This is a genomic window from Achromobacter sp. FW305-C-30-7 (assembly GCF_058783105.1).
In genome coordinates, this window is sequence record NZ_JBYSYI010000001.1 from 53,055 (window position 1) to 109,976 (window position 56,922).

Below are 56,922 nucleotides of genomic sequence, written 5' to 3' on the forward strand. Positions count from 1 at the left end.
CTTTTCGGAGAATGCCATGACCGCAGTGGCCAAACGCGCCGACGCGCGCGCTGTCGAGACCTTGCAGGCGGACGACCTGTCCGCCCTGCTGAAGAAGGAATTCAAGCCCAAGACCGAGCAGGCGCAGGAGGCGGTGGAGCACGCCGTGCGCACGCTGGCGCACCAGGCGCTGGAGAACAGTGGCGTCGGGCTGTCGTCGGACGCCTACCGCACGATCCAGGCCATCATCGCCGAGATCGACCGGAAGATGTCGGAGCAGATCAACGGCGTGATGCACCACCCCGATTTCCAGCAGTTGGAGGGCGCGTGGCGCGGCCTGCATTACCTGGTCACCAATACCGAGACCGACGAGCTCCTGAAGATACGCGTGATGTGCATGTCCAAGTCGGAGCTGGGCCGCACGCTCAAGCGGCACAAGGGCGTGGGCTGGGACCAGAGCCCCATCTTCAAGCGGGTCTACGAGGAAGAGTATGGCCAGTTCGGCGGCGAGCCCATCGGTTGCCTGGTCGGCGATTACTACTTCGACCATAGCCCGCCCGACGTGGAACTGTTGGGTGAGATCGCCAAGATCTCGTCCGCCGCGCACTGCCCCTTCATCGCGGGGGCCTCGCCCAATGTGATGCAGATGGATTCGTGGCAGGAACTGGCCAACCCGCGTGACCTGACCAAGATCTTCACCAACACGGAATATGCCGCATGGCGCAGCCTGCGCGAGTCCGAGGACTCGCGCTACATCGGGCTGGCGATGCCGCGTTTCCTGGCGCGGCTGCCCTACGGCGCCCGGACCAATCCGGTCGACGAGTTCGACTTCGAGGAAGACACCGACGGCTCGAACCACGATCGCTACACCTGGACCAATTCCGCCTACGCCATGGCGGCCAACGTGAACCGCTCGTTCAAGCTGTACGGCTGGTGCACGTCCATTCGCGGCGTGGAATCGGGCGGCGCCGTGGAGAATCTGCCCTGCCATAGCTTTCCCACCGATGACGGCGGCGTGGACCTGAAGTGCCCGACCGAAATCGCCATCAGCGACCGGCGTGAAGCCGAGCTGGCCAAGAACGGCTTCATGCCGCTGGTGCACAGGAAGAACTCCGATTTCGCTGCCTTCATCGGCGCGCAATCGCTGCAAAAGCCGCACGACTACTACGAGGCCGACGCCTCGGCCAACGCCAAGCTGGCCGCGCGCCTGCCCTATCTCTTCGCGTGCTGCCGTTTTGCCCATTACCTGAAGTGCATCGTGCGCGACAAGATCGGCTCGTTCCGCGAGCGCGACGACATGGAGCGCTGGTTGAACGACTGGATCATGAATTACGTGGACGGCGATCCCGTGAACTCCTCGCAGGAAACCAAGGCGCGCAAACCGCTGGCCGCCGCCGAGGTGCAGGTGCAGGAGATCGAGGACAACCCTGGCTATTACTCCGCCAAGTTTTTCTTGCGGCCGCACTATCAGCTGGAAGGGCTGACGGTGTCGCTGCGGCTGGTTTCCAAGCTGCCTTCGCTCAAACAGAACGAAGGCTGAGTGGCGCTGACAAATCGGGGCGCAACCGTGCCCCATAACTCCGGGAGACAGATGTGGCAGTGGACATGTTCATGAAAATCGATGGAGCCAATGGCGAATCCAAGGACTCCAACCACAAGGACTGGACCGACATCGTGTCCTTCTCGTGGGGCGCCACCCAGCCAGGCAACCTGGCCAGCGGCGGCGGCCTGGGTGCTGGCAAGGCCAGCTTCAACGACCTGCACGTGGTGGCCCGCATCGACAAGGCCGCGCCCGCCGTGATGAAGCACTGCGCCAGCGGCAAGCATCTCAGCAAGATCGAGCTGTCCATGTGCAAGGCGGGCGGCGAGCAGATCGAGTATTCCAAGATCACGCTGGAGGACGTGCTGGTGTCGTCGGTGCAGATTTCCGGAGATAGAAGCGCGGAGGGCGTGGTGGTGAACTTCGCCTTCCAGGCCGCCAAGGTCAAGCAGCAGTACTGGGAGCAGACCGACAAGGGCGGCAAGGGCGCGGAAAGCCTGGTGGCCTGGGATATCAAGCAGAACAAGGAAGTGGGCTAGGGCGGAGGCACCGATGTCCATAGCTGCCGTTCCTTTCGGCGCGCTCAGCCTGGCTGGCCAGTTGGACGAGCTGCAGGCGCAGGTGCGCCGGCAGCCCGCCGACGCGGACCTGCGCGCTCAGCTGTTCCAGCTGCTGGCGGTGCAGGGCGATTGGGCGCGCGCGGCCGAGCAACTTGACGTCTGCGGGCATCTCAATGCGCAGGCGCGCCCGACGCAGGTGCTCTATGCCAGCGCCATCGCGGCGGAGCGCGAACGCGAGGCGGTGCTCGCCGGGCAAGGCGAGCCTGCGCTGCTGGATGAGCCCGCCGATTGGCTGCGGGACATGATATCGGCGCTGCGCCTGGACGGCACCGCGCCGGCCCAGGCCGCCGAGCTGCGCGGCAAGGCTTTCGAGGAAGCCAGCGCGCATGCCGGCCTGCTGGAGCTGGCGGCGCAAGAGGCGGCGCAGCCGTTTCAGTGGATCTGCGATGGCGACAGCCGCCTCGGTCCGGTGTTCGAGTTCCTGACGGGCGGGCGTTATGTCTGGCTGCCCTTTGCCGGACTCAAGCGCGTGCGCCTGCTGGCGCCGGAAGGCCTGTGCGATCTGATCTGGGCGCAGGCCGAGATCGAACTGACCGATGGCCAGGCGCGGCAGGGCCTGGTGCCGGCGCGTTACCCGGCGGCGCCGGGCGCGCGCATGGTCGAACTGTCGGACTCGGCCAAGCTGGGCAGGACGACCGATTGGCGTGCGCTGCACGGCGATACCTATGCGGGCGTGGGGCAGAAGATGTGGCTGACGGATGCCGCGGAAACGGCCCTGCTCGAGGTGCGCAAACTGGAGTTGGCGTGATGGGCCACGCAGACCGTCCGGGCGATTGGGAACCGCTGTCGCGCGGCCAGCGAGCGGCGCGGGACCGCCTGCAGCCGTCGCTGCTGGATCGCCTGATGGATAACGATCCCGCCAAGCGCGAGGAGCCGCGCGAAAACGCCATGCTCACGCATGAGGCGTTGCGCGCGGCGGTGCTGCGGGACCTGCGTTGGCTGCTCAATACCGTGAACCTGCAGGCGTCCCAGGACTTGTCGGCGCATCGGCCGGTGGCCGCCTCCGCGCTGAACTTCGGCGTGCGGGCCATGGCGGGAAAGCGCATGTCGGAGATCGACTGGATCGACGTGGAAGAGTCGATCCGCGAAGCGATAGCCGCATTTGAGCCGCGCATCCTGCGCTCTTCGGTGGAAGTGCGCTGTGTGTCGGACGCTGGCACGCTGGAACACCACAACGTGCTGAGCCTGGAGATACGCGGCATGCTGTGGTGCGTGCCGCAGCCGCTCGAGTTCCTGTTCCGCACGGACATCGACCTGGAGAGCGGCCACATGGATCTGCGCGATCTGGGTGGTGCTTGATGGACGATCGCCTGCTGGATTACTACAACCGGGAACTGGTCTATCTGCGGGAGCTGGGCGCGGAATTCGCGCAAGCCCATCCCAAGGTGGCCGGACGCCTGGGCATGAATGCGACCGAGGTGGCCGATCCCTATGTCGAGCGCTTGCTGGAGGGCTTCAGCTTTCTGACTGCCCGCATCCACATGAAGATGGATGCGGAATTTCCGCGTTTCTCGCAACGGCTGCTGGAGGTGGTGTACCCCAACTATCTGGCGCCCACGCCAGCGATGGCCATCGTGCAGTTTGCGCCCAGCATGAACGAGGGCACCTTGGCGGGAGGCTTCGAGCTGCCACGCGGCACGTTGCTGCGCGGCCGCGTGGCGCGCGGCGAGCAGACGCCCTGCGACTTCACCACCGGCCACGCCCTGCGCCTGTGGCCCCTGCAGGTCACGCAGGCGGAGTTCACGGCCGCGCCGCAGGATCTGCCGCTGGCGCGCCTGGGCCTGACGGGGCGCACCGCGCGGGTGCTGAGCGCGTTGCGTATCCGGATAGAGGTATGCGGCGGACAACGGCTGGAAGACCTGGATCTCGATCAACTGGTGTTTCACTTGAACGGCCAGGACCTGCAGATGCAGCGCCTGCTGGAAGTCGTGATGGGGCATACCGTGGCGGTGCTGGGCCATGACGCCGCACGGCCGCTAGCCTGGATCAACAGGCTGCCCCCGGGGGCGGTGCGCCATGAAGGCTTTGCCGACGAGCAGGCGCTGTTGCCGGGCGACGCCCGCGTGTTCCAGGGCTACCGGCTGCTGCAAGAGTACTTCGCGTTCGCGCAGCGCTATCTGTTCTTCAGCATCAACGGACTGAAGCAGGGGCTGCGCACGCCCGCGATGCCCCAAGGCGCGCAGCGCGAGACCCGCGCGTTCGACCTGACCCTGCTGTTCTCGATGGCGGCGCCGGAACTGGAGGGTGCGATATCGGCCGCCAATCTGGCGTTGCATTGCGTGCCGGTGATCAACCTGTTCGCCAAGCGGGCGGACCGCGTGGCGGTGACCCCCAGGACTTCCGAGTACCACGTGGTCATCGACCGCAGCCGCCCGCTGGACTACGAGGTCTACGGCGTGACGCGCGTGGCGGGCCACGCTTCCGCACAGCGCCAGGAGCAGGAGTTCCGGCCATTCTATGGCTCGCTGGGCAGCGATCCCGACGAGCACGGCGCCTACTTTTCCGTGCGCCGCGAGCCGCGGCTGGTTTCGGACATTGCGCAGCGCAACGGCACCCGCAGTGGCTACATCGGCAGCGAGGTGTTCCTGTCGCTGGTGGACCGGCGGGAGGCGCCGTTTTCCGGTGACCTGCGCCACCTGACCCTGGAAACCCTGTGCACCAACCGCGACCTGGCGCTGCTGCTGCCGCTGGGAACCGAGACCGACATGACCCTGCGCGTGTCGGCGCCGGTGCGCTCGGTGAGGGTGCTGCACGGACCCACGCGGCCGCGCGCTGCGCTGGCGGAGAATGCCGCGACCTGGCATCTGATCAGCCACCTGGGCCTGAACTACCTGAGCCTGAGTGACCTGGACGCAGAGCAGGGCGCGCAAACCCTGCGCGAGATGCTGCACGTCTACGGCAGCCTGGCCGAGCCCGCCACGCGCCGGCACATCGCCGGCCTGCGGCATGTCAGCGCCACGCCGGTGCATCATCGCCTGCCGGTGCCAGGCCCCATCGTCCATGGGCGCGGCGTGCGCATTGCGCTGCAGGTGGACGAGACGGCGTTTTCGGGCATCAGCCCCTATTTGTTCGGCGCCGTGCTGGAGCAGTTCTTCGCGCGCCACGTATCGATCAATCTGATGTCGGAGCTGGTCCTCTCGAGCCTGCAGCGCGGCGAGATCGCCCGCTACCAGCCCCGCATGGGACGCCGGCCCGTGGTCTAGGGCCTGTGCACACAAAAAGGAGCGCATGATGAAGTCCGCGACACCTCTGAGCCGCATGGCTTACGACCCCGTCCATCTGCTGGGCGAGTTGCTGCGCCGCGAACCCGACGGCAGCTACGCGGTGGCTTGCGACGGCCGTGTCTGGACCGCGCAGCGCGCCGCCAGCTGCCTGCTGGAGCCGCAACCGGGCGACGAGGTGCTGATCAGCGGCCCGGACCCCGCCCGGGTCTACCTGATCGCCATCACCGTGCAGGCCGATCCGGGGCGCACCACGCTGCAAGCCGAGGGCGAACTGGTACTGCGTTCGCGCAGCGGCGAGGTGCTGCTGGAGAGCGAGCGCGCCGTGCGCGTGCGCGCGTCCGAGTACGCGGTGGAAGCCGAGGAAGAACGCCATACCTGCGGCAGCATGCGCATGGTGGCGAAGCAGCTGCATGCCACCGTGGGTGAGACGCGTCTGGTGGGCCGGAACTATGAGGCGGTGCTGGACCGCATGACGCTGATGGCGCGGCTGTCGCTGCGCAGCGTCAGCGAGATGGACCAGGTGCGCGCCGGCGCCATCGATTTCCAGGCTGAGCAGAGCGCGCGGCTGCACGCGGCCTACACGATGGTGACGGGCGGCGACCTGGTCAAGGTGGACGCCAAGCAGATCCACATGGGATAGGACGGTGGACATCGCCCAACCCCTTGCCGCTGCCGAAAATCCGCCCGCCGCGCCAGACGGCGCGCTGGCGCAATGGTGGCGCGCGCTGGAGCGCGAACCGCACGCCCACGACCTGTTCCATGCCTTGCGCTGGATAGATGCGCTCTCCGGGGCGCGCAAGCCGCTGGGCCGCGACACGGTCGCGCGCCACGAACCCGTGCGGCTGCGGCAGGAGCCGTCGATGGCATTCGCGCCATCCACCGTAGCGGGCGCGCGCGCAGCCATGGGCGGCCGGCCCGCGGAACTGTCGATATTCAGCTTCGGCCTGTTCGGTCCGAACGGGCCCTTGCCTCTGCATCTGACGGAACACGCCCGCGAGCGCATGGCGCATCACGGCGACCGCACGCTGTCTGCATTCGCGGACGTGTTCCACCATCGGCTCATCCTGCTGTTCTACCGCGCCTGGGCCGATGCGCAGAGCACGGTCAGCCTGGATCGCAAGGATGAGCGCTTCACGCGCTACGTGGCCAGCCTGCTGCACATGGGCGAACCGTCGATGCGGCGCCGCGACGCCGTGCTGGACCATGCCAAGTACCACATGGCGGGGCATCTGACGCGCCAGACCCGCAATCCGGAAGGACTCAAGCACATCCTGCAATCGTTCTTCGGCCTGCCGGTGCGCATCCGCGAGTTCGTGCCGCAGTGGATCCGCCTGGAACCGGCACAACGACTGGGGCTGGGCGGCTTGGCGGGGCTGGGGCGTGACACGGTGCTGGGGGTCGCGGTGCGCGACGCCCAGCACAAGTTCCGCATCGAGATCGGTCCCTTGGCGCTGGCGGACTACCAGAGCTTTCTGCCGGGAGGCGAACGCGCCCGCCAGCTGACGCATTGGGTCAGGCATTACATCGGCATGGAGCTGGCCTGGGATCTGCGGCCGGTGCTGCGTGCGCAGGATGCGCGCGGACTGGCCCTTGGGGCGCAGCGACCGCTGGGCCTCTCTTCGTGGCTGGGCAAGCGCCGGCCCGAGCAAGGCGAAGCTGGCGATCTCCTGCTGGATTATGAAAGCCGCGGCCGTATCCCGCCGCGTGGCCGCTTGCCGGCTTCAACCTCAACGACCACGCGCGCCTGACGCGCCACCCTGCCATGTCGGATATCGGCCGCATCGACCTCTTCGGAAAGCTCAATCCGCTGCTCTACCAGACGCTGGAGGGCGCCACCGCGTTCTGCAAGCTGCGCGGCAATCCCTATGTGGAACTGGTGCATTGGGTGCATCAGATCCTGCATGCGCAAGACAGCGACCTGCACCGGATTGCGCGCCGCTTCGGACTGGACATGGCGGCATTGCAAGCCGACCTGACGGCGGAGCTGGACCGCCTGCCGGCCGGGGCGGGTTCGGTGTCCGATCTGTCCGAACACATTGATCACGCAGTCGAAAGGGCCTGGGTGTTGGGGTCGCTGCGCTATGGCGCGGCACGCATCCGCAGCGCCCATCTGCTGGCGGGACTGGCGCGGACCTACGCGCTGCGCCACGTGCTGCTGGGCATGTCGGCGCAGTTCTCGCGCATCGTGCCGGATACGCTGCTGGAACAGCTGCAAGAGATCGTGCAGGGCTCGCCGGAAGACGCGGCCGAGGCGGCGTCCGTTGCCGCCGCCGGGGCGCCGGGCGAGGGCGGTTCCGCGCTTGCGCGCTTCGCGGTCGATCTGACCGCTCGCGCGCGCGCGGGCGAGATCGATCCGGTATCCGGACGCGACGAGGAAATCCGCCAGCTCATCGATGTGCTGATGCGGCGGCGCCAGAACAACCCGCTACTGGCCGGCGAGGCCGGCGTCGGCAAGACGGCCGTGGTGGAAGGCCTGGCGCTGCGCCTGGCGGCGGGAGAGGTGCCACCGCAGCTGCGCGACGTTGCGCTGTATCTGCTGGACATCGGCCTGTTGCAGGCGGGCGCGGGCGTGAAGGGCGAGTTCGAGCAACGGCTGCGCGGCGTCATAGACGAGGTGCAGGCCAGCGAGCGGCCGGTGGTGCTGTTCATCGACGAGATCCACACGCTGGTGGGCGCAGGCGGCGCCGCGGGCACAGGGGACGCGGCCAACCTGTTGAAGCCTGCGCTGGCGCGCGGCCAGCTGCGCACCATAGGCGCCACCACCTGGTCGGAATACAAGAAGTACATCGAGAAGGACCCGGCGCTCAGCCGCCGCTTCCAGGTCGTCCAGGTGCACGAGCCCGACGAGGCGCGTGCATTCGGCATGCTGCGGGGCCTGGCTGAAACGCTGCAGGCCCATCATGGCGTGCTGCTGCTGGACGAGGCGATCGAGGCGGCGGTGACCTTGTCGCATCGCTATATTCCCGCGCGCCAGCTGCCTGACAAGGCGGTGGCGCTGCTGGACACGGCCTGCGCGCGCGTCGCGGTCAGCCAGCATGCGGTGCCGCCCAGCCTGGAGGACGCGCGCAGGCGGGTCCAGGCACTGGAGTTGGCGCAGCGCATCGCCGAACGTGAACTGCGCCTGGGCGAAGGCGACGCGCAGCGGATCCAGCGCCTGGCGGCCGAGCAGGCCGGCGCCGCGGACGATGAGCGGACGCTGGCGGCGCGCTGGGAGTCGGAACGTGCGTTGGCCGGGCATGTGCTGACATTGCGCAAGACGCTGGACCTTGCTGCGTCCGATGCGCAGGAAGACCAGCGCCGCGCGTTGGCGCAGGCGCGCGTAGCGCTGGCGGCCAGCCAGGGCGAGACGGCGATGGTGCATTGCGCGGTCGACGCGGCGGCGGTCGCGGCGGTGGTGGCCGACTGGACCGGCATCCCCGTGGGCCGCATGCTGCGGGACGAGGCGCGCGCCGTGCTGGATCTGGCGGATACGCTGTCGACGCGGGTGATCGGCCAGCGCGAAGCGCTGGAGGCGGTGGCGCGCCGGGTCCAGACCTCTCGTGCCGGCTTGACCGACCCGGACAAGCCGGTGGGCGTGTTCCTGCTCTGCGGCCCCAGCGGCGTCGGCAAGACGGAGACCGCGCTGGCCCTGGCCGAAGCGCTCTACGGTGGCGAGCAGAACCTGATCACGATCAACATGAGCGAGTTCCAGGAGTCGCATACGGTGTCCACGCTCAAGGGCGCGCCGCCTGGATACGTGGGCTATGGCGAGGGCGGCGTGCTGACCGAGGCGGTGCGCAGGCGGCCCTACAGCGTGGTGCTGCTGGACGAGGTGGAGAAGGCGCACGCCGACGTGCATGAGATCTTCTTCCAGGTCTTCGACAAGGGCTGGATGGAGGACGGCGAGGGGCGCTACATCGATTTCCGCAACGCGGTGATCATCCTGACCTCCAATGTGGGCGCGGACCGCATCGCGGCGCTGTGCCGCGACCCGGAGCTGTTGCCGGACAGCGTCGCGTTGGCCGCGGCATTGCGCGAGCCGCTGCTGCAGGCCTTTCCGGCCGCTCTGCTGGGGCGGTTGGTCGCGGTGCCGTACCTGCCGTTGCCGGACACCATGCTGGCACGCATCGTGGACCTGCAATTCGAGCGCGTGCGCCGCCGCCTGTCGGAGCACCACGGCATCGTGCTGGAGGTGACGCCCGAAGCCACCGCGCTGGTCGTGGCGCGATGCGCCGAAGTGGAGTCGGGGGCGCGCATGGTGGATGCCGTGCTCACCAACACGGTGCTGCCCAGGATCAGCCGGGAGCTGCTGGGCGCTTCGATGCAGGACCGCAGGCTGAGCAGGGTAGGCCTGTCAGCCGCCGACGGGGAGTTCCGTTATGACTACGCCTGAGACTTCAGCGGTCTTGGCCGCCAGGCTCTGGCTTGACGGGCGCGGGCCGCAAGTAGCCGCCGATCTCCCGCAGATGGTCGGATGCGCTGCGATGGTCCGCGGACTCGCGCGGACGGCCCAAGGCATCATCGACGGGATGGGCGCGGTGCTCGGCCAGCGCATCGTCGGCGGGCAGGGCGGACGGGGTGCCGTCCGAGAAGATGCTGGGCGTGCCATCGCCGGGCGCGTCGAACAGCGCCAGGGGATCGGTGAGCGCGCTCGCCACCGCGCCATCGCCGGGCGGCAGGTGGCGCAAGGGGTCTTCCGGATTGCGCGCCTGGGCGGAGTCCAGATCGAAGGGATGCGTGGAGACGTCCGGCGCGCTGCCCACGGGCAAGGTGCCCGGGCCGATCAGGTCGCTGAAGATGTCGTCGTCGGCGACCACGGACGTAGCGGCTGCCGCCGTTTCGGGCGGGCCCGTATCTGCCCGCAGCCGGTAATCGCCGATCTGCAATTCGTCGCCGGGATTCAGCGGCACTTCCTGGTCCCGCGCGAGCGCCTGGCCATTGACGCTGACGGCGCTCATGCTGCTCAGGTTCAGCACAAAGCCGGCGTCCGCGTCGTTGACGCGGATCGCCGCCTGCACGCGGCAGATGGCGCGCGTGGGATCGGGCAGGGCCAGGTGATTGTCGAGACTGCGGCCTATCGTGGCGCCGGGCGCCGTGAACACGGCGTGGATGGGGTCGAAGGCCGGATCGCCGGCACGCTGGAACACGATGAGTTTCACGCCTGTCTCCTGGGCGCCGTCGGCGCGTTAGCGAGTCTGGGACGCCTGCGCCGCCTGGAAAGCCGGTCCCCACAGGGGATGTCCGGCCTCATTCGGCGCAAGCTGGAACGAGGGTTGCAGCTGCAGGATGCGGACGAAGCTGTCCTCGCACAGCTGGCGGTAGTTGGTCACGCAGTAGCTGAAGGCTTGCAGCTTGAGGGCTTCCACCCGCGTGGGAGTGGGCGCGGAGGCCAGCGCGTCGGAAGTCGCCACGGTACGCACGACGGCGCCGAAGCGGCTGGCGGCATATTCGTCGCGGACCTGCTGCAAGGCGTCCACGGCCTGCGGCGATGGCGTGGAGGCACAGGCGGCGAGCAGGGCGAGAGCGGATATCAAGCTGATGCGTGCGGGCTGTTTCATGGCGCGGGCGTGTCGTTCGGGGTGGGTAGGCCTGGTCATCCCGCCGATGATAGCGGCCCACCGTGCAAGGTATGCGTCGCGGCGTAACAGACGTGTGTACTTTTATTTCCGAGGTCCTATGAGCAGTCCATGCCTACCAATGATTCCGACGGGACGGCGACGCATCGCGGCGATTCTTGCGGGCGTGCTGGCGGCGGCGCTGCTCGCGGCATGTTCGTCGACGGCCAGGCGCGTGCCCGTGCCTTATGCAATCGAGCTGCGCGCGGATCCCAAAGTCAACCAGAACGCGGGCGGCAGGCCGTCGCCGGTGCAGGTGACGATCTACGAGCTGAAGTCAGCCAGCATCTTCGAATCGCGCGACTTTTTCACCTTGCAGGGCGATGCGCACGCGGCGCTGGGCGCTGAGCTGCTCAATGTCGATCAGGTGATCCTGAAACCGGGCGAGACCAAGGTGGTGCAGTACCCCGGCAATGCCGAGGCGCGCGTGGTGGGTGTGGTGGCGGCCTATCGCGAGTTGGAGCAGAGCAAGTGGCGGCTGCTGGTGGCGCTGCCCGAGGCGCAGAACACCAATATGTACAAGGTCTGGCAGTTTTCGCCGAATGAAGAGACGGTGAAAGTCGCGGTCAAGCGCGACGGGCTGGAAGAAGTGGATCGCAGCCGTTCGTGGTGGCCTTTTTAGATGCTGAGAGAACCGGACATGGTGAGCAGAGACAAAGTGATCTGGTCGGAGGGTATGTTCCTGCGGCCCCAGCATTTCCAGCAGTTTGAACGCCATATGCTGCACACCGCGCAGCAGCGCGCGGCCGCGCTCCAGGGGTTCTTCTGGGGCTTCAGCCAGCTGTCGCTGGACCGCGACGCGCTGGCGATAGGCAAGGTGGCGCTGACGCGGGCGCAAGGCGTCATGCCCGATGGCACGCCATTCGATTTTTCGCACCCGGACGCGGCGCCGGCGGCGTTCGAAGTGCCGGCGCAAACGCGCGGCGCGCGCATCCTGCTGGCCCTGCCGCGCGTGCGCGCCGGCGCCAGTGACGTCATCTACGAAGGCGAGGAAGACACGCTGGCGCGCTATCTGGTGCACGAGGCCGAGGTGGAGGACAGCGGATCGGTGGCCCTGGAACCCGTCCTGATGCAGCTGGGCCGCTTGCGCTTGCGGCTGATGCTGGAGGACGAGCTGACCGACGACTGGCTGGGCCTGGGTGTGGCGCGCATCCTGGAGCGCCGCTCGGACAACCGAGTAGTGCTGGACGAGGGCTACATAGCGCCCTGGGTGGCGGCGGGCGAGCATCCGGTCCTGCGCGGCTTTGTCGATGAATTGCACGGGTTGCTCGACGCGCGCAGCGAGGCGCTGGCCGCGCGCTTGTCGCAGCCCGGCCGCGGCGGCGTCTCCGAGGTGTCGGACTTCATGCTGCTGGAGACCGTCAACCGCTATATGGGCGCGGTCTGGCATGCGCGCCAGAGCCCCGCGCAGCATCCCGAGCGCCTGTTCCACGACTGGCTGATGCTGGCCTGCGACCTCGCCACCTTCACATCCGCGACGCGGCGGCCGGGCGTATTGCCGGGGTATGCGCACGACGATCTGCAGGGCAGCTTCACGCCCCTGATGAATGAGCTGCGCCGTTCGTTGTCAGCCGTGCTGGAGCAACGTGCCTTGCAGATTCCGCTGCAGGACCGCGGCCAGGGCGTGCGCGTGGCGCAGATCCAGGATGCGGAGCTGTTGCAGTCGGCCGGCTTCGTGCTGGCGGTGCATGCGGATCTGGGCGTGGAGGCCGTGCGCATGCGCTTTCCGGCGCAGGTCAAGATCGGTCCGGTGGAACGCATTCGCGACCTGGTGCACCTGCAATTGCCGGGCGTCGCCGTGCGTGCGCTGCCGGTGGCGCCGCGGCAGATCCCATACAGCGCCGGACATGTCTATTTCGAATTGGATAAGAGCGGCGAATTCTGGAAACAGCTGGAGCGCACCGGCGCGCTTGCGCTGCATCTGGCGGGCGATTTTCCCGGGCTGACGATGGAGTTCTGGGCGCTGCGCGATTGAGCGCAGTCCAACCAGACGGAGACAACTATGCATGCTTCGGATCACACGCTGGCCGGCCCTCCGGGCGGCATGGGCGAGGGCGCTGCCAGTACGGCGGGCAGGCTGCGGCCCCACGACTACGTCATCAGCGGCACCAATCCGCTGGTGGCGGCGGCGAACCCGCTGCTGGACCTGATTCCGCAGATCCGCGCAACGGCGGCCCATCCGTCGCCCGCGATGCTGCGCGAGCACCTGCTGGACGAGGTGCGCCAGTTCGAGCTGCGTGCGCAGCAGGCGGGCATACCCAACGAAACCATACTGGGCGCGCGCTATTGCCTGTGCACGGCATTGGACGAGGCCGCCGCGCTCACGCCATGGGGCGGGGGCGGGGTGTGGTCCGCGCACAGCCTGCTGGTCACTTTCCACAACGAGACCTGGGGCGGCGAAAAGTTCTTCCAGCTGCTGGCCAAGCTGTCGCAGAACCCGGGGCAGCATCTGGATCTGCTGGAGCTGCTGTACTACTGCCTGCTGCTGGGTTTCGAAGGACGCTACCGCGTGATCGACAACGGCCGCTCGCAGCTGGAGACGTTGCGGCAGCGCCTGTTGCGGATCCTGCGCGGCGCGCGCGGCGAGTATCCACTAGCGTTGTCGCCCCATTGGCGCGACGAACCGGCGCAGACGCCCTTGCGCCGCTTGCCCGTGCCGCTGTGGGTGTTCGGCGCATTGGCCGCCGTGCTGGCGCTGGCGCTGTACTGGGGCCTGGGCTGGCGCCTGGGCAGCCAATCCGACGCCGTGTTCGCATCCATCGCCAAGCTGCGCCCGCCTACCGTGCAGATCGCGCCGACGGCGGTGAAGCGGCCGGCGCCTGCGCCGCGGCTGGCGGTGTTCCTGGCGCCCGAGATCCGCGATCAGCTGGTCTCCGTGCGCGACGAGGTGGACCGTAGCGTGGTGGTGCTGCGGGGCGACGGCGTGTTCGAGTCGGGCGCCAGTTCCGTGCGCGACCAGTATCTGCCGATGTTGTCGCGCGTGGCCGATGCCTTGCGCGAGACGCAGGGCAGCATTCTGGTGCGCGGCTACTCCGACAATACGCCGATGCGCAGCGCGCGCTTCCCGTCCAACTGGCACCTGTCGCAGGCGCGCGCGGATGCGGTCAAGGACATGCTGGAGCAGCGCCTGGGCCAGACGGCCAGGGTGCGCGCGGAGGGCCGCGGCGATGCCGATCCGGTGGCGCCCAACGACACGGCCGCGGGCCGCGCGCTGAACCGGCGGGTGGAGATCACGGTGCTGGTGCCGCCGCCGGCGCACGAGCAGGGAGGACAGGAATGATCTACAGGCTGTTCGGATGGTTCTTCAGCCGCCGCGTGTGGAACTTCCTGGGGCTGGTGGCCCTGGCGGTGCTGATCTGGATCGCAGGGCCGCTTATCGCGATCGGCACCGTGCGCCCGCTGGAAAGCGAAACAGTGCGCATTGCGGTCATCGTGGCGATGTTCGCAATCTGGCTGCTGCGGTTGCTGTGGCGCAAATGGCGCGAGGGGCGTTTGAACGCACAGTTGCTGAGCCAGCTGCGGCGGCCCAAGCCCAAGGCGGACAAGCCTTTGGAGGAGGCCGCCGGCAATGACGAGATACGCCAGCTGGAGGCGCGGTTCCACGAGGCCGTGGAACTGCTGCGCAAGACACGCTTCGAGAGCCGTGGCAAGCGCAGCGCGCTGGACCGGTTCTCGAAGCAGTATCTGTACCAGTTGCCCTGGTACGTGATCATCGGTGCGCCGGGCGCGGGCAAGACCACCGCGCTGGTGAATTCGGGGCTGAACTTTCCCCTGGCGGAACGCTATGGCAAGGTGGCCCTGCGGGGAGTGGGCGGCACCCGCAATTGCGACTGGTGGTTTACCGACGATGCCGTGCTGTTGGACACGGCTGGGCGCTACACCACGCACGAAAGCGATCCGACTGGCGACGAGGAAGAGTGGCGCGGCTTTCTCGGCCTGCTGTCCAAGTATCGCGGCCGGCAGCCCATCAATGGCGCCATGCTGACGGTCAGCGTCGAAGACCTGCTGTCGGCTTCCGACGCGGAACGGGCGCAGCATGCGGCGGTGTTGCGACGCCGGCTGCAGGAACTGCGTGAACAGTTGGGCATCGCGTTTCCGGTCTATGTGCTGGTGACCAAGACCGACCTGCTGTCGGGCTTCGAAGAATATTTCGCTTCCTTCACCCGCGAGGAACTGGCGCAGATATGGGGCTTCACCTTGCCGTATGCGCGCGCGCAGGAGCCGGACTTCGACCTGTACGAGGCCTTTCACGAGGAATATGCGCTGTTGCAGCGGCGCCTGGATGACGCCTTGCCCGAAGTGGTGGCGGCCGAGAGCGATCCGGCGCGGCGCGCGCTCGCCTATATGCTGCCGCAGCAGTTCGCCGGCCTGCAGGCCATTCTGGGCCATTTCCTGAGCGATGTGTTCGCGACCTCGAAATTCGAGGCGCGCGTCATTCCACGAGGCGTCTACTTCACCAGCGGCACGCAGGGCGGCGAAACCTTCGACCAGGTGACCGGGCATCTGAAGCGCTACCTGCGCATCGACGGCGGCGCCGCGCCTGCGGCCAGCGTACCGGGTGAAGGAGAGGGCCGCAGCTACTTCCTGAAAAATCTGCTGCAGGACGTGATCTTCCGCGAAGCGGGCCTGGCGAGCCGCAACCTGCGCTGGGAACGCCGCTACCGGCAGCTGCATTGGGCGGGCTACGGCCTGGTGACGGCGGCCTTCGTGGCCTTGATCGGGGGATGGGCGATGAGCTATCGCAACAACGCCGATTACGTGGAGGAAGTGGCGCGGCGCGTACCCGCAGTGGAGAAGCTGACGCGCGACATCAAGATCACGCGCACCGGCGACCTGCTGGGACTGATGCCCTTCCTGGACAGCCTCTGGTACCTGCCGCAGCATGAAGGCTTCGAGATCGACAACCCGCCGCTGAGCTATCGCTATGGCCTCTACCAGGGCCAGAAGCTGCAGGCGGCGGCGCAGGGCGTGTACGGCAACACGCTGGACCAGGTGCTGCTGCCGCAAGTGGCGCGGCGCGTCGAGACCGCGTTGCGCGACGCCTCGGCCAGCGACCTGGAATATTCCTACGAGGCGCTGCGGGCCTATCTGATGCTGTACGAGGCGGAGCGCTATGACGCGGAGTTCATGCATGCCTGGCTGCTTTCGGACATGCAGGCCACCTTGCCCGAGGGCTACACGCGGCGCCAGTACGAACAGTTGTCGCTGCACCTGCGCAACCTGACGCAGAGCCATGTGCTGGCCTCGCCGTTTCCCAAGGATGACGCGTTGGTGGCACAGGCGCGCGAGAAGCTGGCGCGCTACACGCTGGCGCAACGCGCCTACAGTCGGCTGCGCCGCACCCTGGCCAACGCCGATGCGGCGCCCGAGATCACGGTGGTGACGCTGGGCGGCGCGCAGGCCAGCGCCGTCTTTGTGCGCAAGAGCGGCAAGCCGTTGAGCCAGGGCATACCCGCGCTCTACAGCTATCGCGGCTACTGGGACGTGTTCAACAAGCGCGTCACCGGCGTGGCCGAGGTGCTGCGGTCGGACGATGCGTGGATCTTGAACATACCCTTGCGCAGCCAGCTGGACCAGACGGCGCAACGCCAGCTGGTGGTGGACATCAAGCGCTTGTACATGAACGACTACGTGGCGCAGTGGGACGGCTATCTGAACGATCTGCAGCTGGCGCCCAGCAAATCGCTGCTGCAGAACATCCAGATGGCGCGCACCTTGTCGGCGCCGGAGTCACCGCTGGTGCGGCTGGTGCGCGGCGTCGCGCGCGAAACCTCCTTGCTGCGCGATACCGGCAAGGACGACCGTTCGCTGGTGGATCAGGCGCGCGACCGCGTCAGCAGCACGCGCGAGGCGCTGGAGCAGATGTTCGGGCCGACCGGGCCGGGCGCGGCCATGCGGGCCGACGCCAGCGACGAGAAGCTGGAGCGCATCGTGGACCAGCACTTCGAACCATACCGGCGGTTGGCCGAAGGCGAGGGCGCTACGGCCGGCGCTGCTTCTCCGATCGCCGCAACCACGGGCCTCATCAACGAGCTCTATACCTATCTGACGGCGGCGGACGCGGCCTTGCGCAGCGGCAGTCCCGCGCCCAACTCGGATGCCGTGACCAAGCTGCGGGCGGAGGCGGGACGCCTGCCCGGGCCGTTGCGCGACGTGCTCAATTCCCTGTCCGTGAACGCGTCCGGCGAGGTGTCCGACGTGGCCCGGGCGCGCATGGGCGAGACCGTGTCCGCCACCATAGGCATGTTCTGCAGCCAGTCCGTGGCCGGACGCTACCCGTTTTCCGGCCGTTCCACGCGCGACGTGGCGCCCAACGACATGGCGCGGCTGTTCGGGCCCAACGGCCTGATGGACGACTTCTTCCAGAAGAACCTGGCGAACCAGATCGACGTGTCCGGACAGCGCTGGCGCTTTAAGCCCGGCATCGATGGCAAGTCGGGTGAGAACTCCGGCACGCTGGATGCCTTCCAGCGCGCCGGCGTCATCCGCGACGTGTACTTCATGGCGGGCAACCCCATGCCCTCGTACCGGGTGGCCATCAGGCCCGTGGAAATGGACGCGGACATTACCCAGTTCGTGATGGACGTGGACGGCCAGGCGGTGCGCTACGCGCACGGCCCGCAGGTCGCGACCACGGTGCAGTGGCCCGGCCCCCGCGGTAGCAACCAGGTGCGTATAGAGCTTACGCCGCAGGAAGGGGCGGCGGGCATGACCACGTCCGGCCCCTGGGCGCTGAACCGCATGCTGGATCGTGCGCAGCTGCGGCGCGGCGCCACGGCGGAAATCACGCTGGCCACATTCGACCTGGGCGGGCGCAAGGTGGTGCTGGAGATCACCGCCAGCAGCGTCAAAAGCCCTTTTCATCTAGCCGAGATGCAGGCCTTTGCCTGCCCCGGCGCGTCATGAACAGGACATGGACATGGAGCTAGCAGTGGAGCGGGGACGGGTGGGCTGGTACGGCAAGATTCCGGCGGCGGGAGATTTCGTGCACCGGCGTCTGCCGCGTGAGCTGATCACCTGGTGGGACCGCTGGTTGCAGTTCGGGCTGGCTGCGTTGAAGCAAGCGCCGGACGTCAACGCCGCGCGCGGTTTCGCGTCGGCGCCCATCTGGAATTTCGCGATTCCATCGGGGCCGGGCGCCGGCGTCGCGCAGCTGGGCTGCATCACGCCCAGCCGCGACCGGGTGGGCCGGGGCTATCCGCTGTGCGTGGTCATGGCCGTGCCGCCCGAGCAGTACCACAGCAGCATCCTGGACGGCGCCAGCGACTATTACCGGCAGGTCGGCGCCAGCTTGCTGGCCGCGGTGCGCCATGGTTGCCCGGCGGAACAGTTCGACCGCAGCCTGCAGCAGTTGCGCATGCCCGTGGCGGCGGCGCGCGTGTCCGCGCCAGGCGCAGGCGCCGCGCCGCGCGCGGGCAGCGACATCATGGACATCCTGAGCGCGGGCCGGGAGCAGGATTCCGCGCCGCTGGCGCGCCGTGCCCTGGGTGCCTGGCCCGATCTGCCGTTCTGCTTCAATCCCAGTTCCCACACCAGCTATTGGTGGACCAACCAGGCGGACGGCGCGGCTTTGCAGACCTACATTCATGGTGGCGCGCTGAACGCCACGCTGTTCGCCAGATTGTTCTCATCCCTGCCGACCTGGCATCCCTGAACCTGCCGGAGGACCGCGCATGCTTCGAACTTCAGCTGTGCCGCCGGGACCGGGCCCGGCAGGCTTGCCGGCCGCTCCAGAGGAGGCGCGCCTGGCCGATATCTTGCGCCTGCCGCCCGGGCGGCTGCGTGAGCAGGAGATCCTGCGAGTCGTCGCCGGTTTGTCCGCGTCCCTGGCCGCCTTGCACGAGGCCGGCCGGGCGCACGGCGGCATCTGCCCCGGTGCCGTGATCCGCGATGCGCAGGGTGTTGCCGTCCTGGCACCGCCTGCCGATGTTGCGCCGGATGAGGAAGACGCCGTCCGGCACGCGGGTTACGCCGCGTTCGAACAGTACTCGGACGATCCGAGCCATGCTTGCGGCCCTTGGACGGACGTGTACGGGCTGTCGGCGCTGGCGTACTTCCTGGCGTCGGGTGCAGCCCCTCCGGGCGCGCTGGCACGGCGCGTGCGCGACGACTGCCTGCCTTTGGACGAATGGCAACCGGGCGCCTATCGAGCGGCGTTCTGCGCCGCCGTGGACGAGGGGCTGGCGATGGAGGAGCAGGCCAGGCCGCGGACGGCTGCGGCGCTTGTCGCGGCGATGGGTGCGATCCCGCCGGCCGTGGCGGCTGCTGTGGCGCATCCAGCGCCGGCGCCTGCGGTGGATCCGGATCCGGAGCCGGACATGTTTGCGCCCTCATTGATGGCGGAAACGCCCGCTGACGAGCCTGCCGATCCACTGCCGGTTGCTGCCCGCCTGACCGCGATGCGGCCGGAGCACCCGGCGCGGGCGCGGCGCATGTTGCCGCTGGCCGTGGCGGGCCTGCTGCTGCTTGCGGCGGGCGGGTATGCGTGGTTGCGGCCGGCGCAGCCGCCGCAGCCCGCAACCGCCGCAACAGCGCCTGCGCCGACGCCACAGACCCCGCCGGATTCTTCCGCCGCGGCCGGATCCGCCTCGGCGCCGCAGACTGCCGCTGCCGGAACCGCCTTGGCGCCGCAGACTGCCGCTGCCGGATCCGTGGCGCCGGCCGCCAGCTCAAAACCGGAAAGCGCCCCTGAGCCTGAAGCCGCGGCAACCCCCCCGGCTTCAGAGCCGGCCGCGCCTGCGACCCCGCCGCCCCAGGCCGCGCCCGTCACGGTGCAGGTGGCCGTGCGTCCCTGGGGAGAGGTGCTGGTCAACGGCCGCTCGCGCGGCGTGAGCCCGCCGCTGCGCGAACTGGCCCTGCCGCCCGGCCGCTACCAGGTGACGGTGCGCAACGCGTCGGCGGGGGATCACCGCATGACTTTGACGGTGGCTCCGGGCCGGCCGGCTTCCATCACGCATGAGTTCAAGTGAAAGACGTGGGTTCGCGCCCGCATGCGGCGCGTGGATCGCGCCGCAGATGGCGGAAGCCCGTCAAGGCAGGGTGGATTCGCCCCGCAGCAGGTCGTCCAGCGTTTCGCGCTGGCGCACCACGTAGTACTTGTCGCCGTCGACCATGGCTTCGGCCGCGCGGGGCCGCGCGTTGTAGTTGCTGGCCATGGCCATGCTGTAGGCGCCCGCGGACTCCACCGCCAGCAGGTCGCCCTGCTCGATGGCCAGCTTGCGCTGCCGGGCCAGCCAGTCGGCGCTTTCGCAGACCGGGCCGACGATGTCGTAGAGGGTTGCGTCGCCCGCACGCGGATGCACGGGGCGCACGCCATGGAAGGCCTCGTACAGCGCGGGGCGCAGCAGATCGTTCATGGCGGCGTCGACGATGGCGAAGTTGCGCGCTTCTGAATGCTTCAGATACTGGACCCGGGTGAGCAGCACGCCGGCATTGCCCACCAGCGAGCGGCCGGGCTCCAGCACCAGCTGAAGATGGCCGAAGCCGCGCGCGTTCAGGCGTTCGAAGACGCGGTCCAGCAAGGCCTGGGGTGAGGGCGGGATCTCATCCGTGTAGCGGATGCCCAGGCCGCCGCCCAGGTCCAGATGGGCGATCCGGATGCCGGCCTGATCCAGCTTTTCGATCAGGTCCAGCAGCTTTTCCAGCGCGTCGAAATAGGGGCTGATGTCGGTGAGCTGCGATCCGATGTGGCAGTCCACGCCCACGATGTCCAGGCCCGGCAGCGATTGCGCGCTGCGGTAGACGTCCAGCGCCGACTCGATGGCGATGCCGAACTTGTTTTCCTTCAGGCCGGTGGAAATGTACGGATGCGTCTGCGCGTCCACGTCCGGGTTGACCCGCAGCGAGACGGGCGCGCGCAGGCCCATGCCATGCGCGACTTCCGACAGGCGGCGCAATTCGGCTTCGGACTCGACGTTGAAGCACTTGACCTGGGCCGCGAGCGCAGCGCGCATCTCCCAGGCCTGCTTGCCCACGCCTGAAAACACGATCCTGGACGGGTCCGCGCCCGCCGCCAGGGCGCGCTTGAGCTCGCCGCCGGAAACGATGTCGAAGCCCGCGCCCAGGCGCGCGAATTCCTTCAGGACGGCCAGGTTGGAATTGGCCTTCATGCCGTAGCAGACCAGCACGGGGTGCTGGCCGACGGCGTTGCGGTAGGATTCCCAGGCGGCCTTGAGCGCGGCGCGCGAGTACACGTACAGCGGCGTGCCCAGCTTTTCGGCCAGGTGATCCAGCGGCACGTCCTCGGCGTACAGCACATTGTTGCGGAACTGGAAGTACGGATGACCGGCCAGTTCAGGCTGCGCGGGGAATCGGGAAGTCATGGCAGCGACGGGGCCGGCGGGATGACCGTCGGCGGCGGTTGCTGTTGCGTACGCGAGGGCGGCTTGCCGTCCGGCGTCGGCATGTACAAGGGGCCCTTGTACCCGCAGGCCGCGACCATGCCGGTCGCCAGCAGCGTGGCTACAATGCGAAGGACCATGCGGCGAAATGCCAAGTGGAACACTGGGAACTCCTAAATCTTGCAGGCTCGATTATGACCGAAACCGAATTTCTTGCGTTGATCGACCAGGTGCTGAACAGCATCGAAAGCCAGGCCGATGACTGGGCGGCTTCGCTCGATGTCGATGTCGAAACCAGCCGCAGCGGCAATGTGCTGACGATGGTCTTCGAGGACAACACCCACGTGGTGGTGAACAGCCAGGCTGCCATGCAGGAGCTATGGGTCGCCGCGCGCAGCGGCGGCTTCCATTACCGCTACGATGGCCAGCACTGGAACGATACCCGAGGCGGCCCGCAGTTGCCGGACGCCCTGTCGCAGATCTGTTCCGCAGCCGCTGGCGTGCCCGTGACGATACGCCTGTAAAAAGCCAGGCTCAGGCGAAAAAAAGGCCGGCCCATCGGGCCGGCCTTGCTATTTGCGCGTCAGAACGGGATCTTCTGGGACCAGGGCGTATTGCTTTGCGTGCCCACGCCCGGCGCCACCTTGATCCGGGTTTCCTCGCTGGTGCTGCCGTTCAGGCCGTTGAGGAATTCACCCAGCGTGTCGGCCTCGGGCAGGCCCAGGCGCGCGACCGCCTGTCCGGGCGGGAATTCGGAGAAATAGAACTCGCCGTTTTCCACGATGAGGCCGTCGGGACGGGGGCGCGGCTTCTCTTCGGGCACGCCCTTGAGGACCGTCTGCATGTAATCGACCCAGATCGGCATGGCGACGCCGCCGCCGGTTTCGCGCGAGCCCAGCGACTTGGGCTGATCAAAGCCCAGCCACGCGGTGGCGACCAGCGAGGGGGTGTAGCCGGAGAACCAGGCATCCACGGATTCGTTGGTGGTGCCGGTCTTGCCGGCAATGTCGTTGCGCTTGAGCAGTACGCGGGCGCGCGCTGCGGTGCCGTAGGTGGCCACGCCGCGCAGGATGTCGTCCATGATCCAGGCAGTGCGCGGATCGATAGCGCGGGCCGCGGCGTCGCCGGCCACGACCGGCTTGGACTGCATGATGACCTTGCCGTTGCTGTCGGTGACGCGGTCGATCAGGTAGGGCGTGACGCGGTAGCCGCCGTTGGCGAACACCGAGAAGGCGCCGGCCAGCTGCAGGGGCGTCACCGAGCCCGCGCCCAGCGCCAGTGGCAGCACGGCGGGCTGGCGGGCCTTGTCGAAGCCGAAGCGGGTCAGGTAGTCCTGCGCGTACTGCGGGCCGATGGCCTGCAGGATACGGATCGACACCATGTTCTTGGATTTGTACAAACCCTGGCGCAGGGTCAGCATGGGTTCGTACTGGTTGCCGTAGTTCTTCGGGTTCCAGGCCTTGGAACCGGTCTGGGCGGCCGTCAGCTCGAAGGGCTGGTCCGAGATCTGCGTGCCCGGGGTCAGGCCGCGCTCCAGCGAAGCGGCGTAGATGAAGGGCTTGATGTTCGAGCCCGGCTGGCGCCAGGCCTGCGTCACGCGGTTGAAATTGCCGCGGTAGAAGTCGAAGCCGCCGACCATGGCGCGGATTGCGCCGTCCTGCGGCGACAGCGCCACGAAGGCCGCCTGTACCGAGGGCAGGTTGATGATTTCCCAGTTGTCGCCGAACTTGCGGATGTAGACCACGGAACCGCGCTTGATGCGCTGCTCGGGCTTGGCCTTGTCGTTCAGCGCGCGCGCCACCACGCCCAGCACCTTTTTGTCGGTGACGGTGATGATCTCGCGCGAGCTGCGCGCCAGCTTCACTTCGGTGGGGCTGGCCGACAGCACCAGTGCGGTCAGCAGGTCGCCGCTGTCGCTGAACTTGTCGAACACGCCGTCCAGGAACTCATCGAGCGCCTGCGGGTTGTTCTCGGTGCCCGGGGGCAGGTCCAGCTGCTCTTCGGGGCCGGGGTAGGGCGCGCGGCGCGTGTATTCGAGCACGCCTTCGCGCACGGAGCGGTAGGCCGCTTCCTGGTCCTTGGACTGCACCGTGGTGTAGATATTGATGCCGCGCGAATAGACGTTGTCCTGGTACACGTTGAACAGCAGCTGGCGCGCCAGTTCCGCCACGTACTCGCCATGGATGGAATAGCCGCCGGCCGGCGTGCCTTCCGCGGACTTCATGACGATGGGCTGGGCCATCGCCTGCTGATATTCCGGTTCGGTCAGGTAGCCCAGCGAATGCATGCGGCCCAGCACGTAGCGCTGGCGCAGTTCGGCGCGCGGGCGGTTGGCGATCGGGTTGAAACGCGACGGCGCCTTGGGGATGCCGGCGAGCATGGCGGCTTCCGCGGGCGTGACTTCGGACAGGGGTTTGCCGAAATAGGTGCGCGAGGCGGCCGCGAAACCGTAGGCGCGGTGGCCCAGGTAGATCTGGTTCATGTAGAGCTCGAGGATCTGGTCCTTGGTGAGCTCCGATTCGATCTTGAAGGTCAGCAGCAGTTCATAGAACTTGCGCGAATAGGTCTTCTCCGACGACAGGTAGAAGTTGCGCGCCACCTGCATGGTGATGGTACTGGCGCCCTGCGACTTCGACATGCTGATCAGGTTGGTCAGGCCGGCCCGCGCCACGCCCATCCAGTCGATCCCGCCGTGCTGGTAGAAGCGGTCGTCTTCGGCCGCCAGCACGGCGGACTTCATGACGTCCGGGATTTCGTTGAAGCGCAGCACGTTGCGGCGCTCTTCGCCGAATTCGCCGATCAGGACGCGGTCCGCCGTATAGACGCGCAGCGGCACCCGAGGACGGTAGTCCGTCATGGCGTTCAGGTCCGGCAGGTTGGGCCAGGCCAGCGCCAACGCCATTCCGGCCAGCAGTACGCCGCACAGGAACAGGCCGGCAAAGAAGATGCCGGTTTTGACGAAGAATCGCAGTATCGGGGAACCGCTCTTGGCGGGCTTGTCTTTCTTGGAGGAATTCTGGGGCTTGCTCATCGCGGCGATTTTACGGGTATCTCCGGGTCCGTCTTGGCACGGGGCACCGGTTTCTGTAACAAAATCGTTCAGTGTGGTAGGCGGGCAACTGGCGGCTGATGTGATAATGCCGTCATGAACTTTTCCGCTATCTCATGTCCGGAGGCCGACCCGGACCCGGCGTCCTCTGGCGAGACGCCTGAAAACCTGCCTTGCGCCGCTGAGTGCACAGGCAGGGCCGCTACATTGCCGCATGACCTGCCGGTCTTCCTGGTCGGAATGATGGGCGCGGGCAAGACGACCATAGGGCGTGGCCTGGCGCGTGCGCTGGGGCGCGAGTTTATGGACTTGGATCATGAGCTCGAGGCGCGTTGCGGCGTGCGGGTGCCGGTAATCTTCGAAATCGAGGGCGAAGCCGGTTTTCGTCGCCGGGAATCAGCCGCCTTGGAAGAGTGTACCCAACGACGCAACATAATTCTCGCCACCGGGGGCGGCGCCATCCTGGCGCCGGAAAACCGCCAGCGCCTGCACGAGCGCGGCATCGTGGTCTATTTGAGGGCCAGCGTGGACGAATTGTTCCGCCGCACCTGCCGCGACCGCAACCGTCCCCTGTTGGCCACCGCCGATCCGCGCGGCACGCTGCGTGACCTTATGACCCTGCGGGAACCCCTCTATAAGGAAGTGGCCGACCTGGTGGTGGAAACGGGCGCCATGCCCATCCACACCCTGGTCAAGGCGCTGCTGCCGCAATTGCAAGCCTTCGAGAAGCACATATGAACGTTGTACACGTGGACACCCCGGGCGGAAGCTACCCGATCAACATCGGCCCGGGCCGCCTGGACGTCCTGGACCAGAGCATTCCGGCCGACGCCACCGCGATCGCCGTGGTGACCAACCCGACCGTCGCCGCCTTGTACGGCGAACGCGCCGAGGCGGCGCTGGCCAGGACCGGCAAGCGGGTGCTGCGCATCGAATTGCCGGACGGCGAGGCCTACAAGGACTGGCAGTCGCTGAACCTGATCTTCGACGCCCTGCTGGGCAACCGCCTGGACCGCCGCTGCGTGCTGGTGGCGCTGGGCGGCGGCGTCATCGGCGACATGACCGGCTTCGCCGCCGCGGTCTACATGCGCGGCGTGCGCTTCTTGCAGGTGCCGACGACTTTGCTGTCACAGGTCGATTCGTCGGTGGGCGGCAAGACCGCCGTCAACCATCCGCTGGGCAAGAACATGATCGGCGCGTTCTACCAGCCGGTCGCCGTCGAGATCGATACGGACGTGCTGAACACGCTGCCGGCGCGCGAGGTGTCCGCGGGCCTGGCCGAAGTGATCAAGTACGGCCTGATCCTCGACCCGGCGTTCTGGTCCTGGTGCGAAGAAAACGCGCAGAAGCTGCGCGCGCTGGATCCGGACGCCGTCAGCCATGCCATCCGCCGCTCCTGCGAGCTGAAGGCGCAGGTGGTGGGCAAGGACGAGCGCGAATCCGGCCTGCGCGCCATCCTGAACCTGGGCCACACTTTCGGCCACGCCATCGAATCCGGCCTGGGCTACGGCGCCTGGCTGCATGGCGAAGCGGTGGGTTGCGGCATGGTGCAGGCTGCCGAGCTGTCGGCCGACGTCGCCGGCTTTGAGCGCGCCGACGTGGAGCGCGTGCGCGCGCTGGTGACCGCCATCGGCTGTCCCGCCGTGGCCCCTGACCTGGGCGCCGACCGTTGGCTGGACCTGATGCAGGTGGACAAGAAAACGGAAGGCGGCTCGATCCGCTACGTGCTCATGACCCGCATCGGCGAAGCCATGATGCGCCCGGCTCCCGACGACGCGGTGCGCGCCGTCCTGGCCCGTACCACCCAATAGACATGCTGGAGACGGTGTTGCAGATGAAAGAACTGGCTTCCTATGCATCCCACCCGTCTCAATCGCGCGGGCGGACCTATGCCGAGCCGCCGCCGGAAAATCGGACGGAGTTTCAGCGCGATCGCGATCGCATCGTCCATTCCGGCGCGTTCCGGCGCCTGGAATACAAGACCCAGGTCTTCGTGAACCATGAAGGCGACCTGTTCCGCACCCGCCTGACCCATAGCCTGGAAGTGGCCCAGATCGCGCGCACGCTGGCGCGCAGCCTGGGCCTGTCCGAAGACCTGACCGAAGCCATCTCGCTGGCGCATGACCTGGGCCACACGCCGTTCGGCCACGCCGGGCAGGACGAGCTCAATGCCTGCATGCGGGAACTGGCGCCCGAGGCGGGCGGCTTCGAGCACAACCTGCAAAGCCTGCGGGTGGTGGACGAACTCGAAGAACGCTATGCGGACTTCAACGGCCTGAACCTGTGCTTCGAAACGCGGGAAGGCATCCTCAAGCACTGCTCGGCCGCGCATGCGCGCCAACTGGGTGACGTGGGCCAGCGCTTCCTGGACCGCACCCAGCCCTCGCTAGAAGCGCAGCTGGCCAATCTGGCGGACGAAGTCGCCTACAACAACCACGACATCGACGACGGCCTGCGTTCGGGCCTGATCACGCTGGAACAGTTGAAGGAAGTCTCGATCTTCGAGCGCCACCACGCCCATGTGCTGGAAAGCTATCCCGGGCTGGCCCCGCGCCGCGCCGTGGCCGAAACCATACGCCGCATGATCAATACGCTGATCGTCGACCTGACGCGGACTTCGCTGGCGCGCATCCGCGAGTTCGCGCCCGCCACTGCCGACGACGTGCGCCGCGCGCCGCCCCTGGCGACGTTCTCGCCGGAGATCCGCAGCGAGGCCGACGCGCTCAAGAAATTCCTGTTCGACAATCTGTACCGCCACTACCGCGTCTTGCGCATGACGACCAAGGCGCGGCGCATTGTGCGCGAGCTGTTCGCCGCCTTCCTGGACGATCCGCGCCTGCTGCCGCCCGACTACCGCCGGCCGGCGTTCAATGAGCAGGCCCGCGCCATCGCCGATTACATTGCCGGCATGACGGACCGCTACGCCATCCGCGAACACAAGCGCCTGTTCGAGATGGCCTGAGGCCCGCGCGCGGCGGCGCGGGCGCAGGTCTCAGACGCCTTGCCCTCGCTTCAGCCCGCCAGATAGCGCTGCGTCAGCAGCACCCAATAGGCCGCGCCCACGGGCAGGCTGTGGTCGTTGAAGTCGTAGCCCGGGTTGTGCACCATGCAGGCGCCGTGCCCGCTGTTGAAGCCGTCCGCTGACCCATCGCCATTGCCCACCAGCAGGTAGGAGCCCGGCACTTCCTCCAGCATGAAGGCGAAGTCCTCGCTGCCGGTCAGTGCCCGGGTCTGCAGCTCCACCCTATCGGCGCCCACCAGTTCCACCGCCACCTGGCGCGCGAAATCGGTTTCTTCCTGGGTATTCACCAGCACGGGATAGCCGCGGCCATAGTCGATGGTCGCCCGCACCTGGTAGCTGGCCGCCTGGCTGTGGACCAGTTCGGTGATGCGCGTCTGCAAGGTGTCGCGCACGCCGCGGTCCAGCGCGCGCACGCTGAGTTTCAGCGTAGCGGTCTGGGGAATCACATTGTTTGCTTTGCCGGCGTTGAACGCGCCGACCGTGATCACCGCCATGTGCAGGGGATCGATGTTGCGGGCGACGATGCTTTGCAGACCCATGACGATGGCCGCGCCTGCCACCACCGGGTCGGCGGCGCAATGCGGCATCGCGCCATGTCCACCCACGCCTTCCAGCACGATGGTGACGTTGTCGGACGAAGCCATGGCCGCGCCGTCACGCAGCAGCAGGCGGCCTTGCGGATGGCCCGGCATGTTGTGCATGGCGTAGATGGCGTCGCACGGATACTTGCGGAACAGCCCGTCCTCCATCATGCGCTTGGCGCCGCCCAGGCCTTCCTCGGCGGGCTGGAAGATCAGGTTGAGCGTGCCGTCGAAGTCGCCGTGCTTGGCCAGGTGATGCGCTGCCGCCAGCAGCATGGCGGTGTGGCCGTCGTGGCCGCAGGCATGCATCACGCCTTCGTTGCAACTGGAGTGATCCAGGCCCGTGGCTTCCTGGATCGGCAGGGCGTCCATGTCGGCGCGCAGGCCCAGGCGTTTGCCGCCCGTGCCGCGGCGCAGCTGACCGACCAGGCCGGTGCCGCCCAGGCCGCGCTCCACTTCATAGCCCCATTGCGTCAGGCATTGCGCCACCAGGTCGCTGGTGCGGAATTCCTGGAAGCCGAGCTCGGGGTGGCGATGGATGTCGCGGCGGATCGAGACGAACTCGGCGGCCTGGGCAGTCATGGTCTGCAGGATGGGATGCATGTCGGGTAGATCCTGGAATCGGGTCACGGGTTGCCGGCCAGTTTCACGTGGCTGGAGATTTCGCGGAAGCGTTCGGTCTCGGCGCGGTACATGGCATCGGCCTGTTCCGCGCTCATGGGGGCGGAGACTTCGATGTTCTGGTGGGCCAGGCTGTCCTTCACCGCCGGATCCTGCATGGCAGCATTAAGTGCGGCGTTCAGGCGCGACACCACGTCTTGCGGCGTGTCGCGCTTGACGAAGTAGCCGGTCCAGGTAGTGAAGTTGAAGCCCTTGAGCAGCTGGCCTTCATTCACCGACGGCACCGACTTGAGCGCCGGCAACTGGCTGCGCTGCGGGTCCAGGCTGGCCAGCAGCTTGATGCGGCCCTGTTCGGCCAGCGCCACCTGCTGCTGCGACAGCGGCAGGATGGCCAGGTCCACTTGGCCGCCGCCGATGTCCTGCATCAGCGGCGCGCCGCCCTTGTAGGGCACATGCATCATGTTGGCGCCGATGGTGCGGGCCATGTGCTCGCCCAGCACGTGATACAGCGAGCCCACGCCCACGCTGCCGAAGGTCAGCGGCTGAGTGGCCGAACGCGAGCGCGCCAGCGTGACCAGTTCGTCAGCGTTGTTGGCGGGCAGGTCTGCGCGCGCCACGATCACCAGGGGCGCCATGCCTATCATCTGCACTAGGCGGAAGTCCTCGCTCTTGAGCTTGACCGCGGGGTTGGCGATGGGGGACAGGATCAGCTCGTTGGGCGAGCCCTGGAACAGGTAGTAGCCGTCGGCCTTGGCACCCAGCACCTTTTGCGCGCCTAGCGCGCCGCTGACGCCGCCCAGGTTCTCCACCAGTACTGGCTGGCCCAGCTGCTTGGACACGGGCGAGGCCACCACCCGGGCGATGGAATCGGATGCGCCGCCTGCCGGGTAGGGCACCATCATCATGACCGGCCGGTCGGGATAGTCTGCGGCCTGGGCGCTCTGGCCCAGCAGTGCCGCGCCCAGCGCCAGCGCACAGCCGGCCTGGCGCAGGCCATTGGAAAGCATGCTCACGAAATTCCCCTTGGAATGGATATAGGCATGTTCCGCATGCTAGGGACTGGCCTCGCTAGTTGTCTAACGAATTGTTATTCTGGAAGCTAGAAAAAAAACTCATACTTGAACGGGGACTCGGGCATGAATCTCAAGCAGCTCGAACATCTGCTGGCGGTGGCCGAGGCAGGCTCCTTCAGCCGCGCGGCCGAACATCTGCATCTGACCCAGTCGGCGCTCAGCCGCAGCATCCGGCTGCTGGAAGAGGACCTGGGGGCGCGGCTGCTGGACCGCATGGGCAAGCGGACCGAGCTGACGCCGCTGGGCCTGACCGTCGCCGGCCGCGCGCGGCGCATCCTGTTCGAATCGGGCGAATTGCGCCGCAGCGCCGAACTGCTGACCCAGGGCGACCGGGGCAGCATCAGCATAGGCCTGGGATCGGGGCCAGGCGTCATGCTCATGACACCGCTGCTGGCGCACGTGGCGCAACACTATCCGCAAGTGCGGCTGGATGTGATGCGCGGTTCGCCGGAGGCCCATCTGGCGCTGTTGCGCCAGCGGCGCCTGGATGCGCTGGTGGTCGATACCCGCGGCATTGTGCCGGCGGCCGATCTGCGCATCGAACCCATATCGGAAATGCGCGCCGGGTTCATCTGCCGCCGCGGCCACCCGCTAGTCCAGGCGGGGCGGCCGGCGCGCTTCGCGGAGGTCGCGGCCTATCCGCTGGCGTCGACGTTCCTGGCCGCCGACACGGTACGCATCGTGGTCGAGCATTTCGGTATCGAGGCGGACCCGCAGACGTCGATGCGCCTGCGCTGCGATGAAATCGGCAGCGTGCTGGAAGCGGTGCGCGTGTCGGACGCGGTATTCCTGGGCATCGTGGGCGCGGCGCGGGTCGGCATCGCTGCGGGCGAACTGACGGAATTGCCCACCGACCCGCCGCTGCGCAGCCACGCGCTGTTCGCGATGGTGACCTTGACGGGCCGCACCGAGGCGCCCGCGATGGCGCTGGTGCGTGAATTCGTGGCCCAGCGCCTGCGCGATTGAACCCGCGCTAGCGGTGCTTGCGGTAGGGCTCGTCCTCGGGCACGAAGGTGGCTTCGGCCAGTGCATCGCGCGTCCACTCCTGCATGGCGGGCAGCGCCAGCACTGCGTCCATGTAGTCGCGCACCGGACCCGCGGCCGCGATGCCATAGGTATTGAAACGCGAGACCACCGGCGCGAAGAAGGCGTCGGCGATCGAGAATGCGCCAAACAGGAAAGCGCCGCCCTGGCCGAATTCCGCGCGCGTGTCGTGCCAGATGGCTTGCAGGCGCGAGATGCCCTGTCGCGCGGCCTCGGGCAGGTCGATGCCGGGCAGCCGCGCCTCGACGTTCATGGGCAGCGCCTGGCGCATTGCGCCAAAGCCGCTGTGCATCTGGGCGGCCAGCGATCGGGCGCGGGCGCGCGCCTTGGGGTCCTGCGGCCACAGGTGGGCCTCGGGATGGCGCTCGGCCAGGTATTCGCAGATCGCCAGCGAATCCCAGACCGCGAAGTCGCCGTCCAGCAGCACCGGCACCAGGCCCGCGGGCGACACCGCGCTCACGCGGCGCGAGAATTCCTCGGTGAAGAAGCCGAGCTTCTGTTCCGTGAATGCAATGCCCGTGGCGCGCAAGGCGATCCAGGGGCGCAGGGACCAGGACGAGTAATTCTTGTTGCCGATGATCAAGGTGTACATGCCGCGATCCTTTCTAGCCATTGATGTGAGGGTTCATGCGCCCGGGCTGCGACGCAGCAGTTTGCCCAGATACTGTCCGGTGTGGCTGGCGGGCGTGTCGGCCACGTCTTCCGGCGTGCCCTGCGCGACCACGCGGCCGCCGCCATCGCCGCCTTCGGGGCCCATGTCGATCACCCAGTCCGCGGTCTTGATGACGTCCAGGTTGTGCTCGATGATCAGCACGGTATTGCCGCTGTCGACCAGTTGGTTCAGCACCTGCAGCAGCAGTTCTATGTCGCGGAAATGCAAGCCCGTGGTGGGTTCGTCCAGGATATAGAGCGTGCGGCCGGTGCTGCGTCGCGACAGTTCCTGCGACAGCTTCACGCGCTGCGCCTCGCCGCCCGACAGGGTGGTCGCGCTCTGCCCCAGCCGGATATAGGACAGGCCCACGTCGATCAGCGTGTGCAGCTTGCGGGCGATGGCCGGCACGGACTCGAAGTACTCCAGCGCCTGCTCCACGGTCAGGTCCAGCACTTCGCTGATGTTGCGGCCGCGATAGCGGATTTCCAGCGTTTCGCGGTTGTAGCGTTTGCCGTGGCAGACGTCGCAGGGCACGTACATGTCGGGCAGGAAGTGCATCTCGACCTTGACCACGCCGTCGCCCTGGCAGGCCTCGCAGCGTCCGCCCTTGACGTTGAAGCTGAAGCGCCCCGGATCGTAGCCGCGGGTGCGCGCCTCCGGCACGCCCGCGAAGAGTTCGCGGATCGGCGTGAACAGGCCTGTGTAGGTCGCGGGATTGCTGCGCGGCGTGCGGCCGATGGGGCTCTGGTCCACGCTGATGATCTTGTCGAAGTTTTCCAGCCCCTGCATCGACACGTAGGGCGCGGGTTCGCTCTGCGCGTGGTGCAACTGGCGCGAAACGGCGACCGCCAGCGTGTCGTTGACCAGCGTGGACTTGCCCGAACCGGACACGCCGGTCACGCACACCAGCCGGCCCGACGGGATGCGCAGGTCCACGGTCTTGAGGTTATTACCGCTTGCGCCCGCCAGGGTCAGCCAGGACAGTTCTTCGTTGACGGGGCGCCGCTGCGGAATGGCGATGGCGCGCGCGCCGCTGAGGTACTGGCCGGTCAGCGAATTCGGGTCGCGCTGCACGGCTTCCGGGTCGCCCTGCGCCACCACCTGGCCGCCGTGTTCACCCGCGCCCGGCCCCATGTCCACCACCCAGTCGGCCATACGGATCATGTCTTCATCGTGCTCGACCACGATCACGCTGTTGCCCAGGTCGCGCAGGTGCTGCAGGGTGCCGATCAGCCGGTCGTTGTCGCGCTGGTGCAGGCCGATGGAGGGCTCGTCCAGCACATACATCACGCCGGTCAGGCCCGAACCGATCTGGCTGGCCAGGCGGATGCGCTGCGCCTCGCCGCCCGAGATGGTGTCGGCGCTGCGGTCCAGCGACAGATAGTTCAGGCCCACGTTGTTCAGGAAGCTCAGGCGCGCCTCGATTTCGCGCACGATGCGTTGCGCGATCTCTTGCTTGGCGCCGGTCAGGCTCAGGTCGCGGAACCAGGCGAGGCAGGTCGATAGCGGCATGGCCTCGACTTCATAGATGGCCTGGCCGTGGCGTTCGCCGCCGCGCGGATCCTGGCCGATCAGTACGTTGCGGGCCTCGGGCCGCAACCGCGAGCCGCCGCAGTCCGGGCAGGTCTTGATGTTGCGGTACTTGCCGAGTTCTTCGCGCACCGTGGCCGAATCGGTCTCGCGCCAGCGGCGCTCCAGGTTCGGGATCACGCCCTCGAAGGTGTGGCGCTTGACCGTGCTGCGGCCTTTCTCGTTCAGATAGAGGAACGAGATCTCTTCGTCGCCGGAGCCGTACAGCACCTTGTCGCGCAGCGCTTCGGGCAGTTCCTCGAAGGGCGCCTCGATGTCGAATTCATAGTGCGCCGCCAGGCTGGTCAGCAGCGAATGCGTGAAGGCGTTGCGGCGGTCCCAGCCGCGGATGGCGCCGGCTGCCAGGCTCAGCTCGGGGAAGGCGACCACGCGCTTGGGATCGAAGAAGCCGACCTGGCCGATGCCGTCGCAGCTGGGGCAGGCGCCCATGGGGTTGTTGAAGCTGAACAGGCGCGGCTCCAGCTCGGGCAGGCTGTGGCTGCACACCGGGCAGGCGTAGCGGCTGGAGAAAACCTGTTCGCGCTCGCTGTCCATGTCCAGCGCCAGGGCGCGGCCTTCGGCCAGCTGCAAGGCGGTTTCGAAGCTTTCCGCCAGGCGCTGCTTGCTCTCGGGCTTGATGCGCAGCCGGTCGATGACGACGTCGATGTCGTGCTTCTCAGTCTTCTTCAGCGGCGCCATGCCGTCGATTTCGGTCATCTGGCCGTCCACGCGCAGGCGCACGTAGCCCTGCGCCTGCAGGCTGGCGCACTCGTCCTCGAAGCTGCCTTTCTTGCCGCGGGCGATCGGGGCCAGCACCGCCAGGCGGGTCTCGGGCGTCCAGGACAGCACCGCGTCCACCATCTGGCTGACGCTCTGCGCTTGTAGCGGCAGGCCGTGGTCCGGGCAGTAGGGCGTGCCGACCCGCGCGTACAGAAGGCGCAGGTAGTCGTGGATCTCGGTGATGGTGCCGACGGTGGAGCGGGGGTTGTGTCCCGCCGCCTTCTGTTCGATGGAAATGGCCGGCGACAGGCCCTCGATCAGGTCCACGTCCGGCTTGTCCATCAGTTGCAGGAACTGCCGGGCGTAGGCGGACAGGCTTTCCACGTAGCGGCGTTGGCCCTCCGCGTACAGCGTGTCGAATGCCAGCGAGGATTTGCCCGAACCGGACAAGCCGGTGACGACCACCAGCTTGTGGCGTGGCAGGTCGAGCGAGACGTTCTTGAGATTGTGGGTGCGCGCACCCCGAATGCGTATTGTCACGTCGATCGGGCTCTTTTAAGCGGTTTCAAAGGCCAACTTGGTACTATAGCGCGCCGAATCCCCCTGCGTTCGGGGCAGTTCTTCAGCCTGGATAGTCCCGGGGGCGGCATTGCACCGCCAGATCAGACCGTGAGCGTGTGACATGCACGCGCGCGGGCGAGCCCTAGTCATCGTTGAATTTTTCGCATGCAGGCAGATAAAAAACTGAAATTGACCCCGTCCGAGCGCCGCGCCAGCGTGGCGCTGGCCGGCCTGTTCGCCGCGCGGATGCTGGGGCTGTTCCTGTTGCTGCCCGTCTTCGCCGTGGCCGCTGCCGGCATGCCGGGCGGCGACGATCCCGCCCGCGTCGGCCTGGCGCTGGGCATGTACGGCCTGACCCAGGCCTTCATGCAGATCCCTTTCGGCCTGGCGTCCGACCGCTGGGGCCGCCGCCCGGTGGTGTTGTTCGGCCTGCTGCTGTTCGTGGCGGGCAGCATTGTCTGTGCGCAGGCGTCCGACGTGTACTGGATCACCATCGGCCGCGCCATCCAGGGCGCGGGCGCCATTTCGGCGGCCGTGACCGCCTGGCTGGCGGATTCCACCCGCGACGAGGTCCGCACCCGCGCCATGGCCATGGTGGGCGGGTCGATCGGCCTGTCCTTCGCCGTTTCGCTGGTGCTGTCGCCGGTGCTGGTGGGCTGGTGGGGCCTGTCCGGCCTGTTCTGGACCATCGCCTGCCTGGGCGTGATCTGCCTGGCCGTGGCGGGTTGGGTGGTGCCCGTGGTGCCGTTGACCCAGGCCCGCACCATGCAGGCGGCCAGGCCGCGCGAAGTCCTGACCCACAGCGACCTGCTGCGGCTGAATTTTGGCGTGTTCGTGCTGCACCTGATCCAGGTGGCGCTGTTCGTGGTGGTGCCGGCCCTGTTGGCCAAGGTAGGCGGCCTGGACGCGCGCGAGCTTTGGAAGGTCTATCTGCCGGTCATCCTGGTTTCCTTCGTGCTGATGGTGCCGGTGGTGTTCATCGCGGAAAAGCGCCGCGCCCATCGCGGCGCCCTGCGCGCCGCCGTTGCAGGACTGGCGTTGGTGTGCGCCTTGCTGCCCGCGGCCAGCCATGGCTTCTACACCCTGGCCGCCGCCCTGACGGGCTTCTTCGTGGCGTTCAATGTGTTGGAAGCCTTGCAGCCCTCGCTGGTGTCGCGGGTGGCGCCGCAGGCCTATAAAGGCCTGGCGCTGGGCTTCTACAACACCGCCCAGGCCGCCGGCCTGTTCGCGGGTGGCGCGCTGGGCGGCTGGCTGGCCTCGCATTCTGGGTCCAGCGCTGTTTTCATCGCTGCCGCCATCCTGTCGGCGATCTGGCTGGCCGTGACCTGGGCGTTGCGGCCGCTGCCCCAGCCGGCTTGCTAGCGAATTCCCCTCGGGAAAGTCGGGGATCGTTCCCCGAAAAGCGCCCAACAGCCGCGAAAATCGGCTAGCCGGGGTGGACGGCTTTGTCACATCCTGGTTTGGCGCGGCGGGCTCTTTTCGTCGATAATACGCATCAAATCAGGGCTTCACTCAGGGTTTAACCCGGCGTCGCCGGTCATCGTTGCGGTGACCGGCGTGTTTCATGAAGCCGGTCTTCAACATCGCTTTTATGTTGTTGCCGGCGCGTCCGCGGCAACGCACACGCAGGCTGTCAACAACAGAGGGACAACGGCATGGCATCGGTTAACAAAGTCATACTCGTGGGCAATCTGGGACGCGACCCGGAAGTCCGCTACAGCCCCGAAGGGGCGGCAATCTGCAATATGTCCATTGCCACCACCTCCACCTGGAAAGACAAGGCTTCGGGCGAACGCCGCGAAGAAACGGAATGGCACCGCGTCGTCATGTACAACCGCCTGGCTGAAATCGCCGGCGAATACCTGAAGAAGGGCCGCTCGGTCTACATCGAAGGCCGTCTGAAGACGCGCAAGTGGCAAGACAAGGACACCGGCGCTGACCGCTACAGCACCGAAGTCGTCGCCGACCAGATGCAGATGCTGGGTGGCCGCGAAGACGGCGGCGGCGGTGGCGCAAGCTTTGGCGGCGGTGGTGGCTACGACGACGCGCCTTCGCGTCCGGCACAGCAGCGCGCCCCGGCCCAGCGCCCGGCCCCGCAACAGCGCCCGGCGCCCGCAGCGGCTCCGGCCAGCAGCGGTGCTAATTTGGCGGATATGGACGACGATATTCCGTTCTGATCGCTACTGGCCGGTTCATGCAAACCCTCGCCTCAGGCGGGGGTTTTTTTATTTCCGTCTGTTTTGATCGCGGGCGTCCGTGCGGCGCGGGCCGGTTCTTGCGCTCGCAATCGCCGTACGCGCTGGCCGTTCATTACGAAATTTTTTGTAAGAATGGGTTAAGCTTCGCTCCGTCACAGTTTTTGCGTCCAGGGGCCTTCGCGGCTCGTCAGTCGAAATGGTGCGTTCCATCCTTGGGGCGGCAGTCCCCAAAGTCGAGCTCAAGACCGATTTGAGCCTCAGCACGGCATCCCGTGCCCGCCTGAACCCCGCTGAATTGCAGGCCCGGCTGCGCCAGCGCCGATCGACCGCCTACGTCGAAGCCATGACTCGTCTTGATGCCGGCGGGCATGTCCACAGCAGGGCCGCCACCGAGGCGCTCATCGATGCGATCCGTCAGGAATTCCCGGACGTGCATGTCGAGGCCTGGCCTTTGGGCATCATCGCCAAATGTTTTCTGGGCGCGCCTTACGAGGTCCATACGCTGAGTTGTTCGGGCAGCATCATCCAGCATTTCAAGGGCGGCGAGGCCCTGCCCCAGGGCATGGAGCAGGCCCGGTCGCTGGCGCGCAACGGCTACTACGCATTTATCGAGGTCTACACCGACAAACTGATCGCCGTGGGCGTCAACGGTCAGACCGCCATCATCGAAAACTGAATAGGCAGACATGGCAGATCGCATCATCCAGACGGCAGACCTGAGCAGCATCCTGGGTTCACTGCGCGGCTTGCAGGGCGACATCGGCACGGTATCGGACCAGGTGGGTTCGGTGGGCCGGGAGTTGAACCAGACGCGCGCCGAGTTGTCCAGGCTCGAGCAGGCGTTCGCCGACTTCGTGGAGTCCGACCTGAAGGCCAAGGAGCTGTCGCTAGCCGAAACCCGTCAGGTGAAGGTGCGCCAGGAGCTGGACACGACCTACGAGTACTACGGAATCGTGCGACGCCAGGCTACTGGCATCCTGCAGGCCTCGGATATCCAGCTCGTGCGCAACGAGACGCTGCGCAGCGCGACCGAAGAACTCATGATCTCGGCGCCGCGCTACTGGCTCGCGCCGGCGCTTGTGGCGCTGTCGTCCTGGTTGGGCGACAACCGCGGACTGGCCGAGCGGGCGCTCAGCGAAGCCATACGTCGCGACGACGAGAAGACCTCGTTGTTTTTCGCCCTGATCGCCCGTCGCGCGGGCCGCAACGAGCTCAACCGCATCTGGCTGGATCGCTATTTCGGCTTGCAGAATCCGTTCAAGCTTGACCGCCAGACTGTGGTCATGGTCGATGCGCTGGCTAATGGCGTATTTGGCGCGGAAGTCGCCCTGCATTGCACCAAGCGCATCGCCGACTGGATCGACGAGTTGTCGGCCCAGGCCGGGTTCGTCGAGGCGCAACGCAACCAATGGGGGCGCGCGCTGCTGTCCAAGGCCCCCAACGAGGACCACGGCAACCGCTATCCGCACCTCAAGCGCATGAGCCCGACCTGGCCCGAGCTCAATCAAGCCATCAACGGGGTTGCCGTGCACGCCGCCGCGTTGGCGCACTTCGAAGGCGTGTTTCTGGGCGAGATCCGTCCCGCCGCCAGCGTGCTGGCGGCGGTCGACGACCTGTTGAGCAAGCTGGTCACGCGTTTCGATGACGAAGAGCTGCCGCTGCGCCGCCAGGAAGAGTTGTGCCGCCTCATCATCGAGGAAAGCGGCGACCGCCGCGCCGCCCAGAAGCGTTTCGACCTGCAGAGCGCCGCGCTGGACGAGGAAGTCGATTTCACCCAACTGCTTACCAACGCGGCCATGCATCCCGAGGTCTCGCACGTGACGCGAGCCACGCAACGGTTCGCGGTCGCGCATTCGCGAGACTGGATCCTGGACGGTCATGCCGATGTGACCGCTAAGGCGCGCATGACCGTGCCGGCCGACGTGCATCTCGATATCGAAGACTGGCAAGGCATCACGCAAAACGGCGACAACGAGGCCGAACTGCTGCGCAGCCTGGAGGACGCCATCGCCGTGCGCGAGGCAGGCGATCTGGCCGCCATCAAGTTCACGGCCAAGCACTGGCTGGGCGCGGCGCTGAGCGCGGCCCTCGTTCTGAGTTCCGTGAGCGTGGGCATCTTGCCCCTGCTGCTGGGCGCCGCTGGTCTGTTGTGGGTCTACCTCACGCATCGCCAGATGGAGACGAGACGCAAGACGGTCAAGGCGAACTATGCCAAGCTGCGCCAGCAGGCCGGCGATGCGCTGCGCGCGTGTTTGGCCGAAGTGGTCGAGTTGCGTCGCGATATTGCGGCCCGCGACTCGATATCGACCCGCGTGGCCGAACTGCTGGAAAGCATCTCCCCTGAACAGCACGTGCTTTCTTCGCATGACGCGGTGCGCCGCGTCATGGTCAAGGCTTAAGGAACCAACGATGATCCGCCAGATTTCCCCGGACCCCGCGCTTGTGCCTGAATCGCGGCCTGTAGTGCCAGCCGTCGTCCCTGCTGCAGCGCCTGCAAGCGCCGCGGTACCGGCGTCTGCCGATACGCGCGATGCGCTGGCGGGAGCGCTGCCGGCGTGGGACCTGTTGCCCGCCTCGCCCTTCATTCGCCGCTTCAAGTGAACGCGGCGCCCGCGCCCGCCGATGTGCCGCGCAGCTATGCGCAGTGGTCTGTCTGGCTGGATCGCTTGTCGGAAGGGCTGCAAGACGAGGCCTGCCTGGATGCGATGCGTGCGGGTGAACTCAATGCCAGCGGTGGCGTGGTCACGCTATTTTCACAGCGTCTGGCGGAAGAGTTCAATGCGCGTCTGATGCGCTGCTCGGAACACCTGACCCGTGACCTGAGCATAGGCAACGACGAAAGCCAGGTCGTGCGCGCCATTCTGAATGCTCGCAAGCATCTGGCTTTCCTGCATCGCCTGGCGCACATCGAGAGCTTTCCCGCCACGTTGCGTACGCACCTGACCGACGAGTTGCGCAAGTTCGCGCAGCGCGCGCAACAGTCGCTGGAAGACAGCGCCAGGACAGACCGTAGCGGCCGCCTGCTGGTCCTGTTGCGCAACAACCCGCTGGTGCGGTACGAGCCCGCCGCCCAGGACGGGGGCGCCGCCTCCACAGCGCGGGCGATGGGCATGGGCGCTGCCGTTGGCGCGGCGGCACAGCATCCTCTTTCGCAAACCGGCGCGCGCCGGCGCAACATTATTCTCTGATATCGATCCATGAGCGACACGACCGAGTTCAAGGCCACGCTGACGCGTTACCTCAAGGCCCGCATTCCCTTCATTTCGATCCGCAGCGCCGAGCGCAGCCGGGTGCTGGAGCTGTTGCGCGAAGTGGTGGCGCCGCTCAACGCGCCCATCTTCGTGCACACCCTGTCGCAGGGCACGCGCGAACTCGCGACCGGCCGCAGCGTGAACGAAGACCGCTCGGTCACAGGCGCGGTCGACTTCGCGAGCCAGCAGTTCGCGCAGCGCCAGAATCTGTCCTGCGTGTTGACTGAAATCTCGGACATCGAGGACGACACTGCCTCTGCCCGTCATTTGCTCGATGTCGTGATGCTGGCCGCTGAGCACAGCGGCGTGGTCATAGTCATCACGACCAAACCGGTGTGGGGCCAACTCCAGCGGGCCGGCATGGCGCTGACGCTCTCCGCGCCAAGCGAGGACGAGATGTACGCCATCATCCACGATACGCTGGAGGCGTACCGCAGCCACTTCGAGATCGAATGGGACACCGATGATGAGCGCCGCGCCGCTGCGATCCTCGCGGGCATCTCGCGCATCGAAGCCGAGAACATCATCGCCACGTTGCTGGCCAATGGCCGCATCGCCAAGAGCGACATGGTGGAACTCATGCACGCCAAGGATCGCATTTTCGCTGACATCAGCGGCATCGAACGCGTGTCGGTGCGCGGCAACGAACTGAGCGTGGGGGGGCTGGGCGGCCTGAAGGCCTGGCTGGACAAGGAGCGGCCGCTGCTGACCGCCGACCTGCGCGAACGCGGCATCCGTCCGCCGCGTGGCGTGCTGCTGGTGGGTGTGCCGGGCTGCGGCAAGTCTCTGTCCGCCAAGGCCATCGCGGCGAGCTGGAGCTTGCCGCTGTATCGCCTGGACCTGTCCACGATCCACGGCCAGTATCTGGGCCAGAGCGAATCGCGCCTTAAGGACGCGCTGGCCACGGCGGACCATGTGGCGCCCTGCATACTGTGGATCGACGAGATCGAGAAGGGCCTGGCCGGCGCGCAGGGGTCGGGCGACGGCGGCACGTCGACCCGGCTGGTGGGGCAGTTCCTCTACTGGCTGCAGGAAGCCCGGTCGCGGGTGTTCGTGGTGGCCACGGCCAATGACGTGTCGAAGTTGCCGCCCGAGCTGCTGCGCCGTGGCCGGTTCGACGAGTTATTCTTCGTGGACCTGCCCACCGCGCACGAGCGTCACGAGATCATCGACATCTATATCAAGCGTGGCCTGAAAGCCGCGCAGCCGCAGGCTTTGATGGATGAACTGGTGGAGTTGTCTGACGGTTTCGCTGGTTCGGACCTGGAAGCCGCCGTGCGCGAAGTCGTCAAGGAGGCCTATCTCAGCGGTGACGCGGCCGTCACGCCCGAACTGTTCCGCGACAGCTTCCGCAATGTGGTGCCGTTGTCGAAGACCGCCCCGGAACAAATCGAGAACATTCGCGCTTGGGGCCGTGAGCGCGCCGTGCCGGCCTCCGGCCAACCCATAGGCGCGGCCATCGCTCCGGCGCGGCCCCGGCGGCAAGTGTTGGGGTGAAGGATTGTCCGGGTTCGCATGCCTGCGACATGCGCGCCGGCATGCCGCAGGCGTTGCAGCTTCTCGCTGGACGGACCCGAGACAGGGTTCAATCGGCAGTCGCGCCAAACGGTGAGGCGGGTTGAAGCATTTTGTTTCACAAAACCCTCTTGCGTTGTCTACCTAGTAGTAGATAAGATTCATCCATCGACGCAGCAAACCAAACACCCCGCCGCAGTCGAAACCAGAAATACAGTAGGACCGTTTTTTTATTTCCCTCTTCATCTACCTATAAGTAGATAGTTTTTTGAACCGCTACGTAATCGTTATCTGGAGATCAACCATGAAGACCCTCGTATCCGCCCTGATCCTGTCCGCTTCCTTCATCGGCGCCGCCCAAGCCGGCGAACTGGACTATCCGCCCGCCCTGAACACCGAAAGCACGGTGACCGGCACCCAGGTGCAACAAGAGCTGGCCCAGGCCCGCGCCAATGGCGAACTGGTGTCCGGCGAAGAAGGCTACGCCGCCACGATTTTTGCTGCCTCCGGCGACAAGAGCCGCGCCCAAGTCCAGAAAGAACTGGCCGCCGCCCGCGCTCAAGGCCTGACTGACAGCAGCGAACTGGCTTATCCGCCCGTGCAAGGCTGAGTATTTTTCACATCAAATCTATCTATAAGTAGATAGCTTTTCGAATCCCGAATGCAGCACCCGATCCTTACTGGAGATCAACCATGAAGACCCTCGTATCCGCCCTGATCCTGTCCGCCTCCTTCATCGGCGCCGCCCAAGCCGGCGAGCTGGACTACCCGCCTCCCCTGAACACCGAAAGCACGGTGACCCGCGCCCAGGTGCAAGAAGAGTTGGCCCAAGCCCGCGCCAATGGCGAACTGGTGTCTGGCGAAGAAGGCTACCCGACGACCCTGTTTGCCGCCACCGGCGACAAGACCCGCGCGCAAGTGCAGCAAGAACTGGCCGCCGCCCGTGCGCATGGCCTGACCGACAGTGGCGAACTGGCCTACCCGCCCGTGCAAGGCTGAATCTGATGCCGGCACATGCGGATCCCGGGGGGCGGGATGTTTCCCGGCCGGGATCCGCAAGGGTTTTGGAGCAGTGGCAACGCTGCCGGAACCGATGACGAATCAACCTATTAGTAGGTAATATTCAGCCATGGACACTCCTACTTCCAACACCACTCGCGAACAGCTTCTGGCTCATGCCGAGAAGCTGATCCGCACGCGCGGATGCAACGGCTTCAGCTATCGCGACCTGGCTGAGCACGTGGGCGTGAAGACGTCCAGCATCCACTATTACTTTCCGGGCAAGGACGACTTGCTCTACGAAGCTGTCGACGCCTACAGCACGCGTGCGCTGGCTGCCATACGCGCCATCGATACTTCGCTGCCGGCGCAGGAGCAGCTGGATCAATATCTGTCGATGATGGAGTCGCGCGCCTGCGGGTCCGGCGAACTCTGTCTGGCCGGCATGCTGGCGGCCGAGGTGAACTCGCTGCCCGAACGTGTGCGCGGCGCATTGCAGGGATTCTTCCGCGCGCACGAAGCCTGGCTGGCCCGGGTGCTGGCCGAAGGCGCGGCGCAGGGCACGATGAAGTTCTCCGGCACGCCCGAGGCGGCCGGCCGCGCGGTGTTCGCCACGGTGCAGGGCTGCATACTGATTGCGCGCCTGTTCCAGCAACCCGCCGCCCTGTGCGAAGCGATCGGCGCCTTGTACGTGCAGTGCGAAGGCCACGAAGGCGGCGCCTGAACGCTTCTTCAGCCTGTCAGCCACGGCCGCCATGCGCAAGCAGGCGGCCGTTGTCTTTGCGCGGCGAAATCAGGCCGCGAGCAGCGCCCGCGCCATGTCGACGCTGGTGCGCGCCTGTATGCCCAGGTCGCGCATGCGCTGCTGGAATGTCGCCTGTGCGTCTTCGAAGCCCGCGACCGGGCTCATGCAGTCGGTCAGCAGGACCAGGCGCGACAGGTCGCGGCCGGGCAGATGCTCGGCCAGGTGTTCGACGGTGGCCTTGACGCAATGGCTGCCGGCCTGGCCGGCGATGAGGATGGTTTCGGCGCGGTCCAGCGAATCCAGCAGGCTGTGGTTGAGTTGGCTGCGCGGATCGTCGGCGTCGGGGACTTCGGCCATCAGCGCGCTGTAGTGCTCGGTCCAGGGGTTCATGCCTTTGGGCACCTTGCGCACGATGAACTGGCGCTCGTCTTCCCAACGACTGTAGGCGGCGCGCACGTCGGCATGCACGTTGTGGCCCCAGGTGCCGATCTCGCAATGCAGCGGCCACACCATCAGGGTGTAGCGGCCGCGCGCTTCCAGTTCGTCCAGGTAGGACAAGGTGCGCGGCAGGTCGTCGGCGTGGCGCGGCCGGAATTCGCCTGCGCGCAGCTGCGCCGCCGTGATCGGCGTGTATGGAGCCACGGCTTGGCCATCGCCGGTGGACCAGAAGGTCGGATGGGCGATGTCCAGGCGGTGGTGCGAATCCAGCGTCACCGTGATCGACGTGAGCGCGGGCGCGGCCGTGTCGATGAAGCGCGCCAGCCGCTGCATGTCGGCGTGCGCGCCAGCCACCGGCAGGGCGGGCGCATGCGCAGCGCCTGTCACGGGATCCCTGGGCAGGTAGGACTCAGGCAGGTCGCAGAAGTCATTCTGCGGATCGATGATCAGTAGATGATTGGAGCGCGGCATGACGACGTTCGGGGGAGGCGAACTCGAAATATAGAACGGGATGGCCATGTCTTTCTAGAAAAGTACCAGATGCTCGGCGCAGTCCGGCAACTGTTTCAGCAGGGCACGCCACTGCAGCCAGACTCTGGCTCCTGCTGAAACGGCGATCACTGCGATAAGGATCCACATGTCAGACTCCTGTCAAATTTCGCACGATCGTGCGAAATTAAAGTGAAGAATTGCCGGCACAGGCCGGCGCAAGAAAGACGACTACTCGAGGTATTTGAAACTGCGGTAGGTGGAAATCAATCGTTCATAAGCGGCCCGCACCCGGTCGGGAGCCTTGGGGTCGCGCAGGAAGCGGGCATCGTGCATCAGCCCGATCATCAGGCTGTAGACCTCGAACACGAGTTGTTCGGGATCCGTGTCCGGCCTGACGTGGCCGGCTTCCAGCGCCTGGTTGACCGTGCGCAGCATGGCGTCGCGCCAGCGCCGCAGATTGCCTTCCAGCACCGCGCGCAGGGGCGATTCCACATCGTCATACTCGAAGGCGCCAGCCACATAGATGCAGCCGGTGAGCGTTTCGACGTTGCTGGCGCGTTCGATCCAGAGCGAGACCAGGGCGTTCAGGCGCGGCAGGCCGCGGGGATAGGCCATGGCTGGCGCGAACACGGCTCCGACGAAACGCCGGTCGTATTCGTCCAGCACCGCCTGTTGCAAGGCTTCCAGCGACCCCACGCGCGAGAACACGCCGCTCTTGCTGATGCCCAGGCGCTTGGCCACCTGGCCGAGCGACAGGCTTTCCATGCCCTGTGCCGCGGCCATGTCCAGGGCCGCGTCCACAATGGCCGCGAAGGTCAGTTCGCTTTTCTCGGTTTTGGCAGTCATGCGGCAAATTTAGCACGATCGTGCGAAATGGCGCGCATTATTTTTCAGGGGCGCGACCCCCCAAAAAAAACCGGACAGCCTTTGCTGTCCGGTTTTCGTGCCGCGGCCTGGCACGTCGGGCTCAGGCCTGGGCGGCCTTGAACTCCAGGCGGTACTTGTGCAGCAGCGGCTCGGTGTAGCCGTTGGGCTGGGTCAGGCCTTCGAACACCAGGGCGCAGGCGGCCTTGAACGCCAGCGACGTGTCGAAGTTGCCGGCCATCGGACGATAGAGCGCGTCGCCCGCGTTCTGGCCGTCGACCACCTTGGCCATGCGCTTGAAGGTTTCCATGACTTGGTCGCGGTTGGTCACGCCGTGGCGCAGCCAGTTGGCGATGTGCTGGCTGGAGATGCGCAGGGTGGCGCGGTCTTCCATCAGGCCGACGTTGTGGATGTCCGGCACCTTGGAGCAACCTACGCCTTGGTCGATCCAGCGCACCACGTAGCCCAGGATGCCCTGGACGTTGTTGTCCAGTTCCTGCTGGATGTCCTGCGCGGACCACTTGGACGGGTCTCCGACCGGCACGGTCAGCAGGCCGCCCAGCAAATCATCGCGCACGCTGTCGAGCTTGGTGCGCTCCAGTTCTTGCTGCACGGTCTGCACGTCGACCTGGTGATAGTGCAGCGCATGCAGCGTGGCGGCGGTGGGCGAGGGCACCCAGGCGGTGTTGGCGCCCGCCTTGGGATGGGCGATCTTCTGTTCCAGCATCGCGGCCATCAGGTCCGGCATGGCCCACATGCCCTTGCCGATCTGGGCCCGGCCGCGCAAGCCCGCGTCCAGCCCGACCAGCACGTTGTTGCGCTCGTAGGCGGTGATCCAGGCGGTGGACTTCATGTCGCCCTTGCGCAGCATGGGGCCGGCTTCCATGCTGGAGTGCATTTCGTCGCCGGTGCGGTCCAGGAAGCCCGTGTTGATGAAGGCCACGCGCGCGGCGGCGGCCTCGATGCACGCCTTGAGGTTGATGCTGGTGCGGCGCTCTTCGTCCATGATGCCCATTTTCAGGGTGTTGCGCGGCAGCTTCAGCAGGTCTTCGACGCGGTCGAACAATTCGCTGGCGAAGGCGGCTTCGACCGGGCCGTGCATCTTGGGCTTCACGATGTAGACGGAGCCAGTGCGCGAATTCAGCTTGCGCTGGCGGTCTTGCAAGGCGGCCAGGCTGGTGACCACGGCGTCCAGGATGCCTTCGGGGATCTCGCGGCCTTCGCGGTCCAGGATGGCCGGGTTGGTCATCAGGTGGCCGACGTTGCGCACGAACATGAGCGAACGGCCGTGCAGGGTCAGCGGCGAACCGTCGGGGCGCGTGTAGTTGCGGTCGGCGTTGAGCTTGCGGGTGAAGGTCTTGCCGCCCTTGGTGACCTCTTCGGTCAGGTCGCCCTTCATCAGGCCGAGCCAGTTGCGATAGACGTGGACCTTGTCGTCGGCGTCCACGGCGGCGATGGAGTCCTCGCAGTCCATGATGGTGGTAAGCGCGGCTTCCACCAGCACGTCCTTGACGCCGGCAGCATCGGTGGCGCCGATGCTGTGGCTGCGGTCGATCTGGATTTCGAAGTGCAGGCCGTTGTTCTTGAGCAGGATGGCCGAGGGGGCGGAAGCCTCGCCCTGGTAGCCGGCGAACTGCGCGGGGTTCTTCAGACCGGTTGAGCCATTGGCCAACGCCACGCGCAATTGGCCGTTTTCAACGGTGTAGCCGCGGGCATCGGCATGCGAGCCCTGGGCCAGCGGGGAGGCGGTGTCGAGGAAGGCGCGGGCGCGGGCGATGACGGCGGCGCCACGTTCCGGGTTGTAGCCGTGCCCCGTGTCGCCGGGCGTGGCGGGAATGGCGTCGGTGCCGTAGAGCGCGTCGTACAGGCTGCCCCAGCGCGCGTTGGCGGCGTTCAGCGCGTACCGCGAGTTGGACATGGGCACAACCAGCTGCGGGCCGGCCTGCTGCGAGATTTCGGTGTCGACGTTTTCGGTGGTGGCGCGCACGCTGGCGGGCTGCGGCAGCAGGTAGCCGATGCCTTCCAGGAACTTGCGGTAGGCGGCCGGGTCGGCGATGGGGCCGGGATGGGCGCGGTGCCAGGCGTCGAGCTCGGCCTGCAGGCGGTCACGTTCGGCCAGCAGCGCGCGGTTCTTGGGCGCCAGGTCGTCCACCAGGGCCGCGAAGCCTTGCCAGAAGCCGTCGGCATCCAGGCCGGTGCCGGGCAGGGCTTCCTGTTCAATGAATTGATTGAGATTGGCCGCCACTTGCAGGCCGTGGTGCTGGATGCGTTGAGTCATGCGGTTCTCTAGCGGTAAGGGACTGGCCGACGCCGCGCGCCGGGCGTATCTGGTCCCGACATCATCGTTCGCGTCTGTCCCAATGTCCATATCAAAACCCACTGGTCATACCAGTTTGTGCACTGCCGTATGGGCAAGACGGTATTTTTTATGGTTTTATATCAGCTACTTACAGAGGTGTTTTCCAAGCGTCCCAGTTGCGGTGCGGCTTGGTCATACCACTGGCGACGGAGAGTGCATGTACGCGGAAACAGAAGAAAAGCCCCGCCAGGTGGCGGACGAGGTCGCCGAGCGGATCGAGCGCCTGATCCTGGACGGGGTGCTGAAGGCCGGCCAGGCGCTGCCTTCCGAACGGCGCCTGACCGAGAAGCTCGGCGTGTCGCGCACGGCCTTGCGCGAAGGGCTGAAGCTGTTGCGCGCGCGCGAGATCATCCATACCGCGCAGGGCAAGGGTTCCTACGTGGCGCATATCTCCAAGGTGGACGCCGGCCCCTTGATGCACTTGTTCAATTCGCAGCCGCGCACGCTCTATGATTTGCTGGAAGTGCGTTCGCTGCTGGAGGCCGAGTCCGCGCGGCTGGCCGCCATACGCGGCACCGAAGCGGACTTCATCATGATCCGCCGCCGCTATGACGAAATGGTGGCGGCCCAAGGCACGGCCACCGACACGGCGACGCATGCGCACCTGGACCATGCTTTCCACCTGGCCATCTGCGAGGCTTCGCACAATCCGGTGCTGGTGCACACGCTGCAATCCCTGACGGATCTGCTGCTGGGATCGGTCTTCGCCTGCGTCAACAACCTGTACCACCGCCAGCCAGAGAAGCGCCAGATCGACCGCCAGCACACGCGGCTGTTCAACGCCGTGACGGCGCGCCAGCCGGAGCAGGCGCGCAAGGCGGCCGCGGACCACGTGGACAGCGTGCGCCAGAGTCTGGCCGATATCGAGCAGGAAGAGCAGCGCCTGGTGCGCGCGACCTTGCGCCTGGAAGGCTGGAGCTAGCGTCCCATCCCGCCGTGAGTTTTTGCGGGATAGGACGCTGGGGGCGGCGCGCGCCCGGATTCAGCGGTCGGCCATGGCGCCGCTGCCCGCCAACGCCAGCGGTTTGCCCGCGTAGACCCGGCCGAAACGGTTGTTGATGAAAGCGTCCAGGTCTATCGCTTCCTGGCCCACGAACCCGCGTTGCGGCAAGGCGCCTTGCGCCACCAGATCCAGCGCGGCGCAGATTCCCGCAGCGGTGGAGAGCTGGATGGCGCTGAGGCGATGGCCGTCGACTTCCGCGCCGAAGATGCGGATGGGGTAGGACTCTTCCTCAAGGCGACCATGGCGGCGCCCGGACGCCGAGGCCTGGATCACGATCACGTCCTGCTCGGTGGTGGGAATGGCGGCTTCGAAGATTTCCTTGAGCAGGTCGCGGCGGTCGCGCAGGCGCAGGTCGTTGAGCAGCAGTTTCATGATGCTGCAGTGGCCCGGGTAGCGCACCGATTTGTAGTCCACGTTGCGGGCGCGGCCGCGCAAGGTGGCGGGCAGGGTGCCCAATCCGCCCGAGGTGTTGAAGGCCTCATACTCCACGCCGTCCAGCGCGAACGTTTCGTAGCCTTCCAGCGCGGGCACGCTGGTCAGCTGGCCGTCGACGATGGCCTCGCAAGGGTTGCAGTACTCGTTGATCAGCCCTTCGGTGCTCCAGGTCAGGTTGTAGCGCAGGCTGTTGGAGGGATAGCGCGGCAGGGCGCCCACGCGCATGCGCAGGTCGAGCAGCGTGTCGAAGCGGCGCGCCAATGCGTTGCCGACTACGCCGATGAAGCCCGGGGCCAGGCCGCATTGCGGCATCAGCACGCTGCTTGCGGTTTCCGCCAGCGCCTGGATCGCGTGCGTGCTGGCCACGTCTTCGGTCAGGTCGAAATAGTGCACGCCAGCCTTGGCGCACAGGCCGGCCACCGCGGCGGCGCGGTGAAAGGGCAGCGCGTTGATCACCGCGTAGCGTCCTTCGATGCATTGCGCCACGCTGTCGTCATCGGAAATCTGGCGGGTTCCGCAGCCCAGCTCGGCCACGATGCGTAGGCGCTCGGGATTTTGGTCGGCAACCAGCACCGAGTAGCCGCCGCTGCGTTCCAGCATTAGGGCAATGGCGAAACCGATTTTTCCGGCGCCCAGGAGTAGGACGGGCCGGGGAGAGGCGGTAGTCATGGTGCGGCTCCTGCATGGAAGGGGAGTGGGTGAGCTCATCCTATGCGGGGGCGCTGTCGATGTGTAGATGCTAAATAGTCGAATCGGCCGTAGGTAACGTTAATTCGACTTAATTTATTGTCGAAACGTCAAGAACGAAGCCCTCCGGTTTGGGGCCGGAGGGCTTCGGGGCGCTGCCTGGCCGGGGAGGCCAGGGGGGGATCAGCTGCCCAGGGGCGGGTAGTCCAGGTTGCCGAAGGTGACCAGGCCTTCCGACTTGGCCTCAGCCAGTTCGGTGCGGACCTGGGCGCGGGTCAACGAGGTGGCTTGTTCGGCGGCGGCGACGGGCGGGTAGTCCAGATTGCCGAAGGTCACTTCGCCGGCGTTCTTGGCTTGCTGCAGTTCAGCCTGCACTTGCTGCGAGGTCAGGGTCGACTTCGGGGCGATGGCGGCGGGGTAGCCTTCTTCGCCGAAGGTGTATTGGCCCGAGGCCTTGGCTTGTTGCAGTTCGGCTTGGACTTGAGCGCGGGTGGGACCCTGATCAGCCTCGGCGGCTTGGGCGCCGGCAGCCAGAACGGACATCGACAGCATCAAAGCGGTAGCAAGGGTTTTCATGGCAGACCTCCAGTGTCTTGAGCTTGGGAGCCGAACCGCCGGCCTGATTGCCTGGGGGTTCGCTTGCTGTGTCCCGATGAGATGCATTCTGGCCTCAAAACACCCCCGGATAAACCCTGATTCCCTGAAAACATCTTTCCAAAAAAGAGACTAATAGGTTTTCATTTCGCCAAATGGCACCATGGATGGTGAAATTTCCGTTTGATGACACCATAGGAGGTAGTCCACCCGGGAGGGGCGGAGGTCAGGCGGCGGAGGGGGGGAAGTGATGGCGCGCAGCCCCGGACTGATCCGGGGCTGGCAGGAGGGGGGATCAGCGGTTCAGTTCAACCAGCGCGGCGTTGTATTCCGCCTGGGCTTCGTCCAGCTTGCGCTGGGCCTTGTCGATCTTGTCCTGCTTGCCCTTGGCGCGGGCCTGCTTGAGCTCGCTTTCGCGTTCGGCGACCTTGCTTTGCTTCTCGCGCACATCAGCTTCGCGCTGCGATTGCAGGCGGCTGTCGGTGCAGTTTGCTTTGGCTTCGGCCAGGGCTTTGCGCAGCCCGGCTTCGCGGCGGGTATTGTTCTGCGCCTTGGCAGCGGCGATGTCGTTTTCGATTGCGCAGAACTTGGCGGCGCAGCCGCGCTGGGCCGAGCAATCGCTGGCGGCCTGGGCCGGAATGGCCACGAACGCGGCGGCTGCGGCGGCCGTCAAGGCCAGGGATTTGAACAATGAGGGCATGCGTGGTCTCCGGAATGTGTTGCGGAGGCTACATCATGGTCCCAGTCGGCGCCGCGGGCAATGCGCAGCGTCAACGGGGCATCGGCGCGGCCGCTAGTGCGGCGCCGATGCGGCTTTTAGCGGATCAGCATCAGCGTACCCGCCAGCGCGGCGGCGACCAACAGGGCGCCCAGCCAGAGGTTGGCGCGGAACAGCATGAAGTTGCGGTCGGGCCGCTGGATGTCGAAGACCCACAACTGCCACGCCAAGTGCGCCGCCACGGCCACCATGCCGACCTGATAGGCCCACGACAGTCCGATGGCATAGCCGCCCCAGGCCCACAGCGCGATGGTGGCCAGGTAGAAGCCGCCGATCCAGAGCTTGCCCTGGTCGCCGAAGCGCATGGCGGTGGAATGCAGGCCCAGGCTGCGATCGTCGCGCACGTCCACGTAGGCGTAGATGCTGTCGTAGCCCACCTGCCACAGCACCGCGCCCGCCCACATGGCGATGGCGGCCAGCGGCACGTGATTCTGCGTGTCCGACCAGGCCATCAGCATGCCCCAGTTGAAGCAGATGCCCAGCACCACTTGCGGCCAGTACGTGACGCGCTTGCACAGCGGGTAGATGAAGACGAACGGCAGCACGGCCACGGCCAGCCAGCGGCTCATTTCGTTCAGGAAGAACAGCAGCGAGCCGCAGACCAGCAATTGCCCGATCAGGAACCAGACCGCGTTCTTCATCGTGAGCTGGCCGCTGGTCAACGGACGGAAGCGCGTACGCTCGACGTGCTTGTCGAAGTTGCGGTCGCACATGTCGTTGACGGTGCAGCCGATGCCGCGCATCAGCAGCGCGCCCAGCGAGAACACGATCAAACGCCGCAGGTCCGGCAGGCCGCCCGCGGCCTGTACCAGCGCGGCGATGGCCGGCAGCAGGGTCAGCCAGGTGCCGATGGGGCGGTCCAGGCGGCACAGACGGGCATAGGGCCGCCAGGACTTGGGCAGCCAGCGTTCGACCCAGTCGGTGAAGACGATGTCGCTGAGGTCAACGGGGGATGGTTGGGGGGCGCTCACTGTCACGGCGAAACGGAATGGGAAAACCAAGAGCATAAAACAACGGCGGCCGGGCATCGCGCCCGGCCGCCGTTCATGTCCTACAGCACCTACGAGGCACCCGCGTCATATTGCCACTGTCGTGGCGAAAGCGGGGCCGCACGGATCCGGGCTCCGCCGGTCCGTAGCGGCGCCCCCCTGGGGGGGAAGCGCCGCAGGCGCTTCGGGGGGGGGGCCTACTTCACCTCGTCTTTTAGCAGCTTGCCCAGGATCGCGATGCCGCGGCGGATCTTGTCTTCCGGCACGGTGGCGAAGCTCAGGCGCAGCGTGTTGGTCTTGCCGGCGCCGCAATAGAACGGCGCGCCGGGCACGAACGCCACGTTTTGCGCGATGGCCTTTTCCAGCAGCTTGGTGCTGTCGATGTGCTCGGGCAAGGTCAGCCAGATGAACATGCCGCCTTCAGGCTTGGTCCAGGTGACGGTGTCCGGGAACTCCTGCTTGATGGCTTCCAGCATGCAGCTGCCCTGGGCGCGGTAGATTTCGCGCACGTTGGGCAGGTGCTCTTCCAGGAAGCCGTCCTTGACGATCTCGTACACGGCCATCTGGGTCAGCGTGGGCGTGTGCAGGTCGGTGGCTTGCTTGGCCTGCACCAGCTTGTTGATCAGCGGGCGCGCGGCGGCGATGTAGCCCAGGCGCAGGCCAGGGGCGAGCACCTTGGAGAACGTGCCCAGGCGCACCACGTTGGCGCCGTATTCGGCGGCCAGCGCGATCAGGCCGGGCTGCGGCTCGCCGGCGTAGCGCAGTTCGCCATAGGGATCGTCCTCGACGATGGTCAGGTTCAGTTCCGCGGCGCGCTTGACCAGCGCGATGCGGCGTTCCAGGTTCAGCGTGCGGCCGGTGGGGTTCTGGAAGTTGGGCAGGGCGTACAGGAAGCGGGCGCCTTCGGCCAGTTCAGGGGTGATGGCTTCCGGGATCAGGCCGCCTTCGTCGGTGGGCACCGGCACGAAGTTGGGCTGGTACAGGCTGAACGATTGCAGCGCGCCCAGGTAGCTGGGATCTTCGACCAGCACCTTGCTGTCCTTGTCGATCAGCACCTTGCCCAGCAGGTCCAGCGCTTGCTGCGAACCCGACACGATCAGGATCTGGTCGGCGGCGACGCTGGCGCCGGCCTTGTTCAGATCATCGGCAACCCATTGGCGCAGCGGCGCAAAGCCTTCCGTGGGGCCGTACTGCAGGGCGGCGCGGCCGTTGGTGGACAGTACCTTGTCGAATGCCGCGCGAACTACCTCTACCGGGAAGCCGCCGGGCGCCGGCAGGCCGCCGGCGAACGAAATGACTTCGGGGCGCTCGGTGACCTTGAGGATCTCGCGGATGGCGGAGCTGGTGAGTTGCTGGGCGCGTTCCGAAAAGGAAAACGCAGGTTCGAGAGGCTTGTCCATGGAGTGCTTCTTGAAAAAGAAGGGTAGGAAAATACGGGCGGTTGGTCCCTTTGGGTGGCCCGGCGGAAAAACATTCGGCAAAAAACTATTGTCCCACACGGCGGCGGCCCGGCCCCCTTAACGGCCGCAGCCCCTAAAATCACCTGCATCGATAACCGCCTGTACAGTTACATTTCCCATGTTCGAAGCCGCTCCCATCGTCGCCGACTCCAAGGCCGCCCTGTATGCTGGCCTGGTCGCCCAGGCCCGCGCCCTGCTCGACGGCGAGCCCGACCGCATCGCCAACGCCGCCAACCTGAGCGCGCTGGCTTACCTGGCTCTGCCCGACCTGAACTGGGCGGGCTTCTATTTCTATGACGGCACGGAACTGGTGCTGGGCCCCTTCCAGGGCAAGCCGGCTTGCGTGCGCATTCCGCTGAATCGCGGCGTGTGCGGAGCCGCGGCCAGCCAGCGCCAGACGCAGCTGGTGCCCGACGTGCATGCCTTTCCCGGCCACATCGCCTGCGACGCGGCTTCGCGTTCCGAGATCGTGGTGCCGCTGGTCCACCAGGGCCAATTGATCGGCGTGTGGGACGTGGACAGCCCGGTGCCGGATCGTTTCGACGAGGACGACCGCCAGGGCATGGAAGCCTTGTGCGCGGTGTTTCTGGCCAGCCTGGGCTGAGCCGCGGCGGCAGCCGCCGCGCTGCACGCCGTTGACACGGTTGCGGCCTCCCGGTAGATTCCCGCATCTGCGCTTGCACACCACCGCATCCGTTCCCACATTCATGATTCATCAGGCCAAGCAATCCGCTTTCCCGTTCCGCGCCCAGGGCGTGGTACTGGCTTGCGCCGGCCTGAAATCCAAAAAACAGCCGCTCATCTGACCGGAGCATGCTGTTCCGTCAGATGGGCGACGGAACAGCGGCCTCCTGGCGGCGCTTGGCGCCGTCCGCGCATCCCCTGGCATCCCGAGCACTTCTGTACGGTCCCCAACCACGGTCCGCTTACAACGCAGGAGTGTTCACATGCAATCTCATCATCAATCTCCGATCCAGGGCGTCTGGGTGCCTCTGGTCACGCCGTTTTCCGGCGGCGCCGTGGATGGCGGGGCCTTGCGCCGCCTGGTGCGCCACTATGCCGCCGCGGGCGTGGACGGGCTGGTCGTGTGCGGCAGCACCGGCGAGGCCGCGTCGCTGGACGATGCCGAACAGCTGGCGGTGCTGGACGCCGTGCTGACCGAGGCCGGCCGGCTGCCCGTCATCATGGGCCTGGCGGGCAACCACCACGGGCACGTGATGCAGCGCCTGGCCGCCTTCGGCACGCGTCCGTTGGCCGGCATCCTGGCGCCCGCACCGTACTACGTGCGCCCCGGCCAGGAAGGCGCCGCCGCCTATTTCCGCTGCCTGGCCGATGCCTCGCGCTTCCCCCTGGTGCTCTACGATATTCCCTATCGCACCGGCACGACGCTGGATACAGCGACCTTGCTGGCGCTGGCCGCGCATCCCAATATCGCGGCGATCAAGGACTGCGGCGGCTCGCTGGAAAAGACGATCGCGCTGATCGCCGACGGCAACATGCACGTGCTGGCGGGCGAGGACCTGCAGGCGTTGTCCTTGATGAGCCTGGGGGGCGCAGGCATGATCGCGGCCGCGGCGCATATCCGCCCCGACCTGTTCGTGGCCATGCACCAGGCCGTGAAGGCACAGCAGCTGGACTTGGCCCGCAAGCTGTTCCACGCGCTGGTCCCCATCATCCAGCTGACCTTCGCCGAGCCCAATCCCGGTCCCTTGAAGGCGCAACTGGGGCGCCAGGGCCTGCTGAGCGAGGAACTGCGCATGCCCATGCCGCCCGCCAGCATGGCCTTGGCCGCGCGCATGGACGCCGCCGTGGCGGGGTTGAACCGGCAATATCCTTGCCAGTAGCCCGAACTTGGTGAGCAGTCCGCCAGCTTTGTGGTGTTCGGATTCATTTAGTAATAAATGTCCTACCGGGAAGCTGACGGATTGCTTATCATGCGGCCATTCTTCGGGTGAAACAAAACGTTCATGGCCCAAGCTTTTGTAGCCTTGTCCGCCTGGCAAGTCATGCTGGCGGGCCTGCTTTTCTTCAGCGGCATCTATCTGGTGTTCGGTGCGGCCACCTGGCTGCTGACGCAGCACATCCTGCCGGCGTTGGGCATCGGGCGTCCGCTGGATCCGCGCCCGCTGGCGCCGGGCCAACTGCGGCGCGAATTCGCGCAGTCCGGCCTGTCCATCCTGCTGTTCGGCACCGGCATGATTTTCCCGTGGGGCCTGTTGCAACTGGGCTGGGCGCACCTGGACCCCGATGCCAGCTGGCAAAAGATCACGCTCGAGATCCTGGTGCTGGTGGCCTGGAACGACGTGCATTTCTGGATCAACCACCGCCTGCTGCACACCAAGCCGCTGCGTCGCTTCCACCTGCCGCATCACCGCTCGGTCGTGACCACGCCGTTCTCGACCTACAGCTTCCATCCCATCGAAGCGCTGATGCTGGGCAACGTGATCATGTTGCCCATGGTGCTGCATGACTTCAGTTTCTGGTCGCTGGCATCGGTGCCGCTGTTCAGCCTGTTCTTCAATTGCATCGGCCACGCCAACTACGACTTCTTTCCCAAGGTGTCCTACGCGCACTGGTTCGCCGCCAGCCGCAGGCATCACCTGCACCATGCCTGCTACAACGGCAATTACGGCTTCCAGTTCACCTTCATGGACCGTCTGTTCCGCACCCGTCTCAAGGCCGAGGCGGCGCAGGCCCAGCTGAATGCTTTCCGGCAGCGAGAATCGCTTGGCGGGCGCGCTTAAGCGGCAGCGCCGCCTGCCGTCGCTGCGCAGCTGGCGCGACTGGCAAAGCCTGGCCTACCTGGCCGCGTTGCCGGCGCTGGCGGCGTGGCAGTGGGTGCACGGTTTCTGGTGGCCGCTGTACGGCCTGATGTTGTTCCTGACCCTGGGCGTGGGCGTCATCCACCACAACCATACGCACATCCGCATGTGGCGCGGACGCTGGACCAACCGCGCGACCGATTTCTGGATCACGCTGCTGCAGGGGCATCCGACCTTCGTGTTCTATCCGGCGCATGTGGCCAACCACCATCGCTACAAGCACGGCGCGCGCGACGTGGCGCGTACCTATCGCTTTGGCGGCGACACCAACCATCTGTGGGGCTACCTGATCCATCCATTGCAGGCGGGTTGGGCGCTGTATCCCTTGTTCTTCGCGTGGTTGGGCCGCTTGTACCGGCATTGGCCGGGCGCCTGGCGCTATTGCATGGCGCAGTACGGCGTATGGTTGGGCCTGTGGGGCGGGCTGCTGGCCGTAAACCCCATGAAGGCGCTGCTGTTCGTCATCGTGCCGCAGCTGCATGGGTTGCACTGGCTGCTGGCTACCAACTACCTGCAGCATGCGCACGCCGACGGCGGGCCGCGGTCCGTCGCGGGCCTGAACTATGCGCGAAATTTCGAAGGGCTGGTCAATCCGCTGCTCTTCAACATTGGCCTGCACACCGCCCACCACGAGCATCCGCGGGCGCACTGGTCCGAACTGACGCGCCTGCACCGCGAGCAATACCGCAACCGCGTGAATCCGGCCTTGAACGAGCCGGGCCTCACGCCCTATATGTTCCGCGTGTTCGTGCTGGGCGCCTTCATGCCGCGCTTTCGCAGCCGTTCATGCATGGCGCCCGAGCACGTCCGCTAGCGCCGCACTCCCTACATCCACCAGAGGCCTCTCATGCCCATTGCGTTTCATCGTGTCTACCTGGAAAGCGCCGGCTACTTCATGCCGGGCGAGCCCGTGTCCAACGATGCCATGGACAGCTACATCGCGCCGCTGAACCGCATGTCCAGCCGCATCAAGAGCCGCATCCTGGCCGAGAACGGCATCAAGCAGCGCTACTACGCGATCGATCCCGAGGGCGCCACGGTATTCACCAACGCGCAGCTCGCGGCCAACGCCATCCGCGATTGCCTGCGGCGCAACGACAGCGA

General features: G+C 66.6%; 51 protein-coding genes (1 of these 51 cut by a window edge). 34 read left to right on the forward strand and 17 right to left on the reverse strand.

Annotated features, from left to right (window positions below; translation table 11 throughout):
* Positions 1-16 precede the first annotated feature (16 nt).
* From tssC to tssH, 8 genes are all read left to right on the forward strand, one after another.
* On the forward strand, positions 17-1,519 hold the full coding sequence (gene tssC, locus AC3WOB_RS00325; protein ID WP_013396976.1) for a type VI secretion system contractile sheath large subunit: 1,503 nt from the start codon (positions 17-19) through the stop codon (positions 1,517-1,519).
* 71 nt (positions 1,520-1,590) lie between these two features.
* Positions 1,591-2,058 (forward strand): Hcp family type VI secretion system effector, encoded by a 468-nt coding sequence (locus AC3WOB_RS00330; RefSeq protein ID WP_085947903.1) that lies wholly within the window; start codon positions 1,591-1,593, stop codon positions 2,056-2,058.
* A gap of 13 nt (positions 2,059-2,071) precedes the next feature.
* Positions 2,072-2,887: a type VI secretion system accessory protein TagJ gene (locus AC3WOB_RS00335; RefSeq protein WP_492273845.1), complete on the forward strand. Its 816-nt coding sequence runs from the start codon at positions 2,072-2,074 to the stop codon at positions 2,885-2,887.
* Positions 2,887-3,438, forward strand: coding sequence for a type VI secretion system baseplate subunit TssE (gene tssE, locus AC3WOB_RS00340; protein WP_013396973.1), 552 nt, complete (start codon positions 2,887-2,889; stop codon positions 3,436-3,438). Before AC3WOB_RS00335 ends, tssE begins: the two co-directional genes overlap by 1 nt.
* Complete coding sequence (tssF, locus tag AC3WOB_RS00345) at positions 3,438-5,342, forward strand: type VI secretion system baseplate subunit TssF (protein WP_492273846.1); 1,905 nt, start codon at positions 3,438-3,440, stop codon at positions 5,340-5,342. Before tssE ends, tssF begins: the two co-directional genes overlap by 1 nt.
* A 25-nt stretch (positions 5,343-5,367) precedes the next feature.
* Positions 5,368-6,003 carry a DUF3540 domain-containing protein gene (locus AC3WOB_RS00350; protein ID WP_237709963.1) on the forward strand — a complete coding sequence of 212 codons (636 nt, stop codon included), beginning with the start codon at positions 5,368-5,370 and terminating at the stop codon, positions 6,001-6,003.
* A 4-nt stretch (positions 6,004-6,007) separates the two neighbouring features.
* Positions 6,008-7,111, forward strand: coding sequence for a type VI secretion system baseplate subunit TssG (gene tssG, locus AC3WOB_RS00355; RefSeq protein WP_492273847.1), 1,104 nt, complete (start codon positions 6,008-6,010; stop codon positions 7,109-7,111).
* 14 nt (positions 7,112-7,125) lie between these two features.
* On the forward strand, positions 7,126-9,735 hold the full coding sequence (gene tssH, locus AC3WOB_RS00360; RefSeq protein ID WP_492273848.1) for a type VI secretion system ATPase TssH: 2,610 nt from the start codon (positions 7,126-7,128) through the stop codon (positions 9,733-9,735).
* Positions 9,736-9,739: 4 nt separating this feature from the next.
* Here the strand turns inward: tssH and AC3WOB_RS00365 are convergent, their stop codons facing one another.
* Together AC3WOB_RS00365 and AC3WOB_RS00370 are read right to left on the reverse strand one after the other, a co-directional pair.
* On the reverse strand, positions 9,740-10,501 hold the full coding sequence (locus tag AC3WOB_RS00365) for an FHA domain-containing protein (RefSeq protein WP_492273849.1): 762 nt from the start codon (positions 10,499-10,501) through the stop codon (positions 9,740-9,742).
* Positions 10,502-10,528: 27 nt separating this feature from the next.
* Complete coding sequence (locus tag AC3WOB_RS00370) at positions 10,529-10,900, reverse strand: TssQ family T6SS-associated lipoprotein (RefSeq protein ID WP_492273850.1); 372 nt, start codon at positions 10,898-10,900, stop codon at positions 10,529-10,531.
* A 118-nt stretch (positions 10,901-11,018) separates the two neighbouring features.
* Between AC3WOB_RS00370 and tssJ the strand changes: the two genes are divergently transcribed.
* The 6 genes from tssJ to AC3WOB_RS00400 are packed head-to-tail and all read left to right on the forward strand — an operon-like array spanning position 11,019 to position 19,926.
* On the forward strand, positions 11,019-11,579 hold the full coding sequence (tssJ, locus tag AC3WOB_RS00375; protein WP_492273851.1) for a type VI secretion system lipoprotein TssJ: 561 nt from the start codon (positions 11,019-11,021) through the stop codon (positions 11,577-11,579).
* An 18-nt stretch (positions 11,580-11,597) separates the two neighbouring features.
* On the forward strand, positions 11,598-12,932 hold the full coding sequence (tssK, locus tag AC3WOB_RS00380; RefSeq protein WP_492273852.1) for a type VI secretion system baseplate subunit TssK: 1,335 nt from the start codon (positions 11,598-11,600) through the stop codon (positions 12,930-12,932).
* A gap of 27 nt (positions 12,933-12,959) precedes the next feature.
* Entirely contained in the window at positions 12,960-14,237 is a 1,278-nt protein-coding gene (locus tag AC3WOB_RS00385; protein WP_492273853.1) for a DotU family type VI secretion system protein, read from the forward strand.
* Complete coding sequence (gene tssM, locus AC3WOB_RS00390; RefSeq protein ID WP_492273854.1) at positions 14,234-17,863, forward strand: type VI secretion system membrane subunit TssM; 3,630 nt, start codon at positions 14,234-14,236, stop codon at positions 17,861-17,863. The genes AC3WOB_RS00385 and tssM overlap by 4 nt, the downstream gene beginning before the upstream one ends.
* Positions 17,864-17,876: 13 nt before the next feature.
* A complete protein-coding gene (gene tagF / locus AC3WOB_RS00395; RefSeq protein ID WP_492273855.1) occupies positions 17,877-18,611 on the forward strand; it encodes a type VI secretion system-associated protein TagF in 735 nt (244 codons plus the stop codon).
* Positions 18,612-18,630: 19 nt separating this feature from the next.
* On the forward strand, positions 18,631-19,926 hold the full coding sequence (locus AC3WOB_RS00400; protein WP_492273856.1) for a serine/threonine-protein kinase: 1,296 nt from the start codon (positions 18,631-18,633) through the stop codon (positions 19,924-19,926).
* 60 nt (positions 19,927-19,986) lie between these two features.
* Here AC3WOB_RS00400 and lysA read toward each other — a convergent pair whose 3' ends face one another.
* Positions 19,987-21,279 carry a diaminopimelate decarboxylase gene (gene lysA / locus AC3WOB_RS00405; RefSeq protein WP_492273857.1) on the reverse strand — a complete coding sequence of 431 codons (1,293 nt, stop codon included), beginning with the start codon at positions 21,277-21,279 and terminating at the stop codon, positions 19,987-19,989.
* Entirely contained in the window at positions 21,276-21,437 is a 162-nt protein-coding gene (lptM, locus tag AC3WOB_RS00410) for an LPS translocon maturation chaperone LptM (protein WP_492273858.1), read from the reverse strand. Before lptM ends, lysA begins: the two co-directional genes overlap by 4 nt.
* A gap of 54 nt (positions 21,438-21,491) precedes the next feature.
* Between lptM and cyaY the strand changes: the two genes are divergently transcribed.
* Positions 21,492-21,821, forward strand: coding sequence for an iron donor protein CyaY (gene cyaY / locus AC3WOB_RS00415; RefSeq protein WP_013396958.1), 330 nt, complete (start codon positions 21,492-21,494; stop codon positions 21,819-21,821).
* A gap of 59 nt (positions 21,822-21,880) precedes the next feature.
* On the opposite strand, the gene AC3WOB_RS00420 is transcribed toward cyaY, so the two are convergent.
* Positions 21,881-24,328, reverse strand: a complete 2,448-nt coding sequence (locus AC3WOB_RS00420) for a penicillin-binding protein 1A (RefSeq protein ID WP_013396957.1) — start codon at positions 24,326-24,328, stop codon at positions 21,881-21,883.
* A gap of 114 nt (positions 24,329-24,442) precedes the next feature.
* On the opposite strand from AC3WOB_RS00420, the gene AC3WOB_RS00425 reads away from it, so the two are divergent.
* From AC3WOB_RS00425 to AC3WOB_RS00435, 3 genes are read left to right on the forward strand one after another with little or no spacing between them, the layout of a single operon-like run.
* Complete coding sequence (locus AC3WOB_RS00425) at positions 24,443-25,084, forward strand: shikimate kinase (protein ID WP_013396956.1); 642 nt, start codon at positions 24,443-24,445, stop codon at positions 25,082-25,084.
* Positions 25,081-26,157: a 3-dehydroquinate synthase gene (aroB, locus tag AC3WOB_RS00430; protein WP_013396955.1), complete on the forward strand. Its 1,077-nt coding sequence runs from the start codon at positions 25,081-25,083 to the stop codon at positions 26,155-26,157. The genes AC3WOB_RS00425 and aroB overlap by 4 nt, the downstream gene beginning before the upstream one ends.
* A gap of 23 nt (positions 26,158-26,180) precedes the next feature.
* A complete protein-coding gene (locus AC3WOB_RS00435) occupies positions 26,181-27,308 on the forward strand; it encodes a deoxyguanosinetriphosphate triphosphohydrolase (RefSeq protein ID WP_041656895.1) in 1,128 nt (375 codons plus the stop codon).
* Between the two features lie 50 nt (positions 27,309-27,358).
* Here AC3WOB_RS00435 and AC3WOB_RS00440 read toward each other — a convergent pair whose 3' ends face one another.
* Together AC3WOB_RS00440 and AC3WOB_RS00445 are read right to left on the reverse strand one after the other, a co-directional pair.
* Positions 27,359-28,552, reverse strand: coding sequence for a M20 aminoacylase family protein (locus tag AC3WOB_RS00440; RefSeq protein ID WP_492273859.1), 1,194 nt, complete (start codon positions 28,550-28,552; stop codon positions 27,359-27,361).
* Positions 28,553-28,575: 23 nt separating this feature from the next.
* Entirely contained in the window at positions 28,576-29,577 is a 1,002-nt protein-coding gene (locus AC3WOB_RS00445; protein ID WP_013396952.1) for a tripartite tricarboxylate transporter substrate binding protein, read from the reverse strand.
* Between the two features lie 129 nt (positions 29,578-29,706).
* Here AC3WOB_RS00445 and AC3WOB_RS00450 point away from each other — a divergent pair, with 129 nt between their 5' ends.
* A complete protein-coding gene (locus AC3WOB_RS00450) occupies positions 29,707-30,609 on the forward strand; it encodes a LysR family transcriptional regulator (RefSeq protein ID WP_013396951.1) in 903 nt (300 codons plus the stop codon).
* Positions 30,610-30,616: 7 nt separating this feature from the next.
* Here AC3WOB_RS00450 and AC3WOB_RS00455 read toward each other — a convergent pair whose 3' ends face one another.
* Together AC3WOB_RS00455 and uvrA are read right to left on the reverse strand one after the other, a co-directional pair.
* The gene (locus AC3WOB_RS00455) at positions 30,617-31,279 is read right to left on the reverse strand and encodes a glutathione S-transferase N-terminal domain-containing protein (RefSeq protein WP_492273860.1); all 663 of its coding nucleotides are present in this window, start codon (positions 31,277-31,279) and stop codon (positions 30,617-30,619) included.
* A 33-nt stretch (positions 31,280-31,312) separates the two neighbouring features.
* A complete protein-coding gene (gene uvrA, locus AC3WOB_RS00460; RefSeq protein WP_013396949.1) occupies positions 31,313-34,168 on the reverse strand; it encodes an excinuclease ABC subunit UvrA in 2,856 nt (951 codons plus the stop codon).
* Positions 34,169-34,354: 186 nt separating this feature from the next.
* On the opposite strand from uvrA, the gene AC3WOB_RS00465 reads away from it, so the two are divergent.
* The 9 genes from AC3WOB_RS00465 to AC3WOB_RS00505 all read left to right on the forward strand — a co-directional run bounded on the left by AC3WOB_RS00465 (position 34,355) and on the right by AC3WOB_RS00505 (position 42,876).
* Positions 34,355-35,551: an MFS transporter gene (locus AC3WOB_RS00465; protein ID WP_013396948.1), complete on the forward strand. Its 1,197-nt coding sequence runs from the start codon at positions 34,355-34,357 to the stop codon at positions 35,549-35,551.
* Between the two features lie 293 nt (positions 35,552-35,844).
* Positions 35,845-36,366 carry a single-stranded DNA-binding protein gene (gene ssb / locus AC3WOB_RS00470; protein WP_013396947.1) on the forward strand — a complete coding sequence of 174 codons (522 nt, stop codon included), beginning with the start codon at positions 35,845-35,847 and terminating at the stop codon, positions 36,364-36,366.
* A gap of 217 nt (positions 36,367-36,583) precedes the next feature.
* A complete protein-coding gene (locus AC3WOB_RS00475) occupies positions 36,584-37,063 on the forward strand; it encodes a hypothetical protein (RefSeq protein ID WP_013396928.1) in 480 nt (159 codons plus the stop codon).
* A gap of 10 nt (positions 37,064-37,073) precedes the next feature.
* On the forward strand, positions 37,074-38,786 hold the full coding sequence (locus tag AC3WOB_RS00480) for a hypothetical protein (protein WP_013396927.1): 1,713 nt from the start codon (positions 37,074-37,076) through the stop codon (positions 38,784-38,786).
* 198 nt (positions 38,787-38,984) lie between these two features.
* Positions 38,985-39,575: a hypothetical protein gene (locus AC3WOB_RS00485; protein ID WP_049797881.1), complete on the forward strand. Its 591-nt coding sequence runs from the start codon at positions 38,985-38,987 to the stop codon at positions 39,573-39,575.
* A 9-nt stretch (positions 39,576-39,584) separates the two neighbouring features.
* The gene (locus AC3WOB_RS00490) at positions 39,585-41,135 is read left to right on the forward strand and encodes an AAA family ATPase (protein ID WP_013396925.1); all 1,551 of its coding nucleotides are present in this window, start codon (positions 39,585-39,587) and stop codon (positions 41,133-41,135) included.
* Between the two features lie 322 nt (positions 41,136-41,457).
* Entirely contained in the window at positions 41,458-41,763 is a 306-nt protein-coding gene (locus tag AC3WOB_RS00495) for a DUF4148 domain-containing protein (RefSeq protein ID WP_013396924.1), read from the forward strand.
* 83 nt (positions 41,764-41,846) lie between these two features.
* Positions 41,847-42,152 carry a DUF4148 domain-containing protein gene (locus AC3WOB_RS00500; protein ID WP_492273861.1) on the forward strand — a complete coding sequence of 102 codons (306 nt, stop codon included), beginning with the start codon at positions 41,847-41,849 and terminating at the stop codon, positions 42,150-42,152.
* 130 nt (positions 42,153-42,282) lie between these two features.
* Complete coding sequence (locus tag AC3WOB_RS00505) at positions 42,283-42,876, forward strand: TetR/AcrR family transcriptional regulator (RefSeq protein ID WP_207467393.1); 594 nt, start codon at positions 42,283-42,285, stop codon at positions 42,874-42,876.
* A 69-nt stretch (positions 42,877-42,945) separates the two neighbouring features.
* Here AC3WOB_RS00505 and AC3WOB_RS00510 read toward each other — a convergent pair whose 3' ends face one another.
* From AC3WOB_RS00510 to AC3WOB_RS00520, 3 genes are all read right to left on the reverse strand, one after another.
* A complete protein-coding gene (locus AC3WOB_RS00510) occupies positions 42,946-43,806 on the reverse strand; it encodes a cysteine hydrolase family protein (RefSeq protein WP_041656881.1) in 861 nt (286 codons plus the stop codon).
* A 249-nt stretch (positions 43,807-44,055) separates the two neighbouring features.
* Positions 44,056-44,673, reverse strand: coding sequence for a TetR/AcrR family transcriptional regulator (locus AC3WOB_RS00515; protein ID WP_013396919.1), 618 nt, complete (start codon positions 44,671-44,673; stop codon positions 44,056-44,058).
* A 121-nt stretch (positions 44,674-44,794) separates the two neighbouring features.
* Positions 44,795-46,969 carry a malate synthase G gene (locus AC3WOB_RS00520; RefSeq protein WP_492273862.1) on the reverse strand — a complete coding sequence of 725 codons (2,175 nt, stop codon included), beginning with the start codon at positions 46,967-46,969 and terminating at the stop codon, positions 44,795-44,797.
* Between the two features lie 238 nt (positions 46,970-47,207).
* Between AC3WOB_RS00520 and glcC the strand changes: the two genes are divergently transcribed.
* Positions 47,208-47,972 (forward strand): transcriptional regulator GlcC, encoded by a 765-nt coding sequence (gene glcC / locus AC3WOB_RS00525; protein WP_013396917.1) that lies wholly within the window; start codon positions 47,208-47,210, stop codon positions 47,970-47,972.
* Positions 47,973-48,032: 60 nt separating this feature from the next.
* On the opposite strand, the gene AC3WOB_RS00530 is transcribed toward glcC, so the two are convergent.
* From AC3WOB_RS00530 to AC3WOB_RS00550, 5 genes are all read right to left on the reverse strand, one after another.
* A complete protein-coding gene (locus AC3WOB_RS00530; protein ID WP_013396916.1) occupies positions 48,033-49,157 on the reverse strand; it encodes a saccharopine dehydrogenase family protein in 1,125 nt (374 codons plus the stop codon).
* A 201-nt stretch (positions 49,158-49,358) separates the two neighbouring features.
* Positions 49,359-49,751, reverse strand: coding sequence for a DUF4148 domain-containing protein (locus AC3WOB_RS00535; protein ID WP_013396915.1), 393 nt, complete (start codon positions 49,749-49,751; stop codon positions 49,359-49,361).
* A 313-nt stretch (positions 49,752-50,064) separates the two neighbouring features.
* Positions 50,065-50,469, reverse strand: a complete 405-nt coding sequence (locus tag AC3WOB_RS00540; RefSeq protein ID WP_013396914.1) for a DUF1090 domain-containing protein — start codon at positions 50,467-50,469, stop codon at positions 50,065-50,067.
* Between the two features lie 116 nt (positions 50,470-50,585).
* The gene (gene ubiA / locus AC3WOB_RS00545; protein WP_492273863.1) at positions 50,586-51,518 is read right to left on the reverse strand and encodes a 4-hydroxybenzoate octaprenyltransferase; all 933 of its coding nucleotides are present in this window, start codon (positions 51,516-51,518) and stop codon (positions 50,586-50,588) included.
* 215 nt (positions 51,519-51,733) lie between these two features.
* Entirely contained in the window at positions 51,734-52,936 is a 1,203-nt protein-coding gene (locus AC3WOB_RS00550; protein WP_492273864.1) for an aminotransferase-like domain-containing protein, read from the reverse strand.
* 178 nt (positions 52,937-53,114) lie between these two features.
* Between AC3WOB_RS00550 and AC3WOB_RS00555 the strand changes: the two genes are divergently transcribed.
* From AC3WOB_RS00555 to AC3WOB_RS00575, 5 genes are all read left to right on the forward strand, one after another.
* Positions 53,115-53,600: a GAF domain-containing protein gene (locus AC3WOB_RS00555; protein ID WP_492273865.1), complete on the forward strand. Its 486-nt coding sequence runs from the start codon at positions 53,115-53,117 to the stop codon at positions 53,598-53,600.
* A gap of 343 nt (positions 53,601-53,943) precedes the next feature.
* Positions 53,944-54,840, forward strand: a complete 897-nt coding sequence (dapA, locus tag AC3WOB_RS00560; protein ID WP_492273866.1) for a 4-hydroxy-tetrahydrodipicolinate synthase — start codon at positions 53,944-53,946, stop codon at positions 54,838-54,840.
* 123 nt (positions 54,841-54,963) lie between these two features.
* Positions 54,964-55,740 (forward strand): sterol desaturase family protein, encoded by a 777-nt coding sequence (locus AC3WOB_RS00565; protein WP_492273867.1) that lies wholly within the window; start codon positions 54,964-54,966, stop codon positions 55,738-55,740.
* Positions 55,700-56,632, forward strand: a complete 933-nt coding sequence (locus AC3WOB_RS00570) for a fatty acid desaturase (RefSeq protein WP_492273868.1) — start codon at positions 55,700-55,702, stop codon at positions 56,630-56,632. The genes AC3WOB_RS00565 and AC3WOB_RS00570 overlap by 41 nt, the downstream gene beginning before the upstream one ends.
* A 33-nt stretch (positions 56,633-56,665) precedes the next feature.
* On the forward strand, positions 56,666-56,922 hold the 5' end (the start) of the coding sequence (locus AC3WOB_RS00575) for an iron-containing redox enzyme family protein (protein ID WP_492273869.1). It continues 1,669 nt past the right edge of the window; the window shows 257 of its 1,926 coding nt (coding positions 1-257); its start codon is at positions 56,666-56,668; the stop codon falls past the right edge of the window.

Coding starts and splice junctions, on each gene's coding strand:
- AC3WOB_RS00370 (WP_492273850.1), bottom strand. CDS start 10,900: ATGAAACAGCCCGCACGCATCAGCTTGATATCCGCTCTCGCCCTGCTC.
- aroB (WP_013396955.1), top strand. CDS start 25,081: ATGAACGTTGTACACGTGGACACCCCGGGCGGAAGCTACCCGATCAAC.
- AC3WOB_RS00335 (WP_492273845.1), top strand. CDS start 2,072: ATGTCCATAGCTGCCGTTCCTTTCGGCGCGCTCAGCCTGGCTGGCCAG.
- AC3WOB_RS00330 (WP_085947903.1), top strand. CDS start 1,591: ATGAAAATCGATGGAGCCAATGGCGAATCCAAGGACTCCAACCACAAG.
- tssK (WP_492273852.1), top strand. CDS start 11,598: ATGGTGAGCAGAGACAAAGTGATCTGGTCGGAGGGTATGTTCCTGCGG.
- AC3WOB_RS00420 (WP_013396957.1), bottom strand. CDS start 24,328: ATGAGCAAGCCCCAGAATTCCTCCAAGAAAGACAAGCCCGCCAAGAGC.
- AC3WOB_RS00505 (WP_207467393.1), top strand. CDS start 42,283: ATGGACACTCCTACTTCCAACACCACTCGCGAACAGCTTCTGGCTCAT.
- AC3WOB_RS00435 (WP_041656895.1), top strand. CDS start 26,181: ATGAAAGAACTGGCTTCCTATGCATCCCACCCGTCTCAATCGCGCGGG.
- tssF (WP_492273846.1), top strand. CDS start 3,438: ATGGACGATCGCCTGCTGGATTACTACAACCGGGAACTGGTCTATCTG.
- AC3WOB_RS00480 (WP_013396927.1), top strand. CDS start 37,074: ATGGCAGATCGCATCATCCAGACGGCAGACCTGAGCAGCATCCTGGGT.
- tssM (WP_492273854.1), top strand. CDS start 14,234: ATGATCTACAGGCTGTTCGGATGGTTCTTCAGCCGCCGCGTGTGGAAC.
- AC3WOB_RS00440 (WP_492273859.1), bottom strand. CDS start 28,552: ATGCATCCCATCCTGCAGACCATGACTGCCCAGGCCGCCGAGTTCGTC.
- AC3WOB_RS00350 (WP_237709963.1), top strand. CDS start 5,368: ATGATGAAGTCCGCGACACCTCTGAGCCGCATGGCTTACGACCCCGTC.
- tssJ (WP_492273851.1), top strand. CDS start 11,019: ATGAGCAGTCCATGCCTACCAATGATTCCGACGGGACGGCGACGCATC.
- AC3WOB_RS00535 (WP_013396915.1), bottom strand. CDS start 49,751: ATGAAAACCCTTGCTACCGCTTTGATGCTGTCGATGTCCGTTCTGGCT.
- AC3WOB_RS00500 (WP_492273861.1), top strand. CDS start 41,847: ATGAAGACCCTCGTATCCGCCCTGATCCTGTCCGCCTCCTTCATCGGC.
- tssH (WP_492273848.1), top strand. CDS start 7,126: ATGTCGGATATCGGCCGCATCGACCTCTTCGGAAAGCTCAATCCGCTG.
- glcC (WP_013396917.1), top strand. CDS start 47,208: ATGTACGCGGAAACAGAAGAAAAGCCCCGCCAGGTGGCGGACGAGGTC.
- AC3WOB_RS00385 (WP_492273853.1), top strand. CDS start 12,960: ATGCATGCTTCGGATCACACGCTGGCCGGCCCTCCGGGCGGCATGGGC.
- AC3WOB_RS00495 (WP_013396924.1), top strand. CDS start 41,458: ATGAAGACCCTCGTATCCGCCCTGATCCTGTCCGCTTCCTTCATCGGC.
- cyaY (WP_013396958.1), top strand. CDS start 21,492: ATGACCGAAACCGAATTTCTTGCGTTGATCGACCAGGTGCTGAACAGC.
- AC3WOB_RS00570 (WP_492273868.1), top strand. CDS start 55,700: ATGCTTTCCGGCAGCGAGAATCGCTTGGCGGGCGCGCTTAAGCGGCAG.
- AC3WOB_RS00520 (WP_492273862.1), bottom strand. CDS start 46,969: ATGACTCAACGCATCCAGCACCACGGCCTGCAAGTGGCGGCCAATCTC.
- lptM (WP_492273858.1), bottom strand. CDS start 21,437: ATGGTCCTTCGCATTGTAGCCACGCTGCTGGCGACCGGCATGGTCGCG.
- AC3WOB_RS00465 (WP_013396948.1), top strand. CDS start 34,355: ATGCAGGCAGATAAAAAACTGAAATTGACCCCGTCCGAGCGCCGCGCC.
- dapA (WP_492273866.1), top strand. CDS start 53,944: ATGCAATCTCATCATCAATCTCCGATCCAGGGCGTCTGGGTGCCTCTG.
- AC3WOB_RS00555 (WP_492273865.1), top strand. CDS start 53,115: ATGTTCGAAGCCGCTCCCATCGTCGCCGACTCCAAGGCCGCCCTGTAT.
- AC3WOB_RS00455 (WP_492273860.1), bottom strand. CDS start 31,279: ATGTACACCTTGATCATCGGCAACAAGAATTACTCGTCCTGGTCCCTG.
- AC3WOB_RS00450 (WP_013396951.1), top strand. CDS start 29,707: ATGAATCTCAAGCAGCTCGAACATCTGCTGGCGGTGGCCGAGGCAGGC.
- AC3WOB_RS00425 (WP_013396956.1), top strand. CDS start 24,443: ATGAACTTTTCCGCTATCTCATGTCCGGAGGCCGACCCGGACCCGGCG.
- AC3WOB_RS00540 (WP_013396914.1), bottom strand. CDS start 50,469: ATGCCCTCATTGTTCAAATCCCTGGCCTTGACGGCCGCCGCAGCCGCC.
- AC3WOB_RS00510 (WP_041656881.1), bottom strand. CDS start 43,806: ATGCCGCGCTCCAATCATCTACTGATCATCGATCCGCAGAATGACTTC.
- AC3WOB_RS00565 (WP_492273867.1), top strand. CDS start 54,964: ATGGCCCAAGCTTTTGTAGCCTTGTCCGCCTGGCAAGTCATGCTGGCG.
- AC3WOB_RS00550 (WP_492273864.1), bottom strand. CDS start 52,936: ATGGACAAGCCTCTCGAACCTGCGTTTTCCTTTTCGGAACGCGCCCAG.
- AC3WOB_RS00400 (WP_492273856.1), top strand. CDS start 18,631: ATGCTTCGAACTTCAGCTGTGCCGCCGGGACCGGGCCCGGCAGGCTTG.
- tssC (WP_013396976.1), top strand. CDS start 17: ATGACCGCAGTGGCCAAACGCGCCGACGCGCGCGCTGTCGAGACCTTG.
- AC3WOB_RS00445 (WP_013396952.1), bottom strand. CDS start 29,577: ATGCTTTCCAATGGCCTGCGCCAGGCCGGCTGTGCGCTGGCGCTGGGC.
- ssb (WP_013396947.1), top strand. CDS start 35,845: ATGGCATCGGTTAACAAAGTCATACTCGTGGGCAATCTGGGACGCGAC.
- AC3WOB_RS00515 (WP_013396919.1), bottom strand. CDS start 44,673: ATGACTGCCAAAACCGAGAAAAGCGAACTGACCTTCGCGGCCATTGTG.
- tagF (WP_492273855.1), top strand. CDS start 17,877: ATGGAGCTAGCAGTGGAGCGGGGACGGGTGGGCTGGTACGGCAAGATT.
- AC3WOB_RS00490 (WP_013396925.1), top strand. CDS start 39,585: ATGAGCGACACGACCGAGTTCAAGGCCACGCTGACGCGTTACCTCAAG.
- AC3WOB_RS00475 (WP_013396928.1), top strand. CDS start 36,584: ATGGTGCGTTCCATCCTTGGGGCGGCAGTCCCCAAAGTCGAGCTCAAG.
- lysA (WP_492273857.1), bottom strand. CDS start 21,279: ATGACTTCCCGATTCCCCGCGCAGCCTGAACTGGCCGGTCATCCGTAC.
- tssE (WP_013396973.1), top strand. CDS start 2,887: ATGGGCCACGCAGACCGTCCGGGCGATTGGGAACCGCTGTCGCGCGGC.
- AC3WOB_RS00530 (WP_013396916.1), bottom strand. CDS start 49,157: ATGACTACCGCCTCTCCCCGGCCCGTCCTACTCCTGGGCGCCGGAAAA.